The sequence below is a fragment of the Burkholderia sp. E168m15 genome (assembly GCF_016586105.1).
GTDB classification, from domain to species: Bacteria; Pseudomonadota; Gammaproteobacteria; order Burkholderiales; family Burkholderiaceae; genus Burkholderia; species Burkholderia orbicola.
The window spans coordinates 1-48214 of sequence record NZ_BCPO01000032.1 but is presented as its reverse complement, the minus strand read 5'-3'; the positions used below and the strand labels follow the sequence as shown (position 1 = coordinate 48214).

At 68.2% G+C, this 48214-nt stretch carries 44 protein-coding genes and 1 riboswitch; of the genes, 22 read left to right on the top strand and 22 right to left on the bottom strand.

Annotated elements, in window-relative coordinates; all coding sequences use genetic code 11:
• Both JMF86_RS05910 and JMF86_RS05905 read right to left on the bottom strand, forming a co-directional pair.
• On the bottom strand, positions 1 to 422 hold a 422-nt coding region (locus JMF86_RS05910), incomplete at its 3' end, for a hypothetical protein (protein WP_201316800.1).
• Positions 423 to 616: 194 nt separating this feature from the next.
• Positions 617 to 1537 carry a pyridoxal-phosphate dependent enzyme gene (locus tag JMF86_RS05905; protein WP_027807540.1) on the bottom strand — a complete coding sequence of 307 codons (921 nt, stop codon included), beginning with the start codon at positions 1535 to 1537 and terminating at the stop codon, positions 617 to 619.
• A 161-nt stretch (positions 1538 to 1698) separates the two neighbouring features.
• Between JMF86_RS05905 and JMF86_RS05900 the strand changes: the two genes are divergently transcribed.
• Positions 1699 to 2610 (top strand): LysR family transcriptional regulator, encoded by a 912-nt coding sequence (locus tag JMF86_RS05900; protein WP_201316799.1) that lies wholly within the window; start codon positions 1699 to 1701, stop codon positions 2608 to 2610.
• 751 nt (positions 2611 to 3361) lie between these two features.
• A complete protein-coding gene (locus JMF86_RS05895) occupies positions 3362 to 4567 on the top strand; it encodes an MFS transporter (RefSeq protein WP_011545051.1) in 1206 nt (401 codons plus the stop codon).
• 104 nt (positions 4568 to 4671) lie between these two features.
• On the opposite strand, the gene JMF86_RS05890 is transcribed toward JMF86_RS05895, so the two are convergent.
• The 3 genes from JMF86_RS05890 to JMF86_RS05880 are packed head-to-tail and all read right to left on the bottom strand — an operon-like array spanning position 4672 to position 8332.
• The gene (locus JMF86_RS05890; protein WP_027807532.1) at positions 4672 to 5694 is read right to left on the bottom strand and encodes a histone deacetylase family protein; all 1023 of its coding nucleotides are present in this window, start codon (positions 5692 to 5694) and stop codon (positions 4672 to 4674) included.
• A gap of 24 nt (positions 5695 to 5718) precedes the next feature.
• On the bottom strand, positions 5719 to 6990 hold the full coding sequence (locus JMF86_RS05885; RefSeq protein WP_201316798.1) for a Zn-dependent hydrolase: 1272 nt from the start codon (positions 6988 to 6990) through the stop codon (positions 5719 to 5721).
• A 31-nt stretch (positions 6991 to 7021) separates the two neighbouring features.
• Positions 7022 to 8332, bottom strand: a complete 1311-nt coding sequence (locus tag JMF86_RS05880) for an MFS transporter (RefSeq protein ID WP_201316797.1) — start codon at positions 8330 to 8332, stop codon at positions 7022 to 7024.
• A gap of 188 nt (positions 8333 to 8520) precedes the next feature.
• Between JMF86_RS05880 and JMF86_RS05875 the strand changes: the two genes are divergently transcribed.
• Complete coding sequence (locus JMF86_RS05875; protein ID WP_006476381.1) at positions 8521 to 9477, top strand: LysR family transcriptional regulator; 957 nt, start codon at positions 8521 to 8523, stop codon at positions 9475 to 9477.
• Positions 9478 to 9543: 66 nt separating this feature from the next.
• Here the strand turns inward: JMF86_RS05875 and JMF86_RS05870 are convergent, their stop codons facing one another.
• The 4 genes from JMF86_RS05870 to speB all read right to left on the bottom strand — a co-directional run bounded on the left by JMF86_RS05870 (position 9544) and on the right by speB (position 14091).
• The gene (locus JMF86_RS05870; protein WP_011545046.1) at positions 9544 to 10614 is read right to left on the bottom strand and encodes a porin; all 1071 of its coding nucleotides are present in this window, start codon (positions 10612 to 10614) and stop codon (positions 9544 to 9546) included.
• A gap of 158 nt (positions 10615 to 10772) precedes the next feature.
• Positions 10773 to 12203: a cytosine permease gene (locus JMF86_RS05865; protein WP_011694243.1), complete on the bottom strand. Its 1431-nt coding sequence runs from the start codon at positions 12201 to 12203 to the stop codon at positions 10773 to 10775.
• Positions 12204 to 12665: 462 nt separating this feature from the next.
• Entirely contained in the window at positions 12666 to 13130 is a 465-nt protein-coding gene (locus JMF86_RS05860) for a GNAT family N-acetyltransferase (RefSeq protein ID WP_201316796.1), read from the bottom strand.
• On the bottom strand, positions 13123 to 14091 hold the full coding sequence (gene speB / locus JMF86_RS05855; RefSeq protein ID WP_201316795.1) for an agmatinase: 969 nt from the start codon (positions 14089 to 14091) through the stop codon (positions 13123 to 13125). The genes JMF86_RS05860 and speB overlap by 8 nt, the downstream gene beginning before the upstream one ends.
• Positions 14092 to 14219: 128 nt before the next feature.
• Here speB and JMF86_RS05850 point away from each other — a divergent pair, with 128 nt between their 5' ends.
• Positions 14220 to 15137 carry a LysR family transcriptional regulator gene (locus tag JMF86_RS05850; RefSeq protein ID WP_078040835.1) on the top strand — a complete coding sequence of 306 codons (918 nt, stop codon included), beginning with the start codon at positions 14220 to 14222 and terminating at the stop codon, positions 15135 to 15137.
• A 27-nt stretch (positions 15138 to 15164) separates the two neighbouring features.
• Here JMF86_RS05850 and JMF86_RS05845 read toward each other — a convergent pair whose 3' ends face one another.
• From JMF86_RS05845 to JMF86_RS05815, 7 genes are all read right to left on the bottom strand, one after another.
• Positions 15165 to 15794 (bottom strand): NAD(P)H-binding protein, encoded by a 630-nt coding sequence (locus JMF86_RS05845; protein ID WP_078040834.1) that lies wholly within the window; start codon positions 15792 to 15794, stop codon positions 15165 to 15167.
• A gap of 340 nt (positions 15795 to 16134) precedes the next feature.
• Positions 16135 to 17526 carry a dihydrolipoyl dehydrogenase gene (gene lpdA / locus JMF86_RS05840; protein WP_201316794.1) on the bottom strand — a complete coding sequence of 464 codons (1392 nt, stop codon included), beginning with the start codon at positions 17524 to 17526 and terminating at the stop codon, positions 16135 to 16137.
• Positions 17527 to 17530: 4 nt separating this feature from the next.
• Positions 17531 to 18841: a dihydrolipoamide acetyltransferase family protein gene (locus JMF86_RS05835; protein ID WP_011545041.1), complete on the bottom strand. Its 1311-nt coding sequence runs from the start codon at positions 18839 to 18841 to the stop codon at positions 17531 to 17533.
• Position 18842: 1 nt separating this feature from the next.
• A complete protein-coding gene (locus tag JMF86_RS05830) occupies positions 18843 to 19883 on the bottom strand; it encodes an alpha-ketoacid dehydrogenase subunit beta (RefSeq protein ID WP_011545040.1) in 1041 nt (346 codons plus the stop codon).
• Positions 19884 to 19885: 2 nt separating this feature from the next.
• The gene (locus JMF86_RS05825) at positions 19886 to 21118 is read right to left on the bottom strand and encodes a 3-methyl-2-oxobutanoate dehydrogenase (2-methylpropanoyl-transferring) subunit alpha (protein WP_006476388.1); all 1233 of its coding nucleotides are present in this window, start codon (positions 21116 to 21118) and stop codon (positions 19886 to 19888) included.
• 414 nt (positions 21119 to 21532) lie between these two features.
• The gene (locus JMF86_RS05820) at positions 21533 to 22159 is read right to left on the bottom strand and encodes a flavin reductase family protein (RefSeq protein ID WP_011694242.1); all 627 of its coding nucleotides are present in this window, start codon (positions 22157 to 22159) and stop codon (positions 21533 to 21535) included.
• 147 nt (positions 22160 to 22306) lie between these two features.
• Positions 22307 to 23206: a LysR family transcriptional regulator gene (locus JMF86_RS05815; protein ID WP_006476390.1), complete on the bottom strand. Its 900-nt coding sequence runs from the start codon at positions 23204 to 23206 to the stop codon at positions 22307 to 22309.
• A 156-nt stretch (positions 23207 to 23362) separates the two neighbouring features.
• On the opposite strand from JMF86_RS05815, the gene JMF86_RS05810 reads away from it, so the two are divergent.
• From JMF86_RS05810 to JMF86_RS05760, 11 genes are all read left to right on the top strand, one after another.
• Positions 23363 to 24484: an alkene reductase gene (locus JMF86_RS05810; RefSeq protein WP_011545038.1), complete on the top strand. Its 1122-nt coding sequence runs from the start codon at positions 23363 to 23365 to the stop codon at positions 24482 to 24484.
• Between the two features lie 75 nt (positions 24485 to 24559).
• Positions 24560 to 24988 carry a DoxX family protein gene (locus JMF86_RS05805; RefSeq protein ID WP_011545037.1) on the top strand — a complete coding sequence of 143 codons (429 nt, stop codon included), beginning with the start codon at positions 24560 to 24562 and terminating at the stop codon, positions 24986 to 24988.
• Between the two features lie 99 nt (positions 24989 to 25087).
• Positions 25088 to 26092 (top strand): zinc-binding dehydrogenase, encoded by a 1005-nt coding sequence (locus tag JMF86_RS05800; RefSeq protein WP_054927571.1) that lies wholly within the window; start codon positions 25088 to 25090, stop codon positions 26090 to 26092.
• A gap of 154 nt (positions 26093 to 26246) precedes the next feature.
• Positions 26247 to 27233, top strand: a complete 987-nt coding sequence (locus JMF86_RS05795; RefSeq protein ID WP_011545035.1) for an SDR family oxidoreductase — start codon at positions 26247 to 26249, stop codon at positions 27231 to 27233.
• A 799-nt stretch (positions 27234 to 28032) separates the two neighbouring features.
• Complete coding sequence (locus tag JMF86_RS05790; RefSeq protein WP_011545033.1) at positions 28033 to 29058, top strand: substrate-binding domain-containing protein; 1026 nt, start codon at positions 28033 to 28035, stop codon at positions 29056 to 29058.
• Positions 29059 to 29138: 80 nt separating this feature from the next.
• Entirely contained in the window at positions 29139 to 30167 is a 1029-nt protein-coding gene (locus JMF86_RS05785) for an ABC transporter substrate-binding protein (protein ID WP_041489179.1), read from the top strand.
• Between the two features lie 17 nt (positions 30168 to 30184).
• Entirely contained in the window at positions 30185 to 31009 is an 825-nt protein-coding gene (locus tag JMF86_RS05780; RefSeq protein WP_011545031.1) for an ABC transporter permease, read from the top strand.
• Positions 31010 to 31019: 10 nt separating this feature from the next.
• On the top strand, positions 31020 to 31922 hold the full coding sequence (locus tag JMF86_RS05775) for an ABC transporter permease (RefSeq protein ID WP_011545030.1): 903 nt from the start codon (positions 31020 to 31022) through the stop codon (positions 31920 to 31922).
• Positions 31923 to 31936: 14 nt separating this feature from the next.
• Positions 31937 to 32968 carry an ABC transporter ATP-binding protein gene (locus JMF86_RS35410; RefSeq protein ID WP_011545029.1) on the top strand — a complete coding sequence of 344 codons (1032 nt, stop codon included), beginning with the start codon at positions 31937 to 31939 and terminating at the stop codon, positions 32966 to 32968.
• An 82-nt stretch (positions 32969 to 33050) separates the two neighbouring features.
• The gene (locus JMF86_RS05765) at positions 33051 to 33875 is read left to right on the top strand and encodes a phosphodiesterase (RefSeq protein WP_011545028.1); all 825 of its coding nucleotides are present in this window, start codon (positions 33051 to 33053) and stop codon (positions 33873 to 33875) included.
• 187 nt (positions 33876 to 34062) lie between these two features.
• On the top strand, positions 34063 to 35262 hold the full coding sequence (locus tag JMF86_RS05760; protein WP_011545027.1) for an MFS transporter: 1200 nt from the start codon (positions 34063 to 34065) through the stop codon (positions 35260 to 35262).
• Between the two features lie 21 nt (positions 35263 to 35283).
• On the opposite strand, the gene JMF86_RS05755 is transcribed toward JMF86_RS05760, so the two are convergent.
• Entirely contained in the window at positions 35284 to 36486 is a 1203-nt protein-coding gene (locus JMF86_RS05755; protein ID WP_201316793.1) for an EamA family transporter, read from the bottom strand.
• Positions 36487 to 36996: 510 nt separating this feature from the next.
• Here JMF86_RS05755 and JMF86_RS05750 point away from each other — a divergent pair.
• Positions 36997 to 37350 (top strand): type II toxin-antitoxin system RelE/ParE family toxin, encoded by a 354-nt coding sequence (locus JMF86_RS05750; protein WP_124467074.1) that lies wholly within the window; start codon positions 36997 to 36999, stop codon positions 37348 to 37350.
• Positions 37347 to 37628 (top strand): helix-turn-helix domain-containing protein, encoded by a 282-nt coding sequence (locus JMF86_RS05745; protein WP_011545024.1) that lies wholly within the window; start codon positions 37347 to 37349, stop codon positions 37626 to 37628. Before JMF86_RS05750 ends, JMF86_RS05745 begins: the two co-directional genes overlap by 4 nt.
• A 34-nt stretch (positions 37629 to 37662) precedes the next feature.
• Here the strand turns inward: JMF86_RS05745 and JMF86_RS05740 are convergent, their stop codons facing one another.
• The 3 genes from JMF86_RS05740 to JMF86_RS05730 form a co-directional block, all read right to left on the bottom strand.
• Positions 37663 to 38451: a molybdopterin-dependent oxidoreductase gene (locus tag JMF86_RS05740; protein ID WP_201316792.1), complete on the bottom strand. Its 789-nt coding sequence runs from the start codon at positions 38449 to 38451 to the stop codon at positions 37663 to 37665.
• A 29-nt stretch (positions 38452 to 38480) separates the two neighbouring features.
• Complete coding sequence (locus JMF86_RS05735; RefSeq protein ID WP_053526313.1) at positions 38481 to 39113, bottom strand: cytochrome b/b6 domain-containing protein; 633 nt, start codon at positions 39111 to 39113, stop codon at positions 38481 to 38483.
• Positions 39114 to 39189: 76 nt separating this feature from the next.
• Positions 39190 to 39465, bottom strand: coding sequence for a pentapeptide MXKDX repeat protein (locus JMF86_RS05730; RefSeq protein WP_041489178.1), 276 nt, complete (start codon positions 39463 to 39465; stop codon positions 39190 to 39192).
• A 270-nt stretch (positions 39466 to 39735) separates the two neighbouring features.
• A riboswitch (TPP riboswitch) is annotated at positions 39736 to 39852 on the top strand.
• A gap of 124 nt (positions 39853 to 39976) precedes the next feature.
• Here JMF86_RS05730 and thiC point away from each other — a divergent pair.
• From thiC to JMF86_RS05705, 5 genes are all read left to right on the top strand, one after another.
• Positions 39977 to 41908 carry a phosphomethylpyrimidine synthase ThiC gene (gene thiC / locus JMF86_RS05725; RefSeq protein ID WP_201316791.1) on the top strand — a complete coding sequence of 644 codons (1932 nt, stop codon included), beginning with the start codon at positions 39977 to 39979 and terminating at the stop codon, positions 41906 to 41908.
• A gap of 251 nt (positions 41909 to 42159) precedes the next feature.
• Positions 42160 to 42372: a glycine zipper 2TM domain-containing protein gene (locus tag JMF86_RS05720; RefSeq protein ID WP_011545020.1), complete on the top strand. Its 213-nt coding sequence runs from the start codon at positions 42160 to 42162 to the stop codon at positions 42370 to 42372.
• A gap of 224 nt (positions 42373 to 42596) precedes the next feature.
• On the top strand, positions 42597 to 42851 hold the full coding sequence (locus tag JMF86_RS05715) for a hypothetical protein (protein WP_201316790.1): 255 nt from the start codon (positions 42597 to 42599) through the stop codon (positions 42849 to 42851).
• A gap of 144 nt (positions 42852 to 42995) precedes the next feature.
• On the top strand, positions 42996 to 43922 hold the full coding sequence (locus JMF86_RS05710; protein ID WP_027807505.1) for a DMT family transporter: 927 nt from the start codon (positions 42996 to 42998) through the stop codon (positions 43920 to 43922).
• 545 nt (positions 43923 to 44467) lie between these two features.
• Positions 44468 to 45748, top strand: a complete 1281-nt coding sequence (locus JMF86_RS05705; RefSeq protein ID WP_201316789.1) for an EAL domain-containing protein — start codon at positions 44468 to 44470, stop codon at positions 45746 to 45748.
• A 51-nt stretch (positions 45749 to 45799) separates the two neighbouring features.
• Here the strand turns inward: JMF86_RS05705 and arfB are convergent, their stop codons facing one another.
• Together arfB and JMF86_RS05695 are read right to left on the bottom strand one after the other, a co-directional pair.
• Positions 45800 to 46204 (bottom strand): alternative ribosome rescue aminoacyl-tRNA hydrolase ArfB, encoded by a 405-nt coding sequence (arfB, locus tag JMF86_RS05700; protein WP_201316788.1) that lies wholly within the window; start codon positions 46202 to 46204, stop codon positions 45800 to 45802.
• Positions 46201 to 48214 (bottom strand): AAA family ATPase (locus JMF86_RS05695; RefSeq protein ID WP_201316787.1); only part of this gene is annotated, 2014 nt, incomplete at its 5' end. The genes JMF86_RS05695 and arfB, both read right to left, overlap by 4 nt.

Sequence of the window (48214 nt, the reverse complement as noted above, 5' to 3'; positions counted from 1 at the left end):
CCTGCGGCGGCGTCTGCACCTGCACCTGCTTCGGCTGACGGCCCGGCGCCTGCGTCGGCGCCTGCTCCCGCTTCGGCTGCTGCGCCCGCTTCGGCGCCTAAGCCGGTTTCCGGTCCGGCAACCGCACCGGCGCCTTCATCGACCTCCGGTTCGACGGCCGCGCCGGCTTCCGCACCCGCGTCTGCTTCGACTCCGGCGCCGGCAGCAGCGCCGACCACCGCCACGCCGTCATCGGCCGCGCCCTCGTCAGCAGCATCGACGCCCGCATCGGCCTCGGCGCCGTCGAGCGCATCGCCTGCGCCGGCTACAGCCAACCCGGTCGCATCGTCCACGCCGTCCGGCGCGAGCGCACCCGCCGCGAACTGACCGCGCTCCGGTATCGTCGCGCGCGCCCCCATGCGGCGTAGCGCGGCGGTACGCATACCTTCCGCATCATTCTCCGAGACCCTTCCCGTTCATCCGGCTCGGCGCCGGCCGCGCATGGCCGCACGGGATCGACGAAAAGGCAACGTCGACGCGTCGCGGTTAGCTACGTGCCCCAACCCGCGGTCGCCACCGGGACGAAAATCGCAGGCGCCTCGCCGTCTCGCGCCGCGCGGCTTGGCGGCGCCCTCACCTACCGCAACGTCGCACGCAGCGTCTGCAGATGCTCGGCGGTCGTGGTCACGCCGCCGCAGACGATCACCGCGATGTCCGACGCCGACGCAAGCACCGGCACCGGGCGCTCCAGCGCGGCCAGGGCAGCGCCGCACGCGGGCTCGACGACGATCCGGTGTTCATCGACAAACCGCAGCGACGCAGCCACCGCGTCGGCATCGGACACGACGACCGGATGAATCGCGTGGCGCGTCGCCCACTCGACCGCCGCGTCACATGGCCGCTTCGCGCCAAGCGACGTCGCGATGCTCGCGATGGCCGCCAGTTCGACCGGACGCCCCTGCGCGACCGAGCGCGCATAGCAGTCGGCGCCTTCCGTCTCGGCCGCGACGACCGGCACGTCGTGCCAGCCGTTGCGCGCCAACCCTTCCAGCACGCCGCACAGCAAACCGCCGCCGCCGACCGCGAGCACGACCGCGTCGGGCTTCGGACCGGCCGCCGCCATTTCGTCGATCATCGTCGCGTGGCCCTGCCACAGCACGCGGTCGTCGAACGGATGCACGAACGCGTCGTGCTCGTCGAGCGTCGATTGCGCGAACGCATTTGCCTCGGCCCAGCTCGCGCCGTGCACGACGAGGTCCGCGCCTTCGATGCGGATCAGCTCGCGCGCCCGGGCCGATGCGCTTTCCGGCACGACGACGCGCACCGGCACGCCGAGTTCGCGGCCGCAATACGCGACCGCGATGCCCGCGTTGCCGCCCGACGACGACACGAACCGCCGCGCCCCGGCCGCATGACGCGCCTCGCAGACGGCGCCGATGCCGCGCAGCTTGAACGAGCCCGATGGCTGCAGCGCATCGAGCTTGAGCCGGACGGTCCTGCCGAGCCGGCGGGACGCGATGGGTGAGCGGATATAAGGGGTCGGGATATGAAGCGGCATGGGACGGGACGCAGTGAGGACGGAGGAAACACACGCGACTCCGGAGGAAGCGAGCGCGACGATGACGGTCATCGTACGGCAGGCCGGTCATGCCTTCCAATACCATCGAATGGCGTTTGCTATGCTTTACAGGCATATCCATCCACCGAACCGGGCACCGCATGCGCCAGATCGAATTGCGTCACCTTCGCTACTTCGTCGCCGTCGCCGAGGCCGGCAGCGTGATGGCCGGCGCCCGCGCGGCCGGCATCGTGCAGCCCGCGCTGTCGCGGCAGATCCGCGAGCTGGAGGACGCGATCGGCACGCCGCTGCTGATCCGTCGCGCGACGGGCGTCACGCTCACCGCGGCCGGCACGAGCTTTCTGCGCGATGCGACCGGCCTGCTCGCGATGCTGCAGGACAGCCGTGAGCGCGCGCTGCGCAGCGCGGCCGGCCAGCTCGGCGAACTGCGGCTTGGCGCGCTGCCGAACTGCCTGCCGTTGCCGGTCGTCGCAAACGTCCTCAAAACGTTTCGCGACGCGTGCCCGGACGTGAAACTGTCGATCGCGCCGATGCTGTCCGCCGAACAGGCGAGCGCGCTGATGCGCGGCCAGCTCGACGCCGGAATCATGGCGTGGCGTCGCGAGGAAGCGCCGCACCTGACGGGCGTGCGGCTGCTCAGCGACCGCTTCGTGCTCGCGATGCCCGCACCGTCGGGCGGCCGCTTCGTCGCGCCGCGCACGCTGGCCGACGTCGCGAACGAGCCGTTCGTCTGGTTCGATGCGCAGCGCTCCGCCGCGCACCACCGGTTCCTGATGACGCAGTGCCAGCAGGCCGGTTTCACGCCGCGCATCGCGCAGGTCGGCAGCGATATCCCGACGCTGATCGGCCTCGTCGCGGTGGGGATGGGCTGCGCGTTCGTGCCGGAAAGCGCATCGCCGACCTGCCCGAGCACGGTTCGGCTCGTCGCGCTCGACGAGCTTGCGAGCCGCTTCGACATCGAGTTCGTGTTCGACGGCGCGGCGGCGACCCCGTCGCCCGTCGTCGCGCGGTTTCTCGCGGCGGTCCGCGACGCGGCCGGCGAACCGGGCTGAATGCACGCTGGACGCATCGGCGCGCGGTCGGGCGATGCGACTTGCCGCGCCGACCGACGTGCGGCATTCACTTCCGCGATCGCGTCGTTTTCGATGTCTTTGCACACGAAGCGACACCGTCGTGTCATCGAAAAATCTTTCAAAACGCCGACGTCCGACGCCGCGATACCGCTATTTTCAAATTGACACCAAAAACGGTCGTTTAACGCCGATTCGAATCGTCCTGGCCCGAAATATACTGCGCGCGCATCCAACCCTCGTGCCAAAGAGAGGATGCGTTTCCGCCCCGGCCATGGCCCCCCTGTGGTCGGGGCTTTTTTACTGTCGCGCCTTGCGGCGAAAGGCTTGCCGGACATTGCGACCGGCCGGCGACGGCAGAATCGCCTGTCGCAGGGCAACGCGTCCGGCCAGGCAGCCGCGCGTCATCTCATGCTCGTCGGCCGACTTCCCGAGCATCTCGCAAGATACCTCCGCATGAGCCGCGAACCGTCACGGCGTCGCAGCCCCTGTCCGGAAGTTGCGCACCTCTTCATTACGAAAAGCTTTCCAAAAATCCTTGGCGTTCGGCTATCCCGCCAAAACACGGACTCATAGGTCACGCACACCCGCGTCGCCCGCGCGCTGCATTGTTGACATGGAATCAAGATAATTTCGTCCGCATACGGCTTTTTCCGCAAAAGTAACGCAGGCACACTTCACGCTGTCCTCAACGGCCTCGTGCCGTCGTCCCCCGCTTACAGGAGTCCACCACGTGACCACCACGACTTCCTCTCCGTCCCGCCCCGGCGGCAGCGCCGCGCTGCCGCTGCTCGCGCTCGCCGCCGGCGCGTTCGGCATCGGCACGACCGAGTTCTCGCCGATGGGCCTGCTGCCCGTGATCGCCGACGGCGTGCACGTGTCGATTCCGCAAGCCGGCATGCTGATCAGCGCGTATGCGATCGGCGTGATGGTCGGCGCGCCGCTGATGACGCTGCTGCTCGCGCGCTGGTCGCGCCGCTCCGCGCTGATCGCGCTGATGTCGATCTTCACGATCGGCAACCTGCTGTCGGCCGTCGCACCGGACTACACGACGCTGCTGCTCGCCCGCCTCGTGACGAGCCTCAATCACGGCGCGTTCTTCGGGCTCGGCTCGGTGGTCGCGGCGAGCCTCGTGCCGCGCGAAAAGCAGGCCAGCGCGGTCGCGACGATGTTCATGGGCCTGACGATCGCGAACGTCGGCGGCGTGCCGGCCGCGACCTGGCTCGGCCAGATCATCGGCTGGCGCATGTCGTTCGCGGCGACCGCGGGCCTCGGCCTGATCGCGATCGCCGGCCTGTTCGCCGCGCTGCCGAAGGGCGAAGCCGGCAAGATGCCCGACCTGCGCGCCGAGCTCTCCGTGCTGACGCGTCCGGTCGTGCTCGGCGCGCTCGGGACGACGGTGCTCGGCGCCGGCGCGATGTTCACGCTCTATACGTACGTCGCGCCGACGCTCGAACACCTGACGGGCGCGACGCCCGGCTTCGTGACCGCGATGCTGGTGCTGATCGGCGTCGGCTTCTCGATCGGCAACATCGCGGGCGGGCGCCTCGCCGACCGCTCGCTCGACGGCACGCTGATCGGCTTCCTGTTGCTGCTGATCGCGACCATGGCCGCGTTCCCGCTGCTCGCCACCACCCATGCGGGCGCCGGCGTTACGCTGCTGGTCTGGGGGATCGCGACGTTCGCGGTCGTGCCGCCGCTGCAGATGCGCGTGATGCGCGCGGCCCATGAAGCGCCGGGCCTTGCATCGGCCGTCAACATCGGCGCGTTCAACCTCGGCAACGCGGTGGGCGCCGCCGCCGGTGGTGCGGCGATCTCGGCGGGGTTCGGCTACGCGGCGGTGCCGCTCGTCGGCGCGCTGATCGCCGCTGCCGGGCTCGCACTCGTGATGCTGCAGGTCACGCAGCGCCGCCGCTCGCCGGCCGCCGCGAACTCGTAAGCACGAGCACGTCCGGACTGCCGGGAACCTTCCGCTCGCTTTTTTACGGCCGCACCATGCGGCCGTTGTTATTTCCGGCGTGCGGCCCGGTTCCGACGGCTCGGTCAGCGCCCGGCCGCAAACCCGCCGAAAAACGCGCGTGCGTTCGCCTCGAGACTCGCGAGGTGATAACCGCCCTCCTGCACGATCACCGTCGGCAAGCCGAGCGCGCCGATCGCACCGCCGAGCCGGCCGAACCCGTCGGTCGTGACGGCAACCTGCGATTGCGGATCGTCCTTGTAGATGTCGAAACCGAGCGCGAGCACGAGCGCATCGGGCTGGAACCGCGCGAGTGCACGCAACGCGTCGTCGAGCCGCTCGAAGAATGCCGACTCCGGCGCGCCGTGCGGCATCGGCAGGTTGAGGTTGAAGCCGTCGCCGGCGCCCGCCCCCGTCTCTTCCTCGTAGCCCGCGACGACCGGATAGAAGTTGGTCGGGTCGCCGTGAATCGACACGTACAGCACATCGTCGCGGCCGTAGAAAATCTCCTGCACGCCCTGCCCGTGATGCATGTCGGTATCGAGCACCGCGACGCGGCGATGGCGACCGAGCAGCGCCTGCGCGGCGATCGCCGCATTGTTCAGGTAGCAGAAGCCGCCGGCCGCGTCGCGCCGCGCATGATGGCCGGGCGGCCGGCACAGCGCGTACGCCTCGCGTGCGCCGTCGTTGACGTCGGCCGCGGCGGCCAGCGCGCCCTGCGCGGACCAGTACGCCGCGCGCCACGTGTTCGCGCCCACCGGGCAACTGCCGTCGGCGAGATAGCGCGCGGCTTTCGCGAGCACCCCGCGCAGCGGATTCGGGTCGCGCACGAACACGTTCGACATCACTTCGTCACCCCAGTCGTCGGGCATCTGCTTCCAGTCGCGGTGCGCGTCCTCGAGAAAGCGCAGGTAGTTCATGTCGTGCACGGCCGCGATCGGTGCGGTGCCGCGATCGGCCGGCTCGCGCACGTCGAAGTCGAGCGACCGGACGGCCGCGACGAGCCGCGCCGCGCGCTCGGGCACTTCCTGCGGTTCGCGCATCTGGCCGCGCGACAGGTAGCTGCGCGGATGGTGCAGCAGTTGTTCGGGATGGAAATAGGTTTTCATGATGGTCCTCGTCGATTCGCCGGATCAGGCGCCGTGCGCGGCAGCCGCCGCATCGACGCGCGCCGCGATGCCCGCGCGCGCCAGCACCGCATGGAGCAGCACGTTCGTGCCGCGCGTCACGTCGTCGGGCAATGCATCCTCGGCTTCGTTGTGCGACAGGCCGTCGACGCACGGAATGAACACCATCGCGGTCGGGAAACGGCGCGCGAGCAGGATCGCGTCGTGACCGGCGCCGCTCACGATCCGCTCGTGCGTATAGCCGAACGCGGCGGTCGCCTGCGCGACCAGCCCGACGCAATCGCGGTCGAACGGCGTCGCCGGGCTGCGCCAGCAGGTCTCGACCGCCACCTGCACGCCGCGCGCGGCGGCGATGCGTGCGCAAGCGTCGCGCAGGTCGCGCTCCATCTCGTCGACTTCGGCATCGTCGTGATGACGCAGGTCGACCGTGAACGTCAGGTCGCCGGCAATCGTGTTGCGCGACGCGTTGCGAATGCCGACCTGCCCGATCGTCGCGAGCCCGCGCGGCGCGTAGCCGGCGACGATCCGTTCGAGTTCGAGCGCGATCTGCGCACTCGCGAAATACGCGTCCTTTCGATACGGCATCGGCGTCGTGCCCGCGTGCGCGGCCACGCCCGTCACCGTCACGTCGAGCCAGCGGATCGCCTGGCCGCCCGTGACGATGCCGATCGTCGTGCCGTTCGCCTCGAGCACGGGCCCCTGTTCGATATGCGCCTCGAAATATGCGTCGACCGCGCCGCCCATCGCTCGCGTGCCGCGGTAGCCGCACGCGTCGAGCGCCGCGCCGAGCGTGACGCCGTCGGCGTCCTGCTTCGCGAGCGCGTCGTCGAGCGGCAACGCGCCCGTGAACACGGCCGAGCCGAGCATCGCCGGCGCGAAGCGTGCGCCCTCCTCGTTGGTCCAGGACACGATCTCGAGCGGCCTGTCGGTCGCGATGCCCGCGTCGTTCAGCGTGCGCACGAGTTCGAGCGCGGCGAGCACGCCATAGACGCCGTCGAAGCGGCCGCCTTCGGGCTGCGTGTCGAGATGGCTGCCGATCAGCACGGGCGCTGCCTGCGCATCGGCGCCGTCGCGCCGCGCGAACAGGTTGCCGACCGCATCGACGCTCACCGTCATTCCCGCGTCGCGGCACCATTGCGCGAACAGGTCGCGCCCGCGCCGGTCATCACCGGTGAGCGCGAGGCGCCGCACGCCGCCGCGCGGGGTCGCGCCGACGCGCGCCATGTCGGTCAGGCTCTGCCACAGGCGGGCGCCGTCGATTTCCAGCAGGTCTTTCATATGCATTCCGGATCGATTCGTTCGTTGAAGGTCAGTGCGAGCCGAGCGCTTCGGCGGCGGCCGGCCGCGCGGCGCGGCGCGCATCGAGCGCGACGATGCAGAGCAGCGAAATACCGGCGAGACACGTGTAGAACACCGCGAGCGGCCACCACTGGCCCGTGAAGCGATGTGCGAGCCACGTGCCGACGAGCGGCGTCAGGCCGCCCGCGATCGCGCCGCAAATCTGGTAGGCGAGCGAGATCGCCGAATAGCGCACGTGCGCGGGAAACACGTCGCTGACGAAGCCCGCGATCACCGAATAGAAGCCGGCCATGCACACCACGGCGAGCGCGATGCCGGCGATCAGCGACGCGGACGTGCCGCCCTGCACGAGCATGAACATCGGATACGGCGACAGCATCGCGAGCAGCGCCGCGAGCTTGAGGAAGCGCGCGCCGCCGATCCGCTCGGCGATCCAGGCGGCGAGCGGCTGCGCGAAGAACTGGATGATCGCGACCGCGAACAGGCTGTCGAGGATCAGCGAACGCGAGACGCCGACGTACTGCGTCGTGTACGCGATCATGAACGTGTTCGTGAAATAGACGCCCGCGATGCCGATCGTGTTCGCGCCGATACAGAGCAGCACGAGCCCCGACGCCGAACGGAACACTTCCGCGACCGGCAGCTTCACCGTGCGGTTGGCTTCCTTCACCCGCGCGAATTCCGGCGACTCGTTCACGCCGAGCCGGATCAGGATGCCGACCACGAGCAGCACCGAACTCGCGAGAAACGGCAGGCGCCAGCCCCATGCGAGGAAGTCGGCCTTGTCCATCGACGTGACCGCGCGGAACGCGATCAGCGACAGGATCAGCCCGGCCGGGCTGCCGAGCTGCGCGAACGACGCGAAAAACGTGCGGCGCCCCTGCGGCGCATGCTCGCCCGCCATCAGCACCGCGCCGCCCCATTCGCCGCCCACCGCGATGCCCTGCACGACGCGCAGCGCGACGAGCAGCACCGGCGCGAGGATGCCGACCTTCGAATAAGCGGGCAGCAGCCCGACGCACACGGTCGCGACGCCCATCATCATCAACGTCGTCATCAGCGCCTTCTTGCGGCCGACGCGGTCGCCGAGATGGCCGAAGATCACGCCGCCGAGCGGACGCGCGAAGAAGCCGACCGCAAACGTCGCGAACGACGCCATCGTGCTGACGAACGGGTCGTGCGACGGGAAATAGAGTTCGCCGAACACGAGCGCGGCGGCGGTCGCGTAGATGTAGAAGTCGTACCACTCGATCATCGTGCCGATGAACGCGGCCGTCGCGGCGCGTGCCGGCTGGCGGGCGGAAGGAAGGGACTGGGTCATGCGGGCTCCTGACGCGCGCCGCGGCGGGGCGGCACGCAATATCGTGACGGCGGCCGTCTGTCGCGGCCTCGCGCCGCACGCTGCGGCGCCCCTCCTTTATCGGTGGCCGCAAATCATTAGTCAAATTTCAAGTTATTATTCACGATATAAATTCAACTAATGCCTGATCACTGCTGCCCGGACACCCGATGCGCCCCGACCTCGCCCCGTTCCTGAATGACCGCCTCGACTGGAATCTGCTGCGCACCTATCTGGTGATCATGCAGGAACGCAGCGTGAGCCGCGCAGCCGCCCGCTTGCACGTCACGCAGCCGGCCGTGAGCCAGGCGCTGCGTCGGCTCGAAGAGACGCTCGAGCGCCGGTTGATCGAGCGGCGCGGTGCGCATTTCGCGCCGACGCCGGCCGGCGAAGCCGTGTACCGGATCGCGAGCGACATCTACGGCGGCATCTCGCGCCTCGAAACCGAAATCGACGACAGCACGGCCGACCTGACCGGCTCGATCCGGCTGCTGACGGTGAGCCGCATCGAATCGCCCGTCTACGACGAATTCCTCGCGGATTTCCACCGCGCATATCCGCGTATCGATCTGCAGATCGAAGTGATGCGCTCGTCCGACATCCTCTCCTCGCTGCTGCAGAAAACGGCCACGGCCGGGCTCGGCCTGTGCCGCACGCCGCACGACAAGCTGGAGATGCGCTGCTTCCTGCGCCAGCGCTATGCGATCTACTGCGGCCGCCATCACCGGCTGTTCGGGCAGACGCAATTGCGGATGGACGATCTGCTCGCGGAGAATTTCGTGTCGTTCACGAGCGACCAGATCGGCGACAGCCTGTCGCCGCTCACCGTGTTCCGCGACCAGAAGGGCTTCACGGGACGCATCGTCGCGTCGTCGCCGAGCCTCGAGGAGGTACGGCGGTTGATCTTCGCGGGCTACGGGATCGGCTGCCTGCCCGAGCACATCGTGCGCGACGACATCGCGCAGCAGCGGCTGTGGCGGTTGCCGCCCGACGACGGGCTCGTCGATGTCGACGTGTTCCTGTTGTGGCATCGCGACCGCAAGATGAACGCCGCCGAGCTGGCGTTTCTCGACGCGATGGAGCGCTGCATGCAGCGCTATTCGCTGGCGGAGCGGTTGGGGAAATGACAGCGCGCATGCGCTCGGAGCACGGCCGGGCGCATACGACCCGGCGCGTCGCTCCGTGCGCATGCATCAGAAGCGATGCACGATGCCGAGTTGCACGCCGCGCGCATTCGCACCCGGATACGCGAGCGGCAGGCCGGGGTTCGCCGCGCCGGCGAGCGTGTAGCCGGCCTGGTTGCGGTTGCGCAGGTACGACAGCGCGCCGTAGAAGCTCGTGCGCTTCGACAGGTCGTATTCGTACATCAGCCCGAGTTGATCTGCGTGGTTGCCTTGCGACGACTGGTCGTGCAGGTACGCGTAACCGAGCGCGACATAGTTGGCCGGGTTGAACTGGTACTTGACCGACAGCCCGTACACACGCGAATCGATTCCAAGGTCGGCCCACTTCACCGCGGAAAAGCCGCCATACACGGTGGCCTTGCCGATCGCATATGATGCACCTGCCATGATCGTGCGATCCGTCGTGGTCGCCACAGCGTTCTTCAACCACTGGCCCGCGACGAATGCGCCGAACGGACCGTGTTCGTAGGTCAGGTCGAACTGCTGGCTGGAGCCGGCCGAGCGCACGCCGCCCGCATCGCCGAACCCGAAGTACAGCCCGCCCTGGAAACCGGCGATCTCCGGGCTCTGGTACGACAGCGTGTTGCTCGTGCGGAACGCGAACACGGTCAGGTTGTCCATACCGGATGCCTGCGTGACTCCGCCGAATGCATCCTGCCCGCCCTGATCGTTGAATAGCGGCGAATTCTGCCGGCCCGCGCGCACCTTGCCCCACTGCCCCGCGATGCCGACCCACGCCTGCCGGTTGAACAGGCTGCCGGCGCTCGCGAGCGAGCCGTCATTTGGATTGAAGCCGTTTTCCAGTGCGAACTCGATCTTCTGGCCGCCGCCGATATCCTCGCCGCCCTTCAATCCGAACCGGCTGCCCCACTGGCCGCCCGAGTTGATCGCGGCCGTATAGCCGTTGCCCGTATTCACGACCTGCGCGAATTCGTCGATCACGCCGTACAGCGTGACGCCGTCCTGCGCGGACGCAGTGCCCGAACCGGCGACACAGGCAAGCGCCACCGTGAGACGAAAACCGGCGTGAACCGGCCGCACCCGGCAATCGATGCCGCGCGTTTCAATATGCTTAGTCATACTATTTGATAGGTCGAGATTGAAACGACACCGGGCACGGCGTGAACGCCGCACCGGTATCGCGGGATATCGGAATGTGTTGATGGAGCCGGACGCAGGCTACGTCCGACTCGGCGCTCAGGCCGGCGGCGTGCCGGCCCGATGCGCGAGACGCGTGGTCAGTGATGAACTTCGCCGCGTTCGAGCGGCAGGATCAGGCGCTCGGGAATACTGCGTCGCGACGCGCGCGCGCCGACGTAATACAGCACGGCCGGCACGACGAGGCCGAGGATCCACGAGATATCGGTGCCGCCGAGCGCATCGACGAGCGGCCCCGTGTAGAGGTGCGTCGACATGAACGGCAGTTGCACCAGGATACCGACCACGTAGATCGTGATCGCCATCACGTTCCAGCGGCCGTAGCGACCATCGGGATCGGACAACGCCGGCACGTCGTAGCGCGAACGCGTGAAGCAGTAGTAATCGACCAGGTTGATCGCGCTCCACGGCGTGAAGAACGCCAGCAGGAACAGGATGAACGCGGTGAATTCCTTCAGGAACGAATGACGGCCCGCGAGCGCGATCAGCGTCGACACGCAGATCATCCCGAAGATGTACACGAGGCGGCTCTTCGACGATACCGCGCCCTTGCCGCGAAAACCGCTGACGATCGTCGCCATCGACATGAAGCTGCCGTACGCGTTGAGCGCCGTCACCGTCACCTTGCCGAACGCGATGCTGAAATACAGCAGCGCGGCCACGGCGCCCGTCGAGCCCAGGCCGACGATGTACGACACTTCATGGTGCGCGAACTGGCTGCCGGCCAGCGCGGCCGCGAATACGCCGAACACCATCGCCGCCTGCGCGCCGATCACCGAGCCGAGGCCGACCGCGAGAAACGTCGCGACCGATGACGTCGAGCGCGGCAGGTAGCGCGAATAGTCGGCGACGTACGGGCCGAATGCGATCTGCCACGACGCGGACAACGACATCGCGAGCAGGAAGCTCGCCAGCGAGAAATGCCGGTTCGCGAGCAGCGCGCCGATGTCGTGGTTCGCGAACAGTTGCGCAAACATGTAGACGAACGCGACGATGCCGACCACGCTCGCGATCCGGCCGACGAAGTGGATCGCGCGATAGCCGAACACGGTGAGCACGACGATCACGGCCGCGAACAGCAGGATGCCGGCCGCGTCGTCGACATGCAGCAGTTGCGCGACGGCCTGCCCGGCCAGCACCGAGCCGCTCGCGGAAAAGCCGATGTACATCAGGCACACCAGCACGATCGGAATCATCGCGCCGTACACGCCGAACTGCACGCGGCTCGAGATCATCTGCGGCAGCCCGAGCTGCGGCCCCTGCGCGCCGTGCAGCGCCATCACCGCGCCGCCGACGAGCTGGCCGAGCAGCAGCGCGACCAGCGACCAGAACACGTCGCCGCCGAGCACGACCGCCAGCGCCCCGGTGACGATGGCCGTGATCTGCATGTTCGCCGACAGCCACAGCGTGAACTGGCTCAGCAGGCCGCCGTGGCGCTCGGCGTCGGGAATGAAGTCGATCGAGCGTACCTCGATCAGTCCGCCGGCTTTTCCACTGGAATTCGTTGACACGGGTCAATCTCCAAAATACTCAGGACCACACATGGTTTGAACGGGACAGGAAACTGCGAGCCGCCCTTTCGGCTCTGCGGATGCGGGGCGCCGTGGATCGCCGGCATGCGCCACGCACGCACGGTCTGCACGCTGGCGCGCAACCGGCACGACGTGTGCCGACATTGCCAGCGGATGATGTTGTATATACAACTTGGGAGATATCGGTGATTACCCGGTATCGATCGGTTTTCGAAATCGTCCGAGCAATCGCGGCACGCTCGCGCAGTTTTGCCTCGAGCCGGATGTAGGAAAAATGAAAGTTGGGTCGGTGGGGGGTGGTCGAGCAGGCGCGACCGTCATGGGGTCGGCGGGAGGAAGTTCAGCAGCTGTCGCGCGGCCTCGATGTCGTGTCCGTGCAGCCAGTCGTCGGCGTTGTCGCGACGCAGAGCCACGACGTCGTACCCCGGACCCCACATGCGATCAACCGCGCGGCCCGACCTGAAACGTGAGAATCTCGTCCCCCGCGTCGTCCAGTTCCCCGGTCGGCGTCCAGCCGAGGTGACGATAGAACCCGTACGAGCGCGACGCGGGATCGGTCGAGCAGCCGAGAAACAGCGACGTGACGCCGTGCGCCGCGAAATCGTCGATCACGCACCGCAGCAGCCGCTTGCCGATCCCCGTCCCTTCGTACTCGGGCAAAATCGCGAGCACGACGATTTCGCCCGAGCCGATGTCGCCGAAGCAGTAGCCGACCATGTGTGCGGGCGCACAGCAGACATGGCCTGCGAACACGCCGTCGCGGATACCGTCGTCCCAGCTTTCAACGGTGATGCCGAGCGCGCGCAACTGCGCTTCGGTGAACGCGTTTTCGCGTGTGCGCGCACGCAGTGCGATGCAGTCGGCCGCGTCGCCGGGAACGGCCTTGCGCCAGATCAGTTCATCCATCGATCGGGTGTTCCTTTTTCTGCCGCCGGCGCGACGCATACAGGCAGATCAGTTCCAGTGCGATCGTCGCACCGGCCAGCGACGTGATTTCCGCGTGATCGTACGGCGGCGACACTTCGACCACGTCCATGCCGACCAGGTTGATCCCGTCGAGGTGGCGCAGGATCTCGAACGCCTGATGGCTCGACAGTCCGCCCGACACCGGCGTCCCGGTGCCCGGCGCGAACGCCGGATCGAGACAGTCGATGTCGAACGTCAGGTACACCGGATGATCGCCGACTCGCTCGCGAATGCGCGCGGCGACCGCGGCGGGCGTCGACGCATGCACCTGACGCGCATCCTGGATGTCGAAGCCCATCGGTTCGTCGTTGGTCGTGCGGATGCCGATCTGGGCCGATCGTCCGGGCACGACCCACCCTTCCCGCGCCGCGTGATAGAACATCGTCCCGTGATCGATGCGCTTCACGTCGCGGTCGGGCCACGTGTCGGTGTGCGCGTCGAAATGCACGAGCGACAGCGGCCCGTGCACCTTCGCATGCGCCTTCAGCAGCGGATACGTGATGAAATGATCGCCGCCGAGCGTCAGCATCGCGCAGCCACGCGCGAGGATCGCATCGGCATGCCGCTCGATCGCGCCCGGCACCGCTTCGGGCTGCCCGAGATCGAACGCGCAGTCGCCGTAATCGACCGCCGCCAGCACGTCGAACGGATCGAACGACCACGGCCACGGACGCGCCCACGCGATGCCCGTCGACGCGATCCGCAACCCGCGCGGGCCGAAGCGCGTGCCGGGCCGGTGCGATGCGGCGGAATCGAACGGCACGCCGGTGATCGCGAGGTCGACGCCGTCCAGATCGCGGCTGAAACGCCGGCGCATGAAGCTCGTCGCGCCCGCGAAACTGGGTTCGGCCTGGGTGCCGTAGAGGCTGTCGCGGGTGAACGCGAAATCGTTCTGGCTCATCGTCGGAGTCCGGTCTGAAGGGGGCACGGCCGCGCGGCTGGCGACCTCGAGCCCGATTCTGCCGCGCCCGCATGCAACGAAAAATATGAACTAACATAAGCCGACTTCACAAAATGCGATGTATCGCCATGCTGACCCGACTCAGAGACATGGATTTGCAGTTGCTGCGGCTCTTTCTGACGATCGTCGAAAGCGGCGGCTTCAGTGCCGCGCAGGGCACGCTCGGCATGGCGCCGTCGACGATCAGCACGCAGATGGCCAAGCTCGAGACGCGGCTCGGGTTCCGGCTGTGCGACCGTGGCAAAGGCGGGTTCCGGCTGACGCCGAAGGGCGAACGCGTGCTGCAGTCGACGCGCCGCCTGCTGCACGCGATGGACGTGTTCACGCGCGACACGCAGCACATCTCGGGCACGTTGCTCGGCGAATTGCGCATCGGCCTGTCCGAGCGGATCTCGCCCGACGTCGTCGAATCGATCGCGGCGGCCGTCAGCCGCTTTCGCGAGCGCGCGCCGGATGTGCTGATCGAAATGATCGCGTTGCCGCCCGACGAGCTGGAGCGCCGGCTGCTGAAAGGCGAACTGCAGCTCGCGATCGGCTATTTCTCCGGCCACCAGGCCGGCCTGCACTACGCGCCGCTGTTCGTCGAGCACCAGTCGCTGCATTGCGGCGCCCGCCATCCGCTGTTCGCGAAGAAAGCCGTGTCGGTCGACGACATCTCACGCGCGAGCAACGTCGCGCGGCTCTACAAGACGAACACGTCGGGAGCGGCGCTGCGCAATGCACGGCCGACCGCGTTTTCGGAAAACGTCGATGCCGACGTGATCTTCATCCTGTCGGGCGCGCATGTCGGCTTCCTGCCCGACCACGTCGCGGCACCGTGGATCGCCGCCGGGAAGATGCGCCGGCTGCTCGCGAGCAAGCTGAGCCACACGGTGGCATTTCAGCTCGCGACACCGAGGAATTCCGACGGCAGCGAAGCGCTGGATGCGTTCACGGCCGCGCTCGCCGAGCAGTTCGGCGCGCTCGTCGGAAACGCAGACGAATAGTCGGCCGGGCGCGCCGCCCGCGCCGCGTCAGACGAGCCGGTCGGATGCGACGACCTGCACGCCCGGCCGTGCGTCGATCGCCGCGTCGAGCAACGCGCGCGCAATCCGCGGCGCGGGATTCACGCGCCACTTCGCCGGGAGCACCGGCGCGACGGCGCTCAGCGCGAACACGAACAGCCGCTCGCCGAACCGGAACTCGTCGCGGCTGCCGCCGATCAGGCCCGGTCGCACGTACGTGAGCGAATCGAAACCGACGCCGGCGAGCGCCTGCTCGACTTCGCCCTTCACGCGGTTGTAAAAGATGCGCGACCCGGCATCGGCGCCGAGCGCGGAATTCAGCACGTAGGCCGGCGTGCCGTGCCGGTGCGCGAGCCGCGCGACCGCGAGCGGATAGTCGTGATCGACGCGCCGAAAGGCCGCCTGCGAACCGGCGGCCCGCATCGTGGTGCCGAGCGTGCAGATCACCGCATCCGCGTGCCACCAGTCCGCCGTGTCGGGCAAATGGTCGAAATCGACTTCCAGCGCGCGCATCTTCGGATGCGGCGACAACGGCCGGCGCGCGAGGACGATCACCTGATCGACCCGCGCGTCGGCGAGCGCAACTTCGAGGACGTGGCGCCCGACGAGTCCGGTCGCGCCGACGAGCAGCAGTTTCATGTCCGGTTTTCCGTGTGCAGCCTGCGTTGGCGGGCCCGAGGCGGCCCGGTTTCCGGCTACCGACATGATCGTCGGCTGACGCGGCGGCGACAACCCTCCCCTCGTCTCGAAAAATTACGAGCCTGTCAGGTGCGGTCCCGGGCGATTGAACCCGTCCCGGCCAGCGCTGCTGCTGCGCGCGTTCCCGACCCGGCGCGCGAGCACGGGCAAACCCGATCGGATCGGTTTCGGGACCGGCACGAACGGATACCGGATGAACAACATGAAATACGTCAGACGCCGCAAGCGCTGCCGATGCATGCGTGACGCACCGGCAGCAGCGCTCCGTCAAGCCCGCACGTCAGACATGCAGCGCGTGTCCGAGCGCGCGCAACGCGGCTTCCTGCAGCGCTTCGCCGAGCGTCGGATGCGCGTGGATCGTGCCGCCGATGTCTTCCAGCCGCGCGCCCATCTCCAGCGACTGCGAAAACGCCGCGGCCAGCTCCGACACCCCGCGCCCGACCGCCTGCCAGCCGACGATCAGATGATTGTCGCGCCGCGCGACGACGCGCACGAATCCGTCGGTCGCCTGCAACGTCATCGCCCGCCCGTTCGCGGCGAACGGAAACGACGCGCTCAGGCAATCGACGCCGGCCGCATGTGCATCGTCCGGCGACCAGCCGGCCGTCACGATCTCGGGATCGGTGAAGCACACGGCTGGAATCGACGCGGGCGTGAACTGGCGACGCCGGCCGGCGATCAGCTCGGCCACCATCTCCCCTTGCGCCATCGCGCGATGCGCGAGCATCGGCTCGCCCGCGACGTCGCCGATCGCCCACACGTTGCGCATCGACGTCCGGCAGGCGTCGTCGATCCGCAGCGCGCGGCCATTGCGATCGAGCATCAGCGTCTCGAGCCCGAATCCGTCGACGCGCGGCCTGCGGCCGACGGCAACCAGCACGCGATCGGCCGGCAGCGTCTGCTCGGCGCCGTCGGCCGCCCGCACGCGCACCGCGCCGTGCGCGTCCAGCCCGAGCACGGTGCGGCCGAGCCACAGCCGCACGCCGAGGCGCGCGAGCGAATCGGCCACCGGCCGCACGAGTTCGGCATCGTACGCAGGCAGCACGCGCTCGGCCGCCTCGACGACGCTGACGTCGACGCCGAGCTTGCGATAGACGATCCCGAGTTCGAGCCCGATATAGCCGGCCCCGACGACGACCAGCCGCTTCGGCAGCGTCGCGGGCGACAGCGCGTCGGTGGACGACACGACGTGCCCGCCGAACGGCATCGACGGCAGTTCGACCGGCTCGGAACCGGTTGCGAGCAACAGGTGCTCGCAACCGATCCGCACCGCATGGCCGCCGCTGACGACCTCGACGGTCTTGCCGTCGATCACGCGGGCTTCGCCGTGCAGCACGCGCACGCCGTTCTTCTTGAGCAGCGCGCCGACGCCGCGCGTCAGCCGGTCGACGATGCCGTCCTTCCACGCGACGCTTTTCGCGATGTCGATCTCCGGCGTGCGCACGCGGATGCCGAGCGCCGCTTCGCCGGCATGGCCGCACGCCTGCTCGAACGCGTCGGCCACGTGGATCAGCGCCTTCGACGGAATGCAGCCGATGTTCAGGCAGGTGCCGCCGAGCCGGTCGCGTTCGACGAGCACGGTCGGAATGCCGAGCTGGCCGGCCCGGATCGCGGCGACGTAGCCGCCCGGGCCGCCGCCGATGACGAGCAGTGTGGTGTGTTCGTTCTTCATCGGCTCACTCCACGAACAGCAGTGCCGGGCGTTCGAGCACAGCGCGCACGGCCTGGATGAATTCGGCCGCGTCCGCGCCGTCGACGACGCGATGGTCGAACGACGACGACAGGTTCATCATCTTGCGCGCGACGACCGCGCCGTCGCGGATCATCGGCCGCTCGACGATCCGGTTCACGCCGACGATGCCGACCTCCGGATGATTGATCACCGGCGTCGACACGATGCCGCCGAGCGCGCCGAGGCTCGAGATCGTGATCGTCGAGCCGCTCAACTCGTCGCGCTGCGCGCGGTTCGCCCGCACCGCGTCGGCAAGCCGTGCGATTTCCGCCGAGATGGACCACACGTCGCGCGCTTCCGCATGACGCAGCACGGGCACCGTGAGGCCGCCGTCCGTCTGCGTCGCGACGCCCATGTGCACCGCGCCGTAGCGCGTGACGACGCCCGCTTCGTCGTCGAACCGCGCATTGATCTGCGGGAAGTCGCGCAGCGCGATCACCATCGCGCGGATCAGCAGCGGCAGCGGCGTGAGCTTGCCGCGCGTGTCGCCGTGGCGGCGGTTCAGTTCCGTGCGCAACGATTCGAGCTCGGTCACGTCGATTTCCTCGACGTAGCTGAAGTGCGGGATGCGGCGCTTCGCCTCCTGCATCTTGCGCGCGATCGCGCGCCGCAGGCCGATCACCGGCACTTCGGTTTCGTCGTGGCGTTCGTCGTAGCCGCGCGGTTGCGACCCGTGCGCCGCGCCGCCGGTACGCGCATACGCGTCGAGATCGGCATGCAGGATGCGCCCCGCTTCACCGGTGCCGCGCACGTAGCGCAGCTCGATGCCCATGTCCCACGCGCGCTGGCGCACGGCCGGCGACGCGAGCGGCCGTTCGCCCGGCGCGAGCGCGGCGCGCGGCGGCGTGGCCGGTTCCTCGCGACGCGGCTTCGCCGGTGCCCGAGGCGCGGCGGGCTGCACAGGCGGCTCGGCCGATGTGTCGGCCGCCGGCTTCGACGGCGCCGGCGCCTCGACCGGTGCGGTTGCTACCTTCGTTTCCCGCACCGGTGCCGCGGCCTTCAGGTTGCCGTCGCCTTCGACTTCCAGCCGAATCAGCTCGCTGCCCACCGCCATCATCTCGCCGATCCGGCCGCCCAGCTCGATCACCTTGCCCGTCACCGGCGACGGAATCTCGACCGCCGCCTTGTCGGTCATCACGTCGGCGAGCGGCTGGTCTTCCTTGATCGTCTGCCCGACTTCCACATGCCAGGCCACCAGCTCGACCTCGGCGATCCCTTCGCCGATATCCGGCATCTTGATGACATGAATCCCCATCTCACGCCTCCATCACGCGTCGCAACGCTTCACCGACCCGGGTCGGCCCCGGAAAGTACGCCCATTCCTGCGCATGCGGATACGGGGTGTCCCAGCCCGTCGTGCGCTCGACCGGCGCTTCGAGGTGGTAGAAGCAGTGTTCCTGTACCAGCGACACGAGCTCCGCGCCATAGCCGCAGGTGCGCGTCGCCTCGTGCACCACGACGCAGCGCCCGGTCTTGCGCACCGACGCGACGATGGTGTCGAGATCGAGCGGCCACAGCGTGCGCAGGTCGATCACTTCCGCGTCGATGCCCGTCTCCTCGGCGGCGGCCAGCGACACGTGCACCGTCGTGCCATATGTGAGCACCGTCACGTCGTTGCCGGGCCGCACGACGGCGGCCGTATCGAGCGGCACCGTGTAGTAGCCTTCCGGCACCGCGCTCGCCGGATGCTTGAGCCACGACGTGACGGGCCGTTCGTGATGGCCGTCGAACGGCCCGTTGTACAGCCGTTTCGGTTCGAGGAAGATCACCGGATCGTCGTTCTCGATCGACGCGATCAAGAGCCCTTTCGCGTCGTACGGATTCGACGGCATCACCGTGCGCAGCCCGCACACCTGCGTGAACATCGCCTCCGGGCTCTGGCTGTGCGTCTGCCCGCCGTAGATGCCGCCGCCACACGGCATCCGGATCGTCATCGGCGCGGTGAACTGGCCGGCCGAGCGGTAGCGCAGCCGCGCGCCTTCCGACACGATCTGGTCGGATGCCGGATAGAAATAGTCGGCGAACTGGATCTCGCAGACCGGCCGCAACCCGTAGGCGCCCATCCCGACCGCCGCGCCGACGATCCCGCCTTCCGAGATCGGCGCATCGAACACGCGCGACTTGCCGTACTTGTTCTGCAGTCCTTCGGTACAGCGGAACACGCCGCCGAAATAGCCGACGTCCTGCCCGAACACGACCACGTCGCTGTCGCGCCCGAGCATCACGTCCATCGCGGAGCGCAGCGCCTGGATCATCGTCATCGGCTGCGTCGCCGTCCCTGTCTCGTGTTGCGCCATGATCACGCTCCCAGTTCCTGGCGCTGACGGCGCAGGTGCGCGGGCAGCTCCTTGTACACGTCGTCGAACATCGAGGCCGGCGACGGAATCCGGTCGTCGGCCAGCGTCCCGTACTTCTCCGCTTCCTTCTGCGCGGCGATCACCTCGGCCTCGAGCTCGGCCGTCAACGCGTCGTGCGCGCTGTCCGACCAGATGCCCTTCACGATCAGGTGGCGCTTGAAGCGCTCGATCGGATCGCCCAGCGGGAAATGGGACCAGTCGTCGCTCGGCCGGTACTTGGTCGGATCGTCCGACGTCGAATGCGCGCCCGCGCGGTAGGTCACCCACTCGATCAGCGTCGGGCCGAGATTGCGGCGCGCACGCTCGGCCGCCCAGCTCGACGCCGCATAGATCGCGAGGAAGTCGTTGCCGTCGACGCGCAGCGACGCGATCCCGCAACCGACGCCGCGCCCCGCGAAGGTCGTGCCCTCGCCGCCCGCGATCGCCTGGAACGTCGAGATCGCCCACTGGTTGTTGACCACGTTCAGCACGACCGGCGCGCGGTACACATGCGCGAACGTGAGCGCGGTATGGAAATCGGCTTCGGCCGTCGCGCCGTCGCCGATCCATGCGGATGCGATCTTCGTGTCGCCCTTGATCGCCGACGCCATCGCCCAGCCGACCGCCTGGATGAACTGCGTCGCGAGGTTGCCGGAAATGGAGAAGAAGCCGGCTTCGCGGTCCGAGTACATCACCGGGAGCTGGCGGCCCTTCAGCGGATCGCCTTCGTTCGACATCAGCTGGCAGATCATCCGCTCGAGCGGCACGTCGCGCGCGATCAGGATGCTCTGCTGCCGGTAGGTCGGAAAGCACATGTCGCCGTCGCGCAGCGCCATCGCGTGCGCGGTGCCGATCGCCTCTTCGCCGAGGCTCAACATGTAGAAGGAGATTTTCTTCTGACGCTGCGCGATCATCATGCGCGCGTCGAAAATGCGGGTCTTGAGCATCGCGCGCAGCCCGGCGATCAGCCGCGCATCGTCGAGATCGGGGGCCCACGGGCCGACGGCCTTGCCGTTGTCGTCGAGCACGCGCACGAGGCTGCGGGCGAGATCGGCGGTGTCCGCCGCGGCAACGTCGATCGGTGGGCGGCGCACGGCGCCGGCCGGCGATAGATGCAGATAGGAAAAGTCCGTCTTGCAGCCCGGGCGCCCGGTGGGCTCCGGCACATGCAGACGCAATGGCTCTGACAGGCTCATCGTGTCGTCTCCACGCTCGATTGTGTCTCACGCTGTTTGGGAACGCGCGGGCCGGTTGCCGGCCTGCGCGCGAGCTGACGCGCGGATAAGCACGTCAACCTTGGAAATTTATGCCTCGCAGCGGTGCGCGTCGATGCCCAAGCCGCTCGTTCGTGATGAGCAGATTTGCCATGGGGGCGGTCGTCGGCACGTGCGTGCGGCGGTTGGCTTTAGCGACGGACGGGTTTGCTGCGGCGCATCGTCGTTGGGCCGGCGGCAGCGAGCGGGCAGCAAGGAACGGACGGATCGGCGCCGTCCCGATCATGTGAGGGTACGAAGCAAAAGACCCCGTGAAATCCTGGATTTCAGCAGGGTCTTTCGTCGGGTGCGGGCGCTCGTGCGCCCGCTTGCCGGCTTACTGCGGCGCGCGATCGATCACGCGTCGGGACGGAAGATGTCGAAGCGGCTGTCGGGCGTCACGTGCACGTAGGCCGACGGGCCGCCCGCACGAAGAATGATGCCCGCGCCGAACGTGTCGAAAATGCCGTCCTTCAGCAGGTCATGGCGGATATGGACCGCGATGACCTCGCCCAGCACCAGCGTGGCCGGCGTCTCGACACCGTGATGATCGCGCAGCCGGATCACGTCGGTCACCTTGCATTCGAAGTTCACGCCGCTTTCCGCAACGCGCGGCACGTCGACGAGGCGCGACGGCACGGCGGTCAAGCCACCGAGTTCGAATTCATTCACGTCGTACGGCACGGCGGCACAGGTCTGGTTCATCCGCTCGGCGAGATCGCGCGTCGCGAGGTTCCACACGAACTCGCCGGTTTCCTGCACGTTGCGCAGGCTGTCCTTCGCGGCGGTGCTCGAAAAACCGATGATCGGCGGGCGATAGTTGAACGCGTTGAAGAAGCTGTACGGCGCGAGGTTCAGCGTGCCGTCGCTGCCGCGGGATGAAATCCAGCCGATCGGGCGCGGGCCGATGATCGCGTTCAGCGGGTCGTGCGGCAGGCCGTGGCCTTGCGACGGTTCGTAATAGTGATGGGTCGAGTCGGTCATGACGGGTGGTGTTGCGAGAGGCGAACGATGTGAAGGCTGTCAGCGGGACGCGTTTGCCGATGGCGACGCAGGCGCCCGTGCGACGTGCCTGGCAGTATCACATGGCGCCGTTTTCGGCGCAGTGAAGCGGATAGACGGCGTCGCGCTTCAGGCGTCCGGTTCGCCAGGACGCGTCAGATGGTCGATCAGCCACTGCGTCGCGGGCCCGCTCGCACGATCGGCCCGCCTGATCAACGACATACCGTATCGAATCACATCGCGATCCGACAACCGCACGACGGCCAGTCGGCCTTGCCGCAGGTCGTCCTCGATCAAATGCATCGGCATCGAACCCCAGCCGAGCCCTTCGAGCAACAGCCGATGCTTGGCGCCGAGGTCCGCAGTCTTCCATGTGCGGGTCGCATACACACCGAACGACTGCCCTTCGGTCAGCTTGCTTCGATCCGTCAGCACGAGTTGCGTATATTCGCGCGCCTCGGACAGCGGCACACGCCCGCGGCGCTGCACGAGCGGATGCGTGGGCGCGGCGACGGTGACCAGTTCGATCGCTCCCATGGACGTCGCGTCGATCACATCCGGCCAGTTTTGCACGGGCCCGCTGACGCCGAGCGCGCAGCCGCCGTCGACCACCAGCTTCATCACGCCGCCGAGCGCTTCGATGGTCAGGTTGAGCGCGACCGTCGGAAATTCGTCGGCGAACGCGCGCAGCCCCTCGACGAGCCTGGCCAGTGGAAACATCACGTCCACCGCCAGCGACAGCTCGGCTTCCACCCCGCCGCGCAGGCCGGCGGTCTTCGCCAGCAACTGGCCCGCCAGCATGTCGAGCCGCCGTGCGTCGGCCAGGACGATTTCACCGGCCGCCGTCAACGTCGGTCGCCGTTTGCCCCGTTCGAAGAGCGGCACGCCCAGCAACGACTCCAGATTGGCGATCGCGTAGCTAACGACGGATTGCGCGCGCTCGAGCCGCCGCGCCGCGCCGGAAAAGCTACCGGCTTCGACCACCGCGATGAACGCGCGCAGTTGATCCAGATTGGGGCTTCGCTCCATGATCCATCAAGAAAATCGATTTTAATGATCCATTCTAGACGATTGTTTCGATCACGGCATTCTCCTAAATTCCTGTTCAGCAGCGCTCGACGCGTGCGCGCCGGGCATCCCGGATCGCGCGTCGACGCCCCATGAACACGACAGGCAAATGGAATCATGACGATCGACAACTCTCCTTCCGGCCGGGCGGCATCGACCCGCGCCACGTTGTTCGACCCGCTCGAATTCGGCGGGATCACGCTCGGCAACCGCATCGTGATGGCACCGATGACGCGCAGCCGTGCCGGCGCCGGGGATGTACCCGGCGCGCTCAGCGCCACCTACTACGCCCAACGCGCGTCGGCTGGCCTGATCGTCACGGAGGGCACGCAGATTTCGCCGCTCGGCAAGGGCTATCCGTTCACGCCGGGGATTTACAGCGATGCGCAAATCGACGGCTGGCAACGCGTGACCGACGCCGTGCATCGCGCAGGCGGCCGGATTTTCGTCCAGCTCGCGCACGTCGGCCGCATCGGCCATCCCGATCTGCAGCCCGACGGCGCCCTGCCCGTCGCGCCGTCGGCCATTCAGCCGGACGGACAGGCATTCACGCCGGCCGGACCGAAACCGCACCCCGTACCGCGCGCGCTCGAGACGAATGAAATACCAGGCATCGTCGAGCAATACTCGCATGCGGCGCAGGCCGCGTTGCGGGCAGGTTTCGACGGCGTCGAAATCCACGCGGGGAACGGTTACCTGCTCGATCAGTTCCTGCGCGACGGTACGAACCGGCGCACGGACCCTTACGGCGGCACGATCGACAACCGTATCCGGCTGCCGCTCGACGTCGTGCGGGCGGTCGGACGTGTCGTGAGTGCCGCGCGCGTGGGCGTCCGCATTTCGCCGGTCACACCGCATTTCGGCGGCATCGCCGACAGTCAACCGCAGGCGCTGTTCGACCGGTTCGCCGACCGGCTGACCGGGCTCGCCGCTTATCTTCACGTCGTCGAAGGCATTCCGCAGGTCGCGGCCGATCAGGCACCGCCGTTCGACTACCGCGCATTGCGTCGTGCCTTCGGCGGGCTCTACATCGCGAACGGCGGCTACACGAAGGCGCGTGCGCAACAGGCACTCGACGACGGCCATGCCGACCTCGTGTCGTTCGCCTATCCGTTCATCGCGAACCCGGACTTCGTGACGCGTCTTCGACACGATCGCCCGCTCGCGCACGCGGACATGTCCACCGCTTACGGCGGCGGTGAAGCCGGCTACACCGACTATCCGACGCTCGACGCGTAAGCATCAATCGCCCGACAACAGGTCGGTCGCTCGACCGGATCGACGATCCACCCACTCATTCATTATGAATTCCATATGATCAATTCGATCAACCGCGCACTGTACAAAACAACCGTTCAAACGCCCGTCGTCAACCTCGTGCTGTCCGTCCTCGTGCGACTCCTCATCGCCGGCGTGTATCTCGGCGCCGGGATCAGCAAGATCTTCAACTATGCGGGCACCCAGCAGTACATGGAACACATGGGCGTGTCGGGCGCGCTGCTTCCGCTCGTGATCGTCGTCGAAATCGCCGGCGGCCTGGCCTTGATCACCGGCTTCATGACGCGGCTCGCCGCGCTCGGGCTCGCGATCTTCTCGATCATCGCCGCAGTGATCTTCCACGGCGGCGGCGACCAGACCCAGCAGACGTTCTTCATGATGAACCTGTCGATGGCAGGCGGCCTGCTCGCGCTGTTCCTGCATGGCGCCGGCCCTCTCGCGTTCGACCGCGCACAGCCGGACTGACCCGTCGGCTTTCGGCGACACACAACTGCGCGGCCGATCCGGGTCCGCGCTTCATCCATCCCCGGGGGCGAACGCCCCCATTCCAAGCGAGATGTTTCCATGACCAGCATGCATGCCATCCAGATCGAGCGGGTCGGCGATCCTTCTGTCCTTCGTCCCGTCGTGATCGAGCGCCCGACCCCTGCCGCCGACGAGGTTCTCGTACGGGTCACGCGTATCGGACTGAATTTCGCGGAAACGCTGCAACGTGCCGGCACCTATCCGGGCCCGGCGCTGACACTGCCCGCAGTGCCCGGCTCGGAAGTCGTCGGCACCGTCGCTGCCGTCGGCGCGAACGTGCGGGACATCCGGGTCGGCGCACGCGTCGCGGCGCCGCTGTTCGGCGCGATGCGCGCGACCGGCGGCTACGCCGAATACGTGACGCTCGGCGCCGCGCTGATTACCGCGATTCCCGACGAAGTCTCCGACGACGACGCGGTCGCCGTGATGTTGCAGGGGCTCGTGGCCCGTGTGCTGCTGCGCGAGACGCCCGTGGCCGCACGCACGGTCGCGATCACTGCCGCGGCCGGCGGCGTCGGCTCGATGCTGATCCAGCTGGCGCGACTCGACGGGGCACGCTCGATCACGGGCCTCGCAGGCGCGCCGGCCAAACTGCATGCGGTGCGAACGCTCGGCGCCGATCGGGCCATCAGCTATCGCGACGCGGACTGGGCCGATCAATTGAGCGACGCCACCGGCCGCGAGGGCCCTGACGTCGTATTCGATTCGATCGGCGGGACGGTCGCGCGCACGTTGGTGTCGGGTCTTGCGGTATACGGCCGGTTCGTCAGCTACGGCGCCGCGAGCGGTCAACTCCTGACGATCGACGAGGCGCTGATGAATGCGTTGATCTTCGGCAGCCGATCGGTGGCCGGCTTCGCGCTGCACGCGTTCCTCAACGAGCACGTCGTGCGCCGGACACTCGGCGAACTGTTCGGACTGCTCGCGACCGGCAAGCTGAAGCCGCTGATCGGCGGCAGCTACGGGTTCGATGCGATTGCCGACGCACATCACGCGCTCGAAACCGGCCAGACGACCGGCAAGCTGATCCTGCGCGTCGAATGATCGTGATATACCGGCGCGTGACGGCACCGTCGTCGCGCGCCAGCGAGCTCGCCTGCCGTATGGCGATCACCCACTTTCGCGCGGACGACCCGGAGCACGACGCGCGATTTCGCTCACGGAGCATCCGTTGAAAGACGACGATAACGAAGCAGGCATGCGCGTCTCGCGCCGACAGGTCATCGGCAATCTTGGCGCACTGGCTGCGATGTCCGCACTCGGTCCGTCCGCCGCGCATGCCGTCGACGCGCCGCCAGCCGCGGAGAGCCTGACGAATCCGGTCGGCTTGTACCCGAAGCCGCCGTTCCCGCATCAGGTCCAGGCGCCGCCGGGACTCGCGAGCCGGATGCAGCCGCGCCCCGACCACGGCGAGCAAAGCTATCGCGGCCGTGGCCGGCTCGTCGGCCGCAAGGCCCTCGTCACCGGCGGCGACTCGGGCATCGGCAGGGCAGCAGCCATTGCGTTCGCGCGCGAAGGGGCGGACGTCGCGATCGGCTATCTCCCCGTCGAGGAATCCGATGCGCGGGAAGTCGTGGCGTTGATCCGGGCAGCAGGACGCAAAGCCGTCGCGCTGCCCGGCGACATCCGCGACGAAGCGTTCTGCCAGCGGCTGGTCGCACGCGCGGCGGCGGAACTCGGCGGGATCGACATTCTCGTCAACAACGCCGCCCGACAACAGGCGCTCGATTCGATCGACGAGATGACGACCGAGCATTTCGATGCAACGATCAAGACCAATCTTTACGGGATGTTCTGGATCACGAAGGCGGCCATCCCGCATCTTCCGCCCGGCGCGTCGATCATCAACACCACGTCGGTCCAGGCAGTCAGGGCGAGCGCCAACCTGCTCGACTATGCGACGACGAAAGCCGGCATCATCGCGTTCACCCGATCGCTCGCGAAGCAGCTCGGGCCGCATGGCATTCGCGTCAATGCAGTCGCTCCCGGCCCCTACTGGACCCCGCTGCAATCGAGCGGCGGCCAGCCACCGGAGACGGTCGTCAACTATGCGGCGGGCTCGCCGTACGGCAGGCCGGGACAACCGGCCGAAATCGCCCCGCTGTATGTCGCGCTCGCCTCGTCGGAAACGAGCTATGCGAACGGGCAGGTCTGGGGCGCGGACGGCGGGCTGGGAATTTTCTGACACGCGACAAGCCGCGATATTTTTCATGTCCCGGCCGGCGTCGCAGCCTCGCCTCGATGGCGACGCCGCACAAACAAAAAACCCGCGAGCGCTGCATTTCTCGCGGGTTTTTCACACCTTCATCGAATCGAATCGCATCAACGCAATCGATGGTGCCGGGGACCGGACTCGAACCGGCAAGCCAGTTAAGGCGGCGGATTTTCGTCACACTGCTTCTTTCAAAGCCGGCGTCGCGTGCGCGAACCGTTCGTGCGCTGGACTATGCCTTCACCGTCGCGCGCGGGCGTGACCGCTGCCCGTGCGCCTTAGGCGCCCCCCGTCTAGTCTCTACACCTTCCTCGCGGATGCCGCGAGGCTTGGCTCGGCGTTGCCTCGATGCGCGCATCAGGGGTTTCGCCGAATTTGAAGGGTTCTGCACCGACCGTTTCCGGCCGGGCACTCAATCGTTTAAGTCCGCTATGTTTACCAATTTCATCACCCCGGCAAGAGGGCGGACGCGATTCTACCATTGCTTGCGCATGCGTTCCCCTTATTCCCCGCACCGCATCGCGACACCGGCCATCGCAGCATCGCCTCCTCCCTCGCATTCAACGCCGATACGACACCGATGCCACACGGCCGACGATTTCGTCCCACGCCGCCACCTCCGCCGATACAATCGACCGCGCGTCGTCTGACCACCTCAACCGTCTGACGTTTGTGTCGTGCTTTTCGCGAAACAAGCGTCGCGCGCGTCATCGCGAAGTCACAAACGTTTTCGATAATTCCCCGGCCGAAAACGTTTACATCGCATGACTTCATGACCTCGACCATCAAGGACGTCGCCGCCCTCGCGGGCTTCTCGATCGCCACCGTTTCGCGTGCGATCAACGCGCCGCATACCGTCAGCCCCGCCACGCTGCAGACGATCCGCACCGCCATCGACACGCTGCAGTTCCGCCCGAGCCCGCTCGGCCGGCAACTGCGCGGCGAGCGCACGCGGCTCGTCGGCGTCGTCGTGCCGACGCTGTCGAACCCGGTGTTCGCCGACTGCCTGCAAGGCATCGACGCGCTCGCGACCGCGGCCGGGTTCAAGCTCATACTGATGACGACCGAATACGATGCGGCGCGCGAACGTCATGCGATCGAGACGCTGCGCGAACAGCGCGTCGAAGGGCTGATCCTCACCGTCGCCGATGCGGATACGCACCCGCTGCTCGACATGCTCGATCGCGACGGCCCGCATTACGTGCTGATGCACAACGACACGCAGCGCCGCCCGTCGGTGTCGGTCGACAACCGCCGCGCCGCCTATGACGGCGTGCGGTTGCTGACCGCGCGCGGTCACCGTCGCGTGTTGATGCTGGCCGGTTCGCTCGCCGCGTCGGATCGCGCGCGCCAGCGTCATCTCGGTTATGCGCAGGCACTCGACGAAAGCGGCGTGGCGCCGCTGCCGCCCGTCGAAGTCGACTTCAACGCGCCCGAGCTGCCCGACGCGGTGCTCGCGCATCTCACCGCGCACGCCACGCGGCCGACGGCCCTCTTCTGCAGCAACGACCTGCTCGCGATGGTCGTGATGCGCGGCCTGCGCCGCGCGGGTTTCTCGATTCCCGACGACCTGTCGGTGCTCGGCTTCGACGGGATCGCGATCGGCGAGCTGCTCGCGCCGCCGCTCGCGAGCGTCACGACGCCGAACCGCGACATCGGCCGCCACGCGTGGCAGCGTCTCGTCGAATGTATCGGCGGTGCAGCGATCGACCGCACGTCGACGATCCTGCCGCACGCGGTACGCGACGGCGCGACGATTGCACCGCCCGCCGCCGACCTGCAACTGCGCAAGGCCTGAGCGCCGACCGCATGCGCCGCGCGGCCACACACACCCATAACCACACCCCAGCGCTACACCCACTCGCCCGGAGATTCGCCGTGTCCTTTCGCCTGACCTCGCTGCTGCGCGCGCTTGCCGCGCCGCTCGCCTTCGCCGCGCTCGTCGCCGGCGCCCCCGCGGCCCACGCCGACGAAACGGCGATCTGCTACAACTGCCCGCCCGAATGGGCCGACTGGGCCGCGCAGATCGCGGCGATCAAGCAGAAGACCGGCATCCGCGTGCCGTTCGACAACAAGAACTCGGGCCAGTCGATCGCGCAGTTGATCGCCGAGCAGAAGAGCCCGGTGGCCGACGTCGTCTACCTCGGCGTGTCGTCGGCGTTCCAGGCGAAGGACAAGGACGTGATCGCGCCGTACAAGCCCGCGCACTGGAACGACATTCCCGCGAACCTGAAGGACCCGCAAGGCTACTGGTTCGCGATCCACTCGGGCACGCTCGGCTTCTTCGTGAACAAGGACGCGCTCGACGGCAAGCCGGTGCCGCGTTCGTGGGCCGATCTGCTGAAGCCCGAATACAAGGGCATGGTCGGCTATCTCGATCCGTCGAGCGCATTCGTCGGCTACGCGGGCGCGGTCGCCGTCAACCAGGCGCTCGGCGGCAGCCTCGACAACTTCAAGCCGGGCCTCGACTGGTTCCGCAAGCTGAAGGCGAACGCGCCGATCGTGCCGAAGCAGACCGCGTATGCGCGCGTGCTGTCCGGCGAGATTCCGATCCTGCTCGACTACGACTTCGATGCGTATCGCGCGAAATACAAGGACAACGCGAACGTCGAATTCGTGATCCCGAAGGAAGGCACGATCGCGGTGCCGTACGTGATGAGCCTCGTGAAGGGCGCGCCGCACGATGCGAACGGCAAGAAGGTGCTCGATTTCGTGCTGTCGGACGAAGGCCAGAAGCTGTGGGCCAACGCCTACCTGCGTCCGGTGCGCGCGCAGGCGCTCGGCGCCGACATCGCCGCGAAGTTCCTGCCGGCGAGCGAATACGCGCGAGCGAAATCGGTCGACTTCGGCAAGATGGCGGCCGGCCAGCAGGTGTTCGGCCAGCAGTACCTGCAAGTGATGCAGTAAGCGGCCGGCCCCACGTCATGCTCGACCTGACTTTTCCGCTGCGCTGGCGCGTCGCGCTCGTCGCGCCGGCGCTCGCGGTATTCGCCGCGTTCTGGCTGCTGCCGATGGCGTCGCTCGTGCAGGTGTCCGCCGATGGCGCCTTCTTCTCGCACTACGCGGCGCTGCTCGGCAATGCACGCTACATGAAGAGCCTCGGCGAGACGGTGGCGCTGTCCGCGGGCGTCACGCTCGCGACGCTCGCGCTGTCGACGATCTCCGGCCTGCTGCTCGCACGCCGCGAATTCGCCGGCAAGCGCGTGCTGCTCGCGCTGCTGACGTTTCCGCTCGCGTTCCCGGGTGTCGTGGTCGGCTTCATGGTGATCATGCTCGCCGGACGCCAGGGGCTGATCGGCATGCTGTCTGCGAAGCTCACCGGCGACAAGTTCGTATTCGCGTATTCGGTGGCGGGCCTGTTCATCGGCTACCTGTACTTCTCGATTCCGCGCGTGATCGTCACCGTGATCGCGGCCGCGTCGAAGCTCGACGCGTCGCTCGAGGAAGCCGCGCGTTCGCTCGGCGCGTCGCCGTGGCGCATCTTCGTCGACATCGTGCTGCCCGCGCTCACGCCGGGCCTGATCGCGGCCGGCGCGATCTGCTTCGCGACCGCGATGGGTGCGTTCGGCACCGCGTTCACGCTCGCCACCGACCTGAACGTATTGCCGATGACGATCTACACCGAGTTCACGCTGAACGCGAACATCGCAACGGCGGCCGGCCTGTCGATCGTGCTCGGCGTCGTCACCTGGGCCGTGCTCGCGCTCGCACGACGCTTCACCGGTCACACCGCCGCCGCCGCGGCCTGAGGAATTCCGCATGACATCGCTTTCCGGCTCTTCCGCGCCCTCCCCGGCACCTGTGCCGGCTTCCCTGCCAGCGAAACCTGCCGCCCGGCACGCGCCGCGGGTCGCCGGTGCACGCGCGATCGCCGCGCTGCAATGGGGCGTCACGCTGCTGCTGTGCGCGTTCCTGATCGTGCCCGTCGTGATGTCGGTGCTCGCGGGGCTAACCGTCAACTATTTCCGCGGCCTGTCGAGCGGCCTCACGCTGCGCTGGCTCGAGCAGGTGTGGCAGCAGTATCACGGCTCGGTCGCGCTGTCGCTCTACGTCGCGTTCGCGACGCTCGCGATCGTGCTCGCGGTCGGCGTGCCGGCCGGCTATGCGCTCGCGCGCAGCAAGAGCCGCATCGCGCGTGCGATCGAGGAAGCGCTCGTGCTGCCGGTCGCGCTGCCGGGGCTGGCTTCGGCGCTCGCGCTGCTGGTCGTGTACGGCGGCTTCACCGCGTTCCGGATGAGCCTGTGGTTCATCGTCGTCGGCCACGTCGTGTTCACGCTGCCATTCATGGTGCGCGCGGTCGCGGCCGTCGCGGCCAGCGCCGACCTGCGCACGCTCGAGGAAGGCGCGGCGAGCCTCGGCGCATCGTTCGTCACGCGCTTCGTCACGATCGTGCTGCCGAACCTGCGGCCCGGCATCGTCGCCGGTGCGCTCGCGGTGCTCACGCTGTCGATCGGCGAATTCAACCTCACCTGGATGCTGCATACGCCCGACACCAAGACGCTGCCGGTCGGGCTTGCCGACACGTATGCGTCGCTGCGCCTCGAAGTCGGCAGCGCGTACACGATCCTGTTCCTGCTGATGACGCTGCCGCTGCTCGTCGCGATGCAATGGCTCGGCGTCGATCCGTCCGGTACGCGTGCGCTGAAGAAGCGCCCACGCTGACTTTTCCTGCAGACATGAAACTCGATTCCACTCCCATCACCCTGACCGGCTGCGCGAAGACGTTCCGCGGTACACGCGTGCTCGAACCGCTCGACCTGTCGATCGGCGCCGGCGAAACGCTCGTGCTGCTCGGGCCGTCCGGCTGCGGCAAGACGACCACGCTGCGCCTGATCGCCGGCCTCGACACGCCGGATGCCGGCGGCACGATCGCATTCGGCGACGACGACGTCACCGCACTGCCGATCGAACGCCGGCAAGTCGGCATGGTGTTCCAGAACTACGCGCTGTTTCCGAACCTGACGGTGCGCGGCAACGTCGGCTACGGGCTGAAGATCCGCAAGACCGAGCCGCGTGCGCTGCGCGAACGCGTCGACGAACTGCTCGCGATGATGCGGCTCGACGCGCATGCGGACAAACCGGTCGATCAACTGTCGGGCGGCCAGCGTCAGCGCGTCGCGCTGGCACGCGCGCTCGCGGTGCGGCCGCGCGTGCTGCTGCTCGACGAACCGCTGACCGCGCTCGACGCGAAGCTGCGCGACGTGCTGCGCCGCGACATGAACACGCTGCTGCGCGAACTCGGCGTGACGACCGTCTACGTCACGCACGACCAGGCCGAAGCGATGGAACTCGGCGACCGGATCGTCGTGATGGGCGCGGGCCGCATCGAGCAGATCGGCACGCCGCGCGAGATCTACTACCACCCTGCGAACCGCACGGTCGCGCAGTTCATCGGCACGCTGAACCGGCTGGCGGGCCAATGGCGCGACGGCGCGCTCGCAACGACGGGCGGCGCGATCGTCACGCCGCACGCGGCCGACGAATGGTTCTTCCGCCCCGAGGACGCGCAGCTCGCCGATCCCGCGCTTGCGCCGCTGCGCGGCGCGGTCGGCGCGTGTGCGTTCCTCGGTGAACGCACACGGCTCACGATCGAGCATGCGGCGCCCGACGCGCTCGTGATCGACGTGCCGGGCCGCATCGCGCTTGCGCGCGGCACGGCGGTCGGCCTCACGATCGCGCCGGAAGGCCTGATCGCGCTCGGCGCGTAAGCCGTCGATCGGGCATCATCCAGGCAGCCCCCATGGCGGCGCACGCCGCCGCGACAACAACCAGAGATTCCGAGGAACGACGATGCTGCTTGCTCAAATCAGCGATCTCCACATCAAGCGGCCGGGCCAGCTCGCGTACCGGCGCGTCGACACGGCGGCCGCGCTCGCGCGCTGCGTCGCGAAGCTGAACGCACTCGTGCCGCGCCCCGACGCCGTGCTCGTCACCGGCGACCTGACCGACTTCGGCCACGATGAAGAGTACGGCAACCTGCGCGGGCTGCTCGCGGCGCTCGAGATTCCGTATTACCTGATGATCGGCAATCACGACGACCGCGCCGGATTGCGCCGCGCGTTCGCCGATCGCGCCGAGTTGCAGGACGGCGAATTCGTGCAGTACGCGCTCGACGTCGGCGCGGTGCGCGTACTCGCGCTCGATTCGCAGGTGCCGGGCGCGAGCCACGGCGACCTGTGCGACGCCCGGCTCGCGTGGCTTGCCGCGCAGCTCGACGCCGCACGCGACCGCCCGGTGATCGTCGCGCTGCATCACCCGCCGTTCGTGTCGGGCATTGGCCACATGGACAAGCTGCGTCTCGCGCCCGCCGCCGCCGCGAAACTCGATGCGCTGCTGCGCGGCCATCCGAACGTCGAGCGCGTGCTGTGCGGTCACGTGCACCGCACGATGTTCACCCGCTTCGGCGGCACGCTCGCGGCTGCGGTGCCGTCGCCCGCGCACCAGGTCGCGTTCGACCTGCGGACCGATGCGCCGTCCGCATTCCGGCTCGAACCGCCGGCGTTCGCAGTCCATCACCATGCGCCCGATACGGGGATGACATCGCATCACGTCTATGTGGACGAAGGCGCGGGGCCGTATCCGTTCTACGAGCCGACGGGCGAGCTGGTCGACTGACGATGTGGCGCGCGTGCCGTGACGACCGGCGGCCGGCTGGTTGTCCGGTTATGCCGGTTATGCCGGCTCGCCGCCGGCAGGATTCACGTCGCTCCGGTATGATCGGCAGCCTCGACCGGCGCCCGGCCTGCCTGCGCACCCGACGCGTGCGCCGTCTGCCGCGCCGCCCAACTTCGTGTCCGCCGCCATGTCCACCACCTCCACCGACCGTCCGACCGACGCCGCCTCGCCCCACTACTCGCGCAGCCTGCTGTTGCTGCTCGCGACGATCGCGGGCGTATCGGTCGCGAACATCTACTACAACCAGCCGCTGCTCGACAGCTTCCGCGCGTCCTTTCCGGACGGCGCCTCGTGGATCGGCGCGGTACCGACCGCGACGCAGCTCGGCTATGCGGCCGGCATGTTCCTGCTCGCGCCGCTCGGCGACCGCTTCGATCGCCGCGGGCTGATCCTGCTGCAGATCGCCGGCCTGTCGATCGCGCTGATCGTGGCGGCCACCGCGCCGTCGCTCGTCGTGCTCGCGCTCGCGAGCCTCGCGATCGGCATCCTCGCGACCATCGCGCAGCAGGCCGTGCCGTTCGCCGCCGAAATCGCGCCGCCGGCCGAACGCGGCCATGCGGTCGGCACCGTGATGAGCGGCCTGCTGCTCGGCATCCTGCTCGCGCGTACCGCCGCCGGCTTCATCGCCGAGTATTTCGGCTGGCGGGCGGTGTTCGCCGCATCCGTCGCGGCGCTCGTCGCGCTCGCCGTCGTGATCGTGCTGCGGCTGCCGCGCAGCTCGCCGACGTCGACGCTGTCGTACGGCAAGCTGCTCGGCTCGATGTGGGATCTGGCCGTGGAGTTGCGCGGGCTGCGCGAGGCATCGCTCACGGGCGCCGCGCTGTTCGCGGCGTTCAGCGCATTCTGGCCGGTGCTCACGCTGCTGCTCGCCGGCGCGCCGTTCCATCTCGGCCCGCAGGCAGCCGGCCTGTTCGGGATCGTCGGGGCCGCGGGCGCGCTCGCCGCACCGTATGCGGGCCGCTCCGCGGACACGCGCGGCCCGCGCGCGGTCATCTCGCTCGCGATCGTGCTGCTCGCGCTGTCGTTCGTGATCTTCGCGCTGTCGGGGTCGAGCCTCGTCGGGCTCGTGATCGGCGTGATCGTGCTCGACGTGGGCGTACAGGCCGCGCAGATCTCGAACCAGTCGCGCATCTATGCGCTGAAGCCGGAGGCGCGCAGCCGCGTGAACACGGTGTACATGGTGTGCTATTTCATCGGCGGCGCGCTCGGCTCGTCGGCCGGCGTCGCCGCATGGCGCGCGTTCGGCTGGATCGGCATGTGCGCGGCCGGGCTGCTGTTTACCGCACTCGCCGGCTGGTCCCACCATCGCGGCGGCCGGCGCGGCTGAGCGCGACCGGCCAGCGCGGCGTCACGCGTCGGTGCGCGAAACGGCCGGCTCGGCGGCGGCGGGCGGCGTCGCGAACGCCGGGGCGGGCTCGATCACTGCGGCCGGGTCCATCACGGCCGCAGGCGTCGGCACCGCGAGCGGGACGGCGGAAGGCGCGAGGATGGGCGGCGCATCCGGCGTCGCGATCTGCTCGACGACGGGCGAAGCGTCCACCGTCACCGCCTGCTCGGCCGCCACGACCGGCGAACTGGCAGCGGTAGCCTGAGCCGGAGCGGTGGCCGTAGTGGCCGCGGGCCGGCGCGCCGGATCGAACACGAACGACAACCCGACGCTGCCGAGGATCGCGACGGTCGCGACCACGGTCGCCATCGTCACCGGTTCGCCCAGCAGCAGCGCGCCCAGCGCGACCGCGACGATCGGGTTCACGTACATGCAGCTGCTCGCGATGATCGGGCTCGTGTGGCGGATCAGGTAGCCGTACGCGACGTACGCGGCCATCGTGCAGAACACCATCAGGTACACGAACGCGAACACGGGCCCGACGGCCAGTTGTTCGACGCGTTCGCCGAGCAGCCACGCGACGATCGTCGACATCAGGCCGCCGAGGCCGATCTGCAGCGACGTCGACAGGAACAGGTCGGACGGCAGCTTGAGCCGCGTCGCGAGATGCGCGCCACCCGCCCAGAACAATGCGCCGGCCAGCACGCAGATCGTGCCGAGCGCCGAGTTCGCGGCGGCCGCGCCGCCCGAATTCAGCACGACGATGCCGACCATCCCGAGCGCGACGGCCGCCCATTCGCCCTTCGTCACCGGCCGCCCGGCCACCGCCGCGATCACGGTCGCGAACAGCGGCACCGTGGCCACCATCACCGCGGCCGAACCGCTGCTGACGGTGCGCATGCCGAGCGCGATCGTGCCGGACGACAGCGCGACGAGCATCGTGCCGACGATCGCCGAGTTGCGGATTTCCAGCAGCGTCGGCCATTCGGGCTTGCGCCGCAGCGCGAAGATGAACAGGCCGATCCCGCCGAGCAGGTTGCGCAACCCCGACAGCAGCAGCGGCGGGAACGACTGCAGCGCGAAATGCAGCCCGCTGTAGGTCGAACCCCAGACGAAATAGATGAAGACGAGCGCCAGCGCCACGCGGCCGCCGCGGCTTTGCGGCAGGCGAATCCGGAACGAAAAGCGGGCGAGGAAATCGAGGAGGCGGTCGAGCGGCGTCATCGCGCCACCCGCCCGCACGTCACGCCGCGTGCTCCGCTGAAAGACGCCGGCGATGCCGGCAAACGGTCCACGCGGGACCGGGAAGGCAGAGCGAACGTGCGGAACGACATGGCAGTGCGAACGGCGACGAAAGAGAACCGGCAAGCGGCGGCAAAGGGACAAAAACGGGGCAAAAAAAACGTGCGCAACCGCGTCGGCTGCACACGCTCGGCATTATGGCATCAAGGATTCGAAAGCATCGTCGGACCTGTCTGAAAGATATCGACTGATGTTTCGGCGCGACATTTTTCGCGCGACGGACCGGTGAAATCCGGGGCCGGATACGCAATGGGGGAATCGCTGGCGTGTGGGCGACACGCCTGCGCCACCCTTCGCAACCCTTGATCCAGCATCGGCCTGACGGCCAGTTTGTGCATCGGTGCGCCGTGACGCGCCTATCGTGACGGACGGCGCGCGCCCCTGGCGGCGCCCGCAGCTTCTTTCCGCCACCTGCACAGCCCATACAAAATTTTGTATAATCCAGACATTCTTCCGCCGAAGCCCGTCGTTTTCGTCGGCAGCGCGCTGGCCGATCTCCGCGGCTTTCCGTTGCCTGCGCGACGCGAAGCCGGCCACCAGATCGACCAGGTGCAGCGCGGCCTCGCACCCGACGACTGGAAACCGATGCGCACGATCGGCGTCGGCGTGCGGGAAATTCGCCTGCGCGATGCAAGCGGCGCATTCCGGATCGTCTACGTCGCGACTTTCACCGAGGCCGTCTACGTCCTGCACTGCTTCCGCAAGCAATCGACGCGCACGAACAAGACCGATATCGACCTCGCCGCCCGCCGCTATCGGACGCTGATGATGGAGTTGAAACGATGACCAATGAACGCTACGCGAACGTCTGGGACGCAATCGAAAGCGAGCCGGCGGAAGCCGCGAACATGAAGCTGCGCTCCGAACTGATGATCGCGCTCAAGCAGCGCATCGCGCGGCTCGAACTGAGTCAGGCCGAGGCCGCGAAGCAGCTGGGCGTCACGCAGCCGCGCGTCTCCGACCTGATGCGCGGCAAGATCAACCTGTTCGGGCTCGACGCGCTCGTGAACATGGCCTCGGCAGTCGGCCTGCGCGTCGATCTCCAGGTGCGCGAATCCGTATGACGCGTGCGCACGCCGTGCACGCCGCGCGCACCGCTCACGAGCCGCCGAACCAGTTGTAGCCCTGATCGACCCAGTAGCCGCCCGGGAACGTATCCGTCACGAAAATTTCCATGATGTGCTTCGGGTTCTTGTAGCCGAGCTTGGTCGGCATCCGCAGCTTCATCGGAAACCCGTATTCCGGCGGCAGCTGGCGGCCGTCGTAATCGAATGCGAGCAGCGTCTGCGGATGCAGCGCGGTCGGCATGTCGATGCTTTCGTAGTAGTCGTCCGCGCACTTGAAGCCGACGTATTTCGCGTGCGTGTCCGCGCCGGCGCGCGCGAGGAATGTGCCGAACGGCGTGCCGCCCCAGCGGCCGATCGCACTCCACCCTTCCACGCAGATATGCCGCGTGATCTGTTCCGCGTGCGGCAGCGCGCGAAGCTCGTCGAGCGTCCACACGCGCTTGCCCGTTACACGGCCGGACAGCACGAGGCGATAGGTCGACTCGTCGACGTGCCGCACTTCGTCGATCCCGTAGTACGCGTTGAACGGAAACGGCCGCGTGATGTCGGCTTCGGTGTAGGTCGGCGCGAGCCGGTTCGGGTTGAACAACCAAGCCTGCACGCGATCGTTCATGCGCGACACTTTCTCGAGGAACGTGTTGACCGACGCGTCGTCCTGCAGCGTGCAGCCGGTCAGCATCGTGAGGCCGCCGAGCGTCAGCACGCGCCGGTTGAAGAGCCGTCTCGACGGCATCTCGAGTTCGCGGCGCACGTCGAGCTCGAGCGATTTCCGGTCGAGCGTCCAGCGCGGCGCGCCGTGGTTTTTTTCGGATTCCGACATGATGAGTTCCTTCGCCCGCGTCGCGCGGGTCAACGGCCGCGCAGCATCGCGAGCAGCGAGCGCGGCACCAGCAACGCCATCGCGACATGGACGACGACGAATGCGACCAGCAGCGCCATCGCCCAGAAGTGCACGATGCGCGCGTTGTCGTAACCGCCGAACAGCTCGCGCAGCAGCGGAAATTGCACCGATTTCCAGATCGTGAGCCCCGACAGCACCAGCACGACGAGATCGACGATCGCTGTCAGGTATGCGGCACGCTGCACCGCGTTGTAGACGCTCAGGTCGTCGTGCGACAGCCGCCCGCCGAGCGCCGCGCGCACGTCGCGCCACACCGACACAGGCGTCACGGGCAGCAACTTGCGCGCGAAGCGCCCCGTCGCGATCGACATCGCGAGATAGAACAGCCCGTTGCCGACCAGCAGCCACATCGCCGCGAAATGCCATTGCAGCGCGCCGCCGAGCCAGCCGCCGAGCGTGATGCCGTGCGCGAACGTGAACGCCGGATAGATCGGCGACGCATCGTAGATACGCCAGCCCGACAACGCCATCAGGATCGCCGCGAGCGCGTTGAGCCAGTGGCTCGCGCGCACCCACCGCGGATGGATCGTCGGCGCGGGCGGCGGCACGCTCGCGCGATCGGTGACAGGAACCGTTTGCATGATGAAGACTCCCGGGATGATGCAGCGGGACGCGACGTGTGCCGGTAACCGGCCGGCCGCGCCCCGCCCGCATTCGTCAGTTCGACGGGCTCATGGCGTCCTTCTTCATCGCATCGCCCTTCTTCATCGCGTCGTGGCCCATCGCATCCTTCTTCATCGCGTGCTTCTTCATGCCGTCCTTCTTCATCGCGCCGTCCTTGGCCATCGCATCGTCCTTGGCCATCGCGTCGTGGCCCATCGCGTCTTTCGACATCGACGTGCCGTCCTTCGACATGGCGTCGTTCTGCGCATGGGCGCCCGTTGCGATCGTGGCAAGTGCGGCGACGCAGGCGGCGAGGAATACGTTTTTCATGACATCTCTCCGATACATGGGTTTGGGAGCCGAATAGACGGAGCACACCGCCGGAAATGACAGCGATGTCAAAAAAAATTCTAGACGCCGAAAATGAAGACGCGAATGCTGCACCGCCTGGCGCTATCCGGCCCGGCCGGGACGCCGTTCGGCAGTCGGGATTGCTGCGGTGCACCCTGCCCGGTTCGCCGGCCGCGATCCGGCCGCCGCCCGGCGGCATCGGCTTCGCACCCGGTTGAAACCACCGCCAAGCCGGTGTATCGTGTGCCCTTGCTAACGCGGGGGTCCTGCAATGCGTTCGGTCAAACAACCGGCATTGCGGGTGAGAAATACCCTTTGAACCTGATCTGGATAATGCCAGCGCAGGGAAGCGTACGGATTTCGCCGCCATCCTTCTGACGAAATCCGCCGCCTCACCAAGCCTCGTCTCCTGCTTAGCTCGAGCCCCACATTCGTCAAGGGCTCCGGGCAAGCGCCGCAGCGCCTGTCCGGCGCCCGCACAGGAGATTGCATGAACGCCAATCCGAAGTTTCTGTCTGCCGACGCGCACGTCGACGCCGCCGCCGTCGCGCCGCTGCCCAATTCGCGAAAGGTCTATGTAACCGGCTCGCAGCCCGACATCCGCGTGCCGATGCGCGAGATCACGCAGGCCGACACCCCGACCGGCTTCGGCGGCGAGAAGAATCCGCCGATCTACGTGTACGACACGTCGGGCCCCTACACCGATCCGGACGCGAAGATCGACATCCGCGCGGGCCTGCCCGCACTGCGCCAGCGCTGGATCGAGGCGCGCGGCGACACCGAAGTGCTCCCCGGCCTGTCGAGCCAGTACGGCCTCGAGCGCGCGGCCGATCCGGCCACGGCCGACCTGCGCTTTCCGGGCCTGCACCGCAATCCGCGCCGCGCGCAGCCCGGCAAGAACGTCACGCAGATGCACTACGCGCGTCAGGGCATCGTCACGCCGGAAATGGAATACATCGCGATCCGCGAGAACCAGCGCCGCGCCGAGTACATCGAGAGCCTGAAGTCGAGCGGCCCGAACGGCGCGAAGCTCGCCGCGATGATGGGCCGCCAGCATCCGGGCCAGGCGTTCGGCGCCGCGGCCTTCGGCGCGAACTCGCTCGCCGAGATCACGCCGGAATTCGTGCGCGACGAAGTCGCGCGCGGCCGCGCGATCATCCCGGCGAACATCAACCACCCGGAATCCGAGCCGATGATCATCGGTCGCAACTTCCTCGTGAAGATCAACGCGAACATCGGCAACTCGGCCGTCACGTCGTCGATCGGCGAGGAAGTCGACAAGATGACGTGGGCGATCCGCTGGGGCGGCGACACGGTGATGGATCTGTCGACCGGCAAGCACATCCATGAAACGCGCGAGTGGATCATCCGCAACAGCCCGGTGCCGATCGGCACGGTGCCGATCTACCAGGCGCTCGAAAAGGTCAACGGCAAGGCCGAGGACCTCACCTGGGAAATCTTCCGCGACACGCTGATCGAGCAGGCCGAGCAAGGCGTCGACTACTTCACGATCCACGCGGGCGTGCGCCTGCAGTACGTGCCGCTCACCGCGAACCGGATGACGGGCATCGTGTCGCGCGGCGGCTCGATCATGGCGAAGTGGTGCCTCGCGCATCACAAGGAAAGCTTCCTGTACGAACACTTCGAAGAGATCTGCGAGATCATGAAGGCGTACGACGTGAGCTTCTCACTCGGCGACGGCCTGCGTCCCGGCTCGATCTACGACGCGAACGACGAAGCGCAGCTCGGCGAACTGAAGACGCTCGGCGAACTCACGCAGATCGCGTGGAAGCACGACGTGCAGGTGATGATCGAAGGCCCCGGCCACGTGCCGATGCAGTTGATCAAGGAGAACATGGATCTCCAGCTCGACTGGTGCAAGGAAGCGCCGTTCTACACGCTCGGGCCGCTCACCACCGACATCGCGCCGGGTTACGACCACATCACGTCGGGCATCGGCGCCGCGATGATCGGCTGGTTCGGCACCGCGATGCTGTGCTACGTGACGCCGAAGGAACATCTCGGCCTGCCGAACAAGGACGACGTGAAGGAAGGCATCATCACGTACAAGCTCGCCGCGCACGCCGCCGACCTCGCCAAAGGCCACCCGGGCGCGCAGGTGCGCGACAACGCGCTGTCGAAGGCGCGCTTCGAGTTCCGCTGGGAAGACCAGTTCAACATCGGTCTCGACCCGGACAAGGCGCGCGAATTCCACGACGAGACGCTGCCGAAGGATTCCGCCAAGGTCGCGCACTTCTGCTCGATGTGCGGCCCGCACTTCTGCTCGATGAAGATCACGCAGGACGTGCGCGAGTTCGCGGCGCAGCAGGGCGTGTCGGAAACCGAAGCGCTGAAGAAAGGGATGGAGGTCAAGGCGGTCGAGTTCGTGAAGACCGGCGCCGAGATCTACCACCGTCAGTAAGCGCGCGGCGAGCCGCACCGGCTCGCGTCGCGATGCACGAAGCCCGCTTTCGAGCGGGCTTTTTTGCGCGTGCCGTGTGCCTGTTGCGCATGCCGTGTGCCTGCCAATCCGGTGCGAAACAATTGATTACGAAACCGCGCGGGCCTTAACAAGTCCTTACAGCAGCGTCGCGGGACGGCGCGTAGATTGAAGTCATGCGCGGCCGCCAGCCGGTCGTGCGCCTTCCGTTCACTACCACAAGGACAACGATCATGAATTCGATTCGGCGTTTTGGGGTATGCGCTCTTCTCGTTGCGACCGTGGCCAGCCTGTCGGCCTGCGATTCGATGTCGCGACGCCAGCGCGATACGGCAATCGGTGCGGGTGTCGGCGGCGTGGCCGGCGCGGCGATCGGCGGCAACGCGCTGTCGACGCTGGGTGGCGCGGCGGCCGGCGGCATCATCGGTAACCAGGTCGGCAAGTAACGAGCGCGACATCGGCCGGTTGGGCGTCGCCCAGCTGCAGGTCGGTCGGTTCAACGGCGTTTCCGCGATGCGGAAGCGCCGTTTTCGTATGTTTCGTATGCCGTGCCGCAAAGGCGCGGCCGCGCCGCCCGGAAATGATCGGTTACCGTTTTTCATACCGTGTCATCGGTCCGCGGCCTAAGCTTGAAGCATCTGCCGATGGCCGGCTCCGCCGGAGACACATCATGAAGAGGACCTTCGTCGCCGCGGCGCTCGCGTGCACGACGCTTGCCGGCTGCTACTACCCCTACGGCTACTATCCGGGCGGCTATTACACGGCGGCGCCGGTGCCGGTACAGCCCGCGCCCGTGTATGTCGATCCGGCCCCCGCCTATTACTATCCGGCGCCGGCGTATGCGCCCGCGTGGGGCGGTTACTGGGGCCCGGCGCTGTCGCTCAATTTCGGTTTCGGCGGACGCGGCAGCTGGCGTCATCACTGATCTGAGCGGTCGTGCCGCGCGTGGCCGACTATTCCGCCGTAAGCGGCGGAATTCCCGTTTCTTGTCGTTTCATCCGATCCTGAAACGACGGTGCGGTAACGCGGTGTAAGATTCTTCGCATCCCGTCTCGCCCCGGCCCGATCGATGTCACCCAAGAACGCTTTCCTGCTGACCGTGCTCGCCGCCCTGTGGGGCGCATCCTTCCTGTTTATCCGAGTCGGCGTGGTCGATTTCGGCGTCGCGCCGCTGATGGCGCTGCGCGTGGGCATCGGCGCGCTGTTTCTCGCGGGCTTCGCGCTGACGCGCTTCAAACCCGCCGATCTGGGCGCCCGGTTGCGCCGTCATGCGTGGCCGCTGTTCGTCGTCGGCGCGCTGAATTCCGGCATCCCGTTCTGCCTGTTCGCGTTCGCCGAGCTGACGCTGTCGGCCGGCGTGACGTCGGTGATCAATGCGACCACGCCGCTGTGGGGCGCGCTGGTCGCTTACCTGTGGCTGAAGGACAAGCTGTCGCTGCCGCGCGCGCTCGGGCTCGTCATCGGATTTGCCGGCGTGCTCACGCTCGTGTGGAACCAGGTCGCGAACGCGCACGGCGACACGGGCGCCAGCGCGACCGCGCTCGCCGCGGCGGCCGCGCTCGGTGCGACGCTGCTGTACGGCATCGCGGCCAACTATACGAAACGCAAGCTCAGCGGCGTCGATCCGCTCGTCAACGCAGCCGGCAGCATGATCGGCTCGACCCTCCTGCTGCTGCCGTTCGCGATCGCGACCTGGCCGGCCGCGCCGGTCGGCGTGCACGCATGGAGCGCGGTGCTCGCCCTCGGCGTCGCGTGCACGGGCATCGCGTATTTCATCTTCTTCTACCTGATCGCGCATGTCGGGCCGGCCCGTGCGATTACCGTGACGTTCGTGATCCCGGTGTTCGGGCTGCTGTGGGGCGCGCTGTTCCTCGGCGAACACGTGTCGGCCGTGATGATCGAAGGCTGCGCGATCGTGCTCGTCGGCACCGCGCTCGCAACCGGCGTGATCAAGCGGATTCCCGGCGTCCGACCGCGCGGCGGCGAGGCGGCCTGACGATCGGCGAGCGGGGCGCACGAACTGCGGCCGGCCGCCCGTCGCCCGTCGCCCGTCGCCCGTCGCCCGTCGCCCGTCGCGCGACAGTACCGGTGACGACGCGACGCGGGTGTGCCGACGGGCCGCGGATCGCATCATGACGCGCGGGCATTCGCCTCATTCGTCTGACGGCGGCGGCCGCCGCCGGGATTTCCCGCATCGGCCTGCGCGTCGCGCCGCGGCGACGCACGGTCATGCCGAGGCTCTGTCTCGAGATTGTCATCTGCCGCTGGCTGCGGCGCGCTTCGTTTCGCGACGGTCATGCACCGTACGCATGCACGCGGCGCCCGTCGCCGCGCCGCCGGGCACGGGCTGGAATCGCGGTGTACCGTTTGCGTCTGGAGTTACCCTGATACGCGCGCCGCGGCAATCCCGTTACACTCGGAAAACTCATCCGCAGAAGGCGGTCTCGATGCTCCACGTTCTTTTGCGTCCGCCTGCGCATGCGGCTGCATCGGCGTGGCGATGCGCCGCCGCCCCGCCGTCCGCTGCCGGGCACCGTTGACATGAAGTCCACCCGCGACCTGTCGCTCGACGCCCTGCTCGAACGCCTCACGCCGACGCCCCAGGGCTGGCTCGCCACCTATCGCACCACGACCTTGCGCAGCGTGTTCCAGCCCGTGCTGTCGATCACGCACAAGCGCGTCGTCGGCTACGAGGCGCTGCTGCGCGTCGTCGACGACAACGGCGCGCTGGCGTCGCCCACCGCCCTGTTCGACAAGGCGCGCGGCGACGCCGACGCGCTGCTGCTCGACCGGCTCGCGCGCTGCCTGCACACGGCCAACTTCGTCGCGCAGGGGATCGGCGACGGCTGGCTGTTCCTGAACGTGACGCCGCGCGTGCTGGACACGGGCCTCGTGCAGCGCGAGTTCGTCGAGGCGCTGTGCCGGCATTTCGCACTGCCGCCGAATCGCATCGTGCTGGAGGTGATCGAGCAGCCGGCGCGCGACGAAGCCGCGCTCGCCCGCACGATCGACATGATCCAGCATCGCGATTTCCTGATCGCGATCGACGATTTCGGCACCGGCTTCTCGAACTTCGACCGCGTGTGGCGGGCACGGCCCGACATCGTGAAGCTCGACCGTTCGCTCGTCGAGCGATCGACCGGCTCGGCCGAGGATCGCCGCATCATGCATCACCTCGTGTCGATGCTGCACCAGGCCGGCGCGATGGTGCTGGCCGAAGGCGTCGAAAGCGACGACGCGCTGCAGGCGCTGATGGAAGCCGACATCGATTTCGTGCAGGGTTTCCAGTTCGGCCAGCCCGATGCATCGATCGCGCACGCGAGCGCCGCGGCACCCGCGATGCTCGATGCCGCGTGGCGGCGCTTCCTCGCCCGCCGGCACACGCCGGTGGCCCCCGAGCAGCCCGGCTTCGACGCGATCGAACGGCTCGTGCTCGGCGGCGCGGCCGCGTTTTCAGCGAGCGGCAACCTGCAGGACGCCGCGCAACGCGTGTTCGCGGTGCCGGCCGCGCGTCGCGTGTTCGTCACGGACGAGACCGGCGAACAGTTCCTGCCGTCGATCGGCGCACCGCCCGACGACAGCCAGGCGAGCGTGACGCGTCTCGCGCCGCTGTTCCCGGAAACCCACAGCAACTGGTCGCGACGCCCGTATTTCCAGCGCGCGATCGCCGCCCCCGGGCGCGTCGCGCTGATGGGGCCGCACTTCTCGCTGACGGAAGGCCGCGACTGCTATACGGCCGCCGTCGCGATCCGCGCGCAGAGCCGGCTCGTCGTGTTCTGCGTCGACTTCGTGCTCGACAGCGCCGGAACCGTGATGCGGTAGCCGGCGCGCACGGCGCACGTTCGCCTGCGACCCGCACCGGCCCTTCGCTCGTCAGTCGATCACCTTCCCTCGTCCTGACTTCACCGTGCTGCGGCGCGACTTGTGCTCGAGCCGCCGTTCCTTCGACGCACGCGTCGGCCGCGTCGCGACCCGGGCACGCGGCGTGTATGCGACGCTGCCGATCAACGTATCGAGCCGTGCCAGCGCGGCCTCGCGGTTCTTCTCCTGCGTCCGATATTCCTGCGACTTGATCACGACGATGCCGTCGCGCGTGATGCGCTGGTCGGACAGCGCAAGCAGCCGCTCCTTGAGGACCGGCGGCAGCGACGACGCGCGAATGTCGAAGCGCAGATGAATCGCGCTCGACACCTTGTTCACGTTCTGCCCGCCCGCGCCCTGCGCGCGCACGGCCGTCCATTCGACCTCGGTCGGATCGAGCGTGTAGCGAATCATCATCGCGAAACCTCCGTGCGGCGCCGGGCAAGCGCCTCGTCGACGCGGGCCGCGAGCCCCGAATCGCGCTGCGTGCGTGTCGCGACCGCCTGCGCCAGCACGCGCCGCGGCCCGATCACCTGCACGCGCGTGCGGGCGCGCGTGACGGCCGTATAGACCAGCTCGCGCGTCAGCACCCGGCCGAACGACGCGGGCAGCACGAGCGCCGCCTCGTCGAATTCCGAGCCCTGCGACTTGTGCACCGTCAGCGCGAAAGCCGTTTCGTGCGGCGGCAGCGCAGCCGGCGACACCGCGCGCGCGGTGCCGTCCGCGCGCCGGAACCACACGCGTAGCACGCCATGCGCGTCTGGCAGCGCGATGCCGATATCACCGTTGAACAGCCCCAGCGCGTAGTCGTTGCGTGTGACCATGATCGGCCGCCCGGTGAACCAGTGCGCGCCGACCGCGAGCGGCACGCGCGCCGCATGCCGCACGTGCGCGGCCACCAGCGCATTGACGTGTTCCGCGCCGCGCGAGCCGCTGCGGGTCGCGCACAGGATCCGGAACCGGTTGAGCGCGTCGAACAGCGGCAGCGGATCGGGCGCCGGCGCGGCCAGCGCATCGCGCAATGCGTCAAGGTAGACGCCGAAACGCCGGGCGAGCCGCTCGACCGTCGACGACGCCAGCGTGTCGCCCGCATCGTCGTGAAACGATGCGGCGGCCGAATCGTCGGCGGGCAGCGCTTCGAGCGCCGCCTGCACGTCGCCGCGGCGGATCGCGAGCGACAGCCGCCCGATCGGCGAATCGAGACCGAAGCGGTAATTGCGTTCGAGCCATACGACGCAGTCCGCGAGCGGCGCCGCGGCGGGCGTGCCGGTGGACGCGGCTGCGGCTGCCGCTTCGCCGGCCAATGGCGATGCGGGCGCCGTCATCGATGCAAGCGCCGCATCGCCTGCGTCGAATGGCGGCAGCTCGACGGTGTCGAGCCACGCGAGTTCGTCGGCCTCGATCCAGGCCGGTGCCTTGCCGTCTGGTGCGCCGGCATCGGCGGTCAGTGCCGACTCGGCGCGCGGGGGCGGCGCGATGTCGGTCGACGACACTTCGTCATCCTGCGGTTCGTCGTCGAACAGCGACGCCTGTCGCGCATCGACTTTCGACGACCGAAGCGCCGATTTGCGCGAAACAGGCGCGGATGCCGATGGCGACGCCGGAGCCCGTGCGGAAGCGGAAACCGGCTGCGCGGCCGGAACCGCTACCGGCGCCGCCTCGTCCGGCGCCGGCAACGCCGCGACGAACGTCGCCTCGTCGATGCCCAGCGCCTGCGCGATGCGCGCGCGCGCCGCGGCGGTGAACGCCGGCCGCGCGCTCAGCTCCGCGAATACGGCGCCGGCCTCGACCGCCGCCAGTTGGTCCTTGTCGCCCAGCAACACGAGCCGCGCGCCCGGCGCGAGCGCGTCGAGCAGATGCGCGGCGAGCGCGACGTCGATCATCGACGCCTCGTCGACGACGATCAGGTCGTACGGCAACGGATTGTCGCGATGATGCCGAAAGCCGGCTGCCCCGCCGCCGCCCAGCAGCCGATGCAGCGTGTACGACGTGTCGGGCAGGCGCGCCGCGAGCTCGGGCGGCAGATCGCCGGCGCGCGCGTGCAGCGCCTCCTGCATCCGCTGCGCGGCCTTGCCGGTCGGTGCGGCCAGCGCGATGCGCAGCCCCGGGTGCGCGTCGAGCAGACAGGCCAGCACGCCGACGACGGTCGTCGTCTTGCCCGTGCCCGGCCCGCCGCTGACGATCGTCACGCGGCCCGTCAGCGCGACGATCGCCGCGACGCGCTGCCAGTCGACTTCACCGGTGGCCGGCCCGAAGTAACGGGCGAGACTGTCGCGCAACCGGTCGGGCGACAGTCCTTCGTCCGGCGCGGCGACGCCGGCCTGCGCGACGAGCGCATCGGCGAGCCGCCGTTCGTAATCGAAATAGCGCGACAGGTACAGGTGATCGAGCCGGTCGACGATCAGCGGCCGTTCGTCGCCGCGCGCG

What these genes read in the sequence shown, in the direction of transcription:
- JMF86_RS05765 (WP_011545028.1), top strand. Translation starts at nt 33,051, where the DNA reads ATGCTGCTTGCTCAAATCAGCGATCTCCACATCAAGCGGCCGGGCCAG.
- JMF86_RS05745 (WP_011545024.1), top strand. Translation starts at nt 37,347, where the DNA reads ATGACCAATGAACGCTACGCGAACGTCTGGGACGCAATCGAAAGCGAG.
- JMF86_RS05775 (WP_011545030.1), top strand. Translation starts at nt 31,020, where the DNA reads ATGACATCGCTTTCCGGCTCTTCCGCGCCCTCCCCGGCACCTGTGCCG.
- JMF86_RS05880 (WP_201316797.1), bottom strand. Translation starts at nt 8,332, where the DNA reads ATGACCCAGTCCCTTCCTTCCGCCCGCCAGCCGGCACGCGCCGCGACG.
- JMF86_RS05760 (WP_011545027.1), top strand. Translation starts at nt 34,063, where the DNA reads ATGTCCACCACCTCCACCGACCGTCCGACCGACGCCGCCTCGCCCCAC.
- JMF86_RS05835 (WP_011545041.1), bottom strand. Translation starts at nt 18,841, where the DNA reads ATGGGGATTCATGTCATCAAGATGCCGGATATCGGCGAAGGGATCGCC.
- JMF86_RS05825 (WP_006476388.1), bottom strand. Translation starts at nt 21,118, where the DNA reads ATGAGCCTGTCAGAGCCATTGCGTCTGCATGTGCCGGAGCCCACCGGG.
- JMF86_RS05860 (WP_201316796.1), bottom strand. Translation starts at nt 13,130, where the DNA reads ATGGATGAACTGATCTGGCGCAAGGCCGTTCCCGGCGACGCGGCCGAC.
- JMF86_RS05800 (WP_054927571.1), top strand. Translation starts at nt 25,088, where the DNA reads ATGACCAGCATGCATGCCATCCAGATCGAGCGGGTCGGCGATCCTTCT.
- JMF86_RS05845 (WP_078040834.1), bottom strand. Translation starts at nt 15,794, where the DNA reads ATGAAACTGCTGCTCGTCGGCGCGACCGGACTCGTCGGGCGCCACGTC.
- JMF86_RS05815 (WP_006476390.1), bottom strand. Translation starts at nt 23,206, where the DNA reads ATGGAGCGAAGCCCCAATCTGGATCAACTGCGCGCGTTCATCGCGGTG.
- JMF86_RS05740 (WP_201316792.1), bottom strand. Translation starts at nt 38,451, where the DNA reads ATGTCGGAATCCGAAAAAAACCACGGCGCGCCGCGCTGGACGCTCGAC.
- JMF86_RS05875 (WP_006476381.1), top strand. Translation starts at nt 8,521, where the DNA reads ATGCGCCCCGACCTCGCCCCGTTCCTGAATGACCGCCTCGACTGGAAT.
- JMF86_RS05790 (WP_011545033.1), top strand. Translation starts at nt 28,033, where the DNA reads ATGACCTCGACCATCAAGGACGTCGCCGCCCTCGCGGGCTTCTCGATC.
- JMF86_RS05805 (WP_011545037.1), top strand. Translation starts at nt 24,560, where the DNA reads ATGATCAATTCGATCAACCGCGCACTGTACAAAACAACCGTTCAAACG.
- JMF86_RS05735 (WP_053526313.1), bottom strand. Translation starts at nt 39,113, where the DNA reads ATGCAAACGGTTCCTGTCACCGATCGCGCGAGCGTGCCGCCGCCCGCG.
- JMF86_RS35410 (WP_011545029.1), top strand. Translation starts at nt 31,937, where the DNA reads ATGAAACTCGATTCCACTCCCATCACCCTGACCGGCTGCGCGAAGACG.
- thiC (WP_201316791.1), top strand. Translation starts at nt 39,977, where the DNA reads ATGAACGCCAATCCGAAGTTTCTGTCTGCCGACGCGCACGTCGACGCC.
- JMF86_RS05705 (WP_201316789.1), top strand. Translation starts at nt 44,468, where the DNA reads ATGAAGTCCACCCGCGACCTGTCGCTCGACGCCCTGCTCGAACGCCTC.
- JMF86_RS05870 (WP_011545046.1), bottom strand. Translation starts at nt 10,614, where the DNA reads ATGACTAAGCATATTGAAACGCGCGGCATCGATTGCCGGGTGCGGCCG.
- JMF86_RS05885 (WP_201316798.1), bottom strand. Translation starts at nt 6,990, where the DNA reads ATGAAAGACCTGCTGGAAATCGACGGCGCCCGCCTGTGGCAGAGCCTG.
- JMF86_RS05900 (WP_201316799.1), top strand. Translation starts at nt 1,699, where the DNA reads ATGCGCCAGATCGAATTGCGTCACCTTCGCTACTTCGTCGCCGTCGCC.
- JMF86_RS05810 (WP_011545038.1), top strand. Translation starts at nt 23,363, where the DNA reads ATGACGATCGACAACTCTCCTTCCGGCCGGGCGGCATCGACCCGCGCC.
- speB (WP_201316795.1), bottom strand. Translation starts at nt 14,091, where the DNA reads ATGAGCCAGAACGATTTCGCGTTCACCCGCGACAGCCTCTACGGCACC.
- JMF86_RS05780 (WP_011545031.1), top strand. Translation starts at nt 30,185, where the DNA reads ATGCTCGACCTGACTTTTCCGCTGCGCTGGCGCGTCGCGCTCGTCGCG.
- JMF86_RS05710 (WP_027807505.1), top strand. Translation starts at nt 42,996, where the DNA reads ATGTCACCCAAGAACGCTTTCCTGCTGACCGTGCTCGCCGCCCTGTGG.
- lpdA (WP_201316794.1), bottom strand. Translation starts at nt 17,526, where the DNA reads ATGAAGAACGAACACACCACACTGCTCGTCATCGGCGGCGGCCCGGGC.
- JMF86_RS05830 (WP_011545040.1), bottom strand. Translation starts at nt 19,883, where the DNA reads ATGGCGCAACACGAGACAGGGACGGCGACGCAGCCGATGACGATGATC.
- arfB (WP_201316788.1), bottom strand. Translation starts at nt 46,204, where the DNA reads ATGATGATTCGCTACACGCTCGATCCGACCGAGGTCGAATGGACGGCC.
- JMF86_RS05905 (WP_027807540.1), bottom strand. Translation starts at nt 1,537, where the DNA reads ATGCCGCTTCATATCCCGACCCCTTATATCCGCTCACCCATCGCGTCC.
- JMF86_RS05755 (WP_201316793.1), bottom strand. Translation starts at nt 36,486, where the DNA reads ATGACGCCGCTCGACCGCCTCCTCGATTTCCTCGCCCGCTTTTCGTTC.
- JMF86_RS05720 (WP_011545020.1), top strand. Translation starts at nt 42,160, where the DNA reads ATGAATTCGATTCGGCGTTTTGGGGTATGCGCTCTTCTCGTTGCGACC.
- JMF86_RS05715 (WP_201316790.1), top strand. Translation starts at nt 42,597, where the DNA reads ATGAAGAGGACCTTCGTCGCCGCGGCGCTCGCGTGCACGACGCTTGCC.
- JMF86_RS05850 (WP_078040835.1), top strand. Translation starts at nt 14,220, where the DNA reads ATGCTGACCCGACTCAGAGACATGGATTTGCAGTTGCTGCGGCTCTTT.
- JMF86_RS05890 (WP_027807532.1), bottom strand. Translation starts at nt 5,694, where the DNA reads ATGAAAACCTATTTCCATCCCGAACAACTGCTGCACCATCCGCGCAGC.
- JMF86_RS05820 (WP_011694242.1), bottom strand. Translation starts at nt 22,159, where the DNA reads ATGACCGACTCGACCCATCACTATTACGAACCGTCGCAAGGCCACGGC.
- JMF86_RS05795 (WP_011545035.1), top strand. Translation starts at nt 26,247, where the DNA reads ATGCGCGTCTCGCGCCGACAGGTCATCGGCAATCTTGGCGCACTGGCT.
- JMF86_RS05730 (WP_041489178.1), bottom strand. Translation starts at nt 39,465, where the DNA reads ATGAAAAACGTATTCCTCGCCGCCTGCGTCGCCGCACTTGCCACGATC.